At 34.3% G+C, this 57,671-nt stretch carries 44 protein-coding genes and 1 other RNA gene (1 of these 45 running past the window's edge); 17 read left to right on the top strand and 28 right to left on the bottom strand.

The genetic code is table 11. From position 1 onward, the window contains the following. Positions 1–1,820, top strand: partial view of an OmpA family protein gene (locus tag FLP_RS10005; protein ID WP_065449380.1) — the 3' portion only. 115 nt of this gene lie to the left of the window's left edge; the window shows 1,820 of its 1,935 coding nt (coding positions 116–1,935); the start codon falls outside the window, past its left edge; its stop codon occupies positions 1,818–1,820. A 163-nt stretch (positions 1,821–1,983) separates the two neighbouring features. Here the strand turns inward: FLP_RS10005 and FLP_RS10000 are convergent, their stop codons facing one another. The 7 genes from FLP_RS10000 to pyrR all read right to left on the bottom strand — a co-directional run bounded on the left by FLP_RS10000 (position 1,984) and on the right by pyrR (position 7,257). Further along, a complete protein-coding gene (locus FLP_RS10000; RefSeq protein WP_065449379.1) occupies positions 1,984–2,487 on the bottom strand; it encodes a CAP domain-containing protein in 504 nt (167 codons plus the stop codon). Positions 2,488–2,659: 172 nt separating this feature from the next. Further along, positions 2,660–3,304: a pyridoxamine 5'-phosphate oxidase gene (gene pdxH / locus FLP_RS09995; protein ID WP_065449378.1), complete on the bottom strand. Its 645-nt coding sequence runs from the start codon at positions 3,302–3,304 to the stop codon at positions 2,660–2,662. 89 nt (positions 3,305–3,393) lie between these two features. Continuing rightward, entirely contained in the window at positions 3,394–4,299 is a 906-nt protein-coding gene (locus FLP_RS09990) for a ribonuclease Z (RefSeq protein WP_065449377.1), read from the bottom strand. 96 nt (positions 4,300–4,395) lie between these two features. Beyond that, a complete protein-coding gene (locus FLP_RS09985; protein ID WP_065449376.1) occupies positions 4,396–4,728 on the bottom strand; it encodes a ribonuclease Z in 333 nt (110 codons plus the stop codon). A gap of 230 nt (positions 4,729–4,958) precedes the next feature. Continuing rightward, complete coding sequence (locus FLP_RS09980; protein ID WP_065449375.1) at positions 4,959–5,885, bottom strand: aspartate carbamoyltransferase catalytic subunit; 927 nt, start codon at positions 5,883–5,885, stop codon at positions 4,959–4,961. Between the two features lie 82 nt (positions 5,886–5,967). After that, complete coding sequence (locus FLP_RS09975) at positions 5,968–6,609, bottom strand: DUF6891 domain-containing protein (protein ID WP_065449374.1); 642 nt, start codon at positions 6,607–6,609, stop codon at positions 5,968–5,970. A gap of 108 nt (positions 6,610–6,717) precedes the next feature. After that, complete coding sequence (pyrR, locus tag FLP_RS09970; protein WP_065449373.1) at positions 6,718–7,257, bottom strand: bifunctional pyr operon transcriptional regulator/uracil phosphoribosyltransferase PyrR; 540 nt, start codon at positions 7,255–7,257, stop codon at positions 6,718–6,720. Between the two features lie 462 nt (positions 7,258–7,719). On the opposite strand from pyrR, the gene FLP_RS09965 reads away from it, so the two are divergent. The 6 genes from FLP_RS09965 to FLP_RS25460 all read left to right on the top strand — a co-directional run bounded on the left by FLP_RS09965 (position 7,720) and on the right by FLP_RS25460 (position 10,894). Next, positions 7,720–8,190, top strand: coding sequence for an RNA polymerase sigma factor (locus tag FLP_RS09965; RefSeq protein WP_065449372.1), 471 nt, complete (start codon positions 7,720–7,722; stop codon positions 8,188–8,190). 5 nt (positions 8,191–8,195) lie between these two features. Next, positions 8,196–8,753, top strand: a complete 558-nt coding sequence (locus FLP_RS09960; protein WP_065449371.1) for a hypothetical protein — start codon at positions 8,196–8,198, stop codon at positions 8,751–8,753. Positions 8,754–9,030: 277 nt separating this feature from the next. Beyond that, positions 9,031–9,624 (top strand): dihydrofolate reductase family protein, encoded by a 594-nt coding sequence (locus tag FLP_RS09955; RefSeq protein ID WP_065449370.1) that lies wholly within the window; start codon positions 9,031–9,033, stop codon positions 9,622–9,624. Between the two features lie 16 nt (positions 9,625–9,640). Next, on the top strand, positions 9,641–9,901 hold the full coding sequence (locus tag FLP_RS09950; protein WP_065449369.1) for a hypothetical protein: 261 nt from the start codon (positions 9,641–9,643) through the stop codon (positions 9,899–9,901). A gap of 214 nt (positions 9,902–10,115) precedes the next feature. Continuing rightward, positions 10,116–10,511, top strand: a complete 396-nt coding sequence (locus FLP_RS09940) for a VOC family protein (RefSeq protein ID WP_065449367.1) — start codon at positions 10,116–10,118, stop codon at positions 10,509–10,511. Positions 10,512–10,720: 209 nt separating this feature from the next. Next, complete coding sequence (locus FLP_RS25460; protein WP_165606662.1) at positions 10,721–10,894, top strand: hypothetical protein; 174 nt, start codon at positions 10,721–10,723, stop codon at positions 10,892–10,894. Positions 10,895–10,952: 58 nt separating this feature from the next. Here the strand turns inward: FLP_RS25460 and FLP_RS09935 are convergent, their stop codons facing one another. From FLP_RS09935 to FLP_RS09885, 10 genes are all read right to left on the bottom strand, one after another. Then, positions 10,953–12,572 (bottom strand): ABC-F family ATP-binding cassette domain-containing protein, encoded by a 1,620-nt coding sequence (locus tag FLP_RS09935; protein WP_065449366.1) that lies wholly within the window; start codon positions 12,570–12,572, stop codon positions 10,953–10,955. Positions 12,573–12,898: 326 nt separating this feature from the next. Then, the gene (locus tag FLP_RS09925) at positions 12,899–13,672 is read right to left on the bottom strand and encodes a TlpA family protein disulfide reductase (RefSeq protein ID WP_065449364.1); all 774 of its coding nucleotides are present in this window, start codon (positions 13,670–13,672) and stop codon (positions 12,899–12,901) included. Between the two features lie 597 nt (positions 13,673–14,269). Continuing rightward, complete coding sequence (chiA, locus tag FLP_RS09920; RefSeq protein WP_065449363.1) at positions 14,270–19,006, bottom strand: T9SS-translocated chitinase ChiA; 4,737 nt, start codon at positions 19,004–19,006, stop codon at positions 14,270–14,272. A gap of 486 nt (positions 19,007–19,492) precedes the next feature. After that, positions 19,493–21,559, bottom strand: a complete 2,067-nt coding sequence (locus tag FLP_RS09915) for a beta-N-acetylhexosaminidase (protein WP_065449362.1) — start codon at positions 21,557–21,559, stop codon at positions 19,493–19,495. Positions 21,560–21,717: 158 nt separating this feature from the next. Beyond that, complete coding sequence (nagB, locus tag FLP_RS09910) at positions 21,718–23,655, bottom strand: glucosamine-6-phosphate deaminase (protein WP_065449384.1); 1,938 nt, start codon at positions 23,653–23,655, stop codon at positions 21,718–21,720. A gap of 119 nt (positions 23,656–23,774) precedes the next feature. Then, positions 23,775–25,352 carry a SusD/RagB family nutrient-binding outer membrane lipoprotein gene (locus FLP_RS09905; protein WP_065449361.1) on the bottom strand — a complete coding sequence of 526 codons (1,578 nt, stop codon included), beginning with the start codon at positions 25,350–25,352 and terminating at the stop codon, positions 23,775–23,777. Between the two features lie 11 nt (positions 25,353–25,363). Continuing rightward, positions 25,364–28,429, bottom strand: a complete 3,066-nt coding sequence (locus FLP_RS09900) for a SusC/RagA family TonB-linked outer membrane protein (protein WP_065449360.1) — start codon at positions 28,427–28,429, stop codon at positions 25,364–25,366. Between the two features lie 351 nt (positions 28,430–28,780). After that, a complete protein-coding gene (locus tag FLP_RS09895; RefSeq protein WP_065449359.1) occupies positions 28,781–29,806 on the bottom strand; it encodes a glycosyl hydrolase family 18 protein in 1,026 nt (341 codons plus the stop codon). Positions 29,807–29,896: 90 nt separating this feature from the next. Beyond that, complete coding sequence (locus tag FLP_RS09890) at positions 29,897–31,417, bottom strand: SusD/RagB family nutrient-binding outer membrane lipoprotein (RefSeq protein WP_065449358.1); 1,521 nt, start codon at positions 31,415–31,417, stop codon at positions 29,897–29,899. A gap of 11 nt (positions 31,418–31,428) precedes the next feature. After that, positions 31,429–34,617 (bottom strand): SusC/RagA family TonB-linked outer membrane protein, encoded by a 3,189-nt coding sequence (locus FLP_RS09885; protein WP_065449383.1) that lies wholly within the window; start codon positions 34,615–34,617, stop codon positions 31,429–31,431. 270 nt (positions 34,618–34,887) lie between these two features. On the opposite strand from FLP_RS09885, the gene FLP_RS09880 reads away from it, so the two are divergent. The 3 genes from FLP_RS09880 (at position 34,888) to FLP_RS09870 (ending at position 38,278) form a co-directional block, all read left to right on the top strand. Continuing rightward, on the top strand, positions 34,888–35,940 hold the full coding sequence (locus FLP_RS09880) for a sensor histidine kinase (RefSeq protein WP_065449357.1): 1,053 nt from the start codon (positions 34,888–34,890) through the stop codon (positions 35,938–35,940). Beyond that, positions 35,930–36,631: a LytR/AlgR family response regulator transcription factor gene (locus FLP_RS09875; RefSeq protein WP_056249762.1), complete on the top strand. Its 702-nt coding sequence runs from the start codon at positions 35,930–35,932 to the stop codon at positions 36,629–36,631. The genes FLP_RS09880 and FLP_RS09875 overlap by 11 nt, the downstream gene beginning before the upstream one ends. A 177-nt stretch (positions 36,632–36,808) precedes the next feature. Further along, entirely contained in the window at positions 36,809–38,278 is a 1,470-nt protein-coding gene (locus FLP_RS09870) for an MFS transporter (protein ID WP_065449356.1), read from the top strand. Between the two features lie 120 nt (positions 38,279–38,398). On the opposite strand, the gene FLP_RS09865 is transcribed toward FLP_RS09870, so the two are convergent. Both FLP_RS09865 and fsa read right to left on the bottom strand, forming a co-directional pair. Further along, positions 38,399–38,896 carry a hypothetical protein gene (locus tag FLP_RS09865; RefSeq protein WP_065449382.1) on the bottom strand — a complete coding sequence of 166 codons (498 nt, stop codon included), beginning with the start codon at positions 38,894–38,896 and terminating at the stop codon, positions 38,399–38,401. A gap of 91 nt (positions 38,897–38,987) precedes the next feature. Continuing rightward, on the bottom strand, positions 38,988–39,644 hold the full coding sequence (gene fsa / locus FLP_RS09860; RefSeq protein WP_065449355.1) for a fructose-6-phosphate aldolase: 657 nt from the start codon (positions 39,642–39,644) through the stop codon (positions 38,988–38,990). A gap of 264 nt (positions 39,645–39,908) precedes the next feature. Between fsa and FLP_RS09855 the strand changes: the two genes are divergently transcribed. Continuing rightward, a complete protein-coding gene (locus tag FLP_RS09855; RefSeq protein WP_123921662.1) occupies positions 39,909–41,216 on the top strand; it encodes a GAF domain-containing sensor histidine kinase in 1,308 nt (435 codons plus the stop codon). Positions 41,217–41,247: 31 nt separating this feature from the next. On the opposite strand, the gene FLP_RS09850 is transcribed toward FLP_RS09855, so the two are convergent. The 3 genes from FLP_RS09850 to ffs all read right to left on the bottom strand — a co-directional run bounded on the left by FLP_RS09850 (position 41,248) and on the right by ffs (position 42,829). Then, positions 41,248–41,448, bottom strand: coding sequence for a hypothetical protein (locus FLP_RS09850; RefSeq protein ID WP_065449353.1), 201 nt, complete (start codon positions 41,446–41,448; stop codon positions 41,248–41,250). 4 nt (positions 41,449–41,452) lie between these two features. Next, positions 41,453–42,256, bottom strand: a complete 804-nt coding sequence (locus tag FLP_RS09845; RefSeq protein WP_065449352.1) for an SDR family oxidoreductase — start codon at positions 42,254–42,256, stop codon at positions 41,453–41,455. Positions 42,257–42,731: 475 nt separating this feature from the next. Next, positions 42,732–42,829: signal recognition particle sRNA small type (gene ffs / locus FLP_RS09840), an RNA gene on the bottom strand. 88 nt (positions 42,830–42,917) lie between these two features. Here ffs and FLP_RS09835 point away from each other — a divergent pair. Beyond that, entirely contained in the window at positions 42,918–43,973 is a 1,056-nt protein-coding gene (locus FLP_RS09835) for a glutaminyl-peptide cyclotransferase (protein ID WP_065449351.1), read from the top strand. Between the two features lie 96 nt (positions 43,974–44,069). Continuing rightward, complete coding sequence (gene hutI, locus FLP_RS09830) at positions 44,070–45,308, top strand: imidazolonepropionase (protein WP_065449350.1); 1,239 nt, start codon at positions 44,070–44,072, stop codon at positions 45,306–45,308. Positions 45,309–45,556: 248 nt separating this feature from the next. On the opposite strand, the gene FLP_RS09825 is transcribed toward hutI, so the two are convergent. After that, a complete protein-coding gene (locus FLP_RS09825; protein WP_065449349.1) occupies positions 45,557–46,435 on the bottom strand; it encodes a hypothetical protein in 879 nt (292 codons plus the stop codon). 97 nt (positions 46,436–46,532) lie between these two features. On the opposite strand from FLP_RS09825, the gene FLP_RS09820 reads away from it, so the two are divergent. Together FLP_RS09820 and FLP_RS09815 are read left to right on the top strand one after the other, a co-directional pair. After that, complete coding sequence (locus FLP_RS09820) at positions 46,533–47,579, top strand: formimidoylglutamase (protein ID WP_065449348.1); 1,047 nt, start codon at positions 46,533–46,535, stop codon at positions 47,577–47,579. Positions 47,580–47,702: 123 nt separating this feature from the next. Next, a complete protein-coding gene (locus tag FLP_RS09815; RefSeq protein WP_065449347.1) occupies positions 47,703–48,953 on the top strand; it encodes a DEAD/DEAH box helicase in 1,251 nt (416 codons plus the stop codon). Between the two features lie 29 nt (positions 48,954–48,982). On the opposite strand, the gene FLP_RS09810 is transcribed toward FLP_RS09815, so the two are convergent. From FLP_RS09810 to aroC, 3 genes are all read right to left on the bottom strand, one after another. After that, positions 48,983–51,172 carry a response regulator gene (locus FLP_RS09810; protein WP_243397537.1) on the bottom strand — a complete coding sequence of 730 codons (2,190 nt, stop codon included), beginning with the start codon at positions 51,170–51,172 and terminating at the stop codon, positions 48,983–48,985. Positions 51,173–51,414: 242 nt separating this feature from the next. After that, positions 51,415–52,701 (bottom strand): dicarboxylate/amino acid:cation symporter, encoded by a 1,287-nt coding sequence (locus tag FLP_RS09805; protein WP_065449345.1) that lies wholly within the window; start codon positions 52,699–52,701, stop codon positions 51,415–51,417. 54 nt (positions 52,702–52,755) lie between these two features. Continuing rightward, positions 52,756–53,814 carry a chorismate synthase gene (gene aroC / locus FLP_RS09800; RefSeq protein WP_065449344.1) on the bottom strand — a complete coding sequence of 353 codons (1,059 nt, stop codon included), beginning with the start codon at positions 53,812–53,814 and terminating at the stop codon, positions 52,756–52,758. Positions 53,815–54,002: 188 nt separating this feature from the next. Here aroC and FLP_RS09795 point away from each other — a divergent pair, with 188 nt between their 5' ends. After that, on the top strand, positions 54,003–54,827 hold the full coding sequence (locus FLP_RS09795; protein WP_065449343.1) for a UDP-2,3-diacylglucosamine diphosphatase: 825 nt from the start codon (positions 54,003–54,005) through the stop codon (positions 54,825–54,827). Between the two features lie 174 nt (positions 54,828–55,001). Next, positions 55,002–55,499: a hypothetical protein gene (locus tag FLP_RS09790; protein WP_065449342.1), complete on the top strand. Its 498-nt coding sequence runs from the start codon at positions 55,002–55,004 to the stop codon at positions 55,497–55,499. A gap of 252 nt (positions 55,500–55,751) precedes the next feature. Here the strand turns inward: FLP_RS09790 and FLP_RS09785 are convergent, their stop codons facing one another. Together FLP_RS09785 and bshA are read right to left on the bottom strand one after the other, a co-directional pair. Beyond that, on the bottom strand, positions 55,752–56,180 hold the full coding sequence (locus FLP_RS09785) for a protease complex subunit PrcB family protein (protein WP_065449341.1): 429 nt from the start codon (positions 56,178–56,180) through the stop codon (positions 55,752–55,754). A gap of 27 nt (positions 56,181–56,207) precedes the next feature. Then, positions 56,208–57,344 (bottom strand): N-acetyl-alpha-D-glucosaminyl L-malate synthase BshA, encoded by a 1,137-nt coding sequence (gene bshA / locus FLP_RS09780; protein ID WP_065449340.1) that lies wholly within the window; start codon positions 57,342–57,344, stop codon positions 56,208–56,210. Positions 57,345–57,671 lie beyond the last annotated feature (327 nt).

Below are 57,671 nucleotides of genomic sequence, written 5' to 3'. Positions count from 1 at the left end.
ATGCTATTAAAACCTATGAACGCGTAGCCGAAAAAGGATACAAATCTGAGGATATGTTCAAAAAACTGGGTAATTCCTATTATTTCAATTCTGATTTTGATGGTGCTGCCAAATGGTACGGTGAACTTTTTGCGATGAATACCGCTGTAGAACCAGAATTTTATTACCGGTATGCTCAATCCTTAAAATCAACAGGACAAATAGATAAGGCCAATAAAATCCTTTCTGAATTTAATGCTAAATTCAAAAACGACAACAGGGGAAAATTGTACAAAGAAGATGTCAATTATCTGGATCAGATAAAAGCCAATTCAGGTCGTTACACTATTGAAGATGCCGGAATCAATTCTAAATATTCCGATTACGGATCTTTCGTTTATGACAACAAAATCTATTTTGCTTCGGCCAGGGATACCGGAAACTTCTCGCAGCGCAAACACAAATGGACAAATGAATATTTTACCAATCTGTATTTTGCAGATGTGGATGCCACAACAGGTAAAAGCGTCAAAGTCAATACATTCAAAACATCCATTAATACCAAATTCCATGAATCTTCTCCGGCTTTTACCAAAGATGGCAAAACAGTTTATTTTACCCGAAACAATTATGTAAACGGTAAAAAAGGAAAAGATGAAAATAAAATTACTTTAATAAAAATATACAAAGCCACACTGGATAATAACGGCAAATGGGGAAATAGTATCGAACTTCCTTTTAACAGTGATAATTATAGTGTTGGGCATCCTGCGTTGAGTGCTGATGAGAAAACCTTGTACTTTGCCTCTGATATGCCCGGAACATTCGGACAGTCTGATATTTACAAAGTAAGTATTAATGGAGAAAGTTATAGTGCGCCACAAAACCTGGGCACTTCTATCAATACCGAAGGCAAGGAAACCTTCCCTTACGTGACGAGCGAAAACGAAATTTATTTTGCTTCAGACGGTCATCCCGGACTTGGCGGACTCGATGTATTTGTAGGGAAAATTGAAGATAACGGTACCATTAGCAATATTCAGAATGTGGGAAGCGATATCAACTCTCTAAAAGATGATTTTGCCTACAACATAGATCCGGTTTCCCGACGAGGCTATTTCAGTTCTAACAAAGATGGCGGTCAGGGATCAGATGATATTTATAAATTTTTGGAAACCCGAAAACTACAATGCGTTCAGACACTCGAAGGTATCATTACCGATCTGAATACAAATGCCGTTTTACCGGGAACAAAAGTCACTTTGTATGAAGGAACCACAATAAAAAACAGCACGGTTTCAGATAAAGACGGCTATTACACTTTTACGGTGGAATGCGGAAAAACGTATAATGTAAGAGCGGAAAAAGAGGAATACACCACAAGGGAAGTTACAGTTACCATCGGAAAGCTAACCGGCAAAACAAGTCTTCCAATTGCTTTAGAAAAATCAACTTGTAAGGTCACCATTGGCGATGACCTTGGTAAATGTTTTGGTATTAAAATGATTTATTTTGATCTGGATAAATCCAATATCAGAACCGAAGCAGCTTTGGATCTCGAGAAAATCCTCGATGTGCTAAACAACAATCCAACGATGAAACTTGATATTCGCTCGCACACCGATAGCAGAGCTACACATCAATACAATGCAGCTTTATCCAACCGAAGAGCCAAATCAACCATTGACTGGCTGGTTAAAAACGGTGTTGCCAAAAACAGGCTAACCGGAAAAGGATATGGTGAAACACAATTGGTAAATGGATGTTCTGATGGTGTACAATGCAGCGAAGAAGAACATCAAATGAACAGACGAAGTGAGTTTATTATTATGGGATTATAAAAAATAAATTCCAATATTTTAAAAAATCCAAATTCCAATACGTCTATTTGTATTGGAATTTGGATTTTTTTATTTGGGATCTTTCCAGTGTTTGTCTTTAAAAAAAGTCGTCGCAAATCAAAGATTCGCAACGACTACTAAAAACCAACCAGTCCAATAATATTTAAATTTTAGCGAATATATTCGTATAGTATTTTTTTCCGGTTTTAGCATCAGTGGTTACTGCTAAGCCAAAATGAGTAAAATCTCCTACGATATTTTCTTTATGTCCGGGGCTGTCAAGCCACGCTCTTACAGCTGCTTCAGAAGTTTTGTAATTGTAGGCGACATTTTCACCTACTTTTTTAGCTCCTAAAACGCTAATAATATTGTTCGAACGCGAAGTAAAATCATTGTGATCGACAACATTCTTGGCAATCATATAATTATTATGCTCTTCACATTTAAACGAAATATGATTTATTTTTTCTAATGCATTCAAACCAATACTTACCCTGTAATCGTTGATAAGTTTCATGGTTTCAATCTCTGAATCGTTGTACGTGTAGTTCGTAATCAGAGTTTCGGTTGTAGTACTATTATCTGCTCCCTCCGCACTATCTGCAGAGCATGAGTTCATTGTAATAAAAATTACAACGAACATCATGGCACACATCATCTTTTTCATAATCAATAGCAGTTAAAATTAAAGTAAATGTTGGGGCAAATTCCTTAAAATATATTGTAAAAATAAATTGTCTCGTTTTTCTTATTCAAACGTATTCAATTTATCGGTAAACTGCAAAAATAATCGATGAACTACACTATTATTATTATATTAAATATAATTTTCTTACAAACTAAGAAGATAATCTTTCAATCTTCCAGGAATAATCAGATTGACTTTGGTAACGTATTCTGTCATGCAGTCTGTTAGGTCTTCCCTGCCAAAATTCAACCTCTAAAGGAGTGACCAAATATCCTCCCCAATTTTCGGGTCTTGGAATTGACTTTCCTTCAAATTCTGTTTCCAGTTTTTTTAGATTTTCTTCTAAAAAAGTTCTCGACGGAATCACTTCACTTTGATGAGAAACAATCGCCCCCAGCTTACTTCCGTCAGGACGGGAATCAAAATAACCATCAGATATATTCTCAGACGTTTTTTGGGCAATTCCTTTTATAATGACCTGACGCTCCATATCCTGCCAAAAGAAAGACAAACAAACATGAGGGTTTGCCTCAATTGCTTTTCCTTTTTCAGATTTATAATTGGTGTAAAAAATAAATCCCTCTTCGTAGAATTTCTTCAATAAAACCACTCTTGATTTCGGAAAACCATCTAATCCAATGGTAGAAAGTGTCATGGCATTCACCTCTCCGCTTCCGCCGAAATCTTCCACTTCATGAAACCATCTGTTAAAAAGATTAATGGGATCTTCAGGAATATTGGTTTCTAATAATTCGCTCTTTTCGTAAGATTTTCTATAATTGCTTAAATCATTCATTTTTTTAGATCTTTAGATTGTTAGACTGCTTAGATTGTTAGATTTTCTTTTTAAACTAATAATTCATAACTCTAAACTCATAACTTTTTTTACCACTCAAAAGAAACTCCGTCATCGCCTAAAAGTACGTTCGGGAAAATTGCTGCTGCTTCTTCTTTAAAACGTTCAATACCATCGTATCGTGTAGAATAATGACCTAAAACCAAGTTTTTTGCATTGGCTTTAAGAGCAATCATTGCGGCTTCTTTGGCTGTTGAATGTAATGTTTTTAAGGCCAAAGGGGCTTCTGATTCTAAAAAAGTAGATTCATGATACAACACATCAACATCTTTTATAATCGGAATTATCGCTTCATGATAAACCGTATCTGAGCAAAAAGCATAACTCATCGCGGGAATAGGATCAAAAGATAATTTTTCGTTTTCGATTACAGTTCCGTCATCAAGTGTCACATCTCCTCCACCCTTTATTTTTTGATAATAGGCTGTATGAATGTCGTATTGCTGAACAGCCTCAACATTTAGTTTTCTGTCTCCGGGTTTTTCCTGAAATAAAAATCCGTTCGTGTAAACACGATGTTTTAGCGGAATGGTTTTTACGATGACTTTTGTATCTTCAAAAATAACTTCGCTTTCTTTTGACTCTAATTCATGAAAAAACAAATTATAAGTTGTCCAGGATTCCGTCAGTTTCAATTGAAGAAGAATCAATTCTTTAATTCCTTTCGGACCATAAATGTGCAGATCTGTTGTTCTGCCCAAAAGTGAAAAAGTCGAAATAGTACCAATTAATCCGTAAAGGTGATCTCCGTGCAAATGCGAAATAAAAATGTGATTAATCTTCGAGAATTTAATCTTGTTTTTTCGCAATTGTACCTGAGTTCCTTCGCCACAATCAATTAAAAACAATCTGTTCTTAATTTCTAAAACCTGCGAAGTTGGGTTGGTAAGTGTTCTGGGAGTTGCGGCATAACAGCCAAGTATGGTTAATTTCATTTTAGATTGTTGATTGTAGATTTTAGATTGAGTAAGTATATTTTAAGATTGATTTAGTTATTCAAAAATCTAAAATCTGAACTCTAAAATCTAAAATTAAAACCCGAGGTCTCTTTCTATTTCGTCCATTTCGATAATATCATGTGCTTCTAAAAGAGAAGGCACTACGATTAATTTATCCGAAATAGCATTAAAGTCAAGATCAGCGACTACAATTACAAATGACTTTTTAGCTTTTTTTTGCTGTTTTGCAAGTGGTAAAAAAAGCTTAACGTCTTTTTCAGACAAACCTGAATCTGCTGATAAATCGATTATAATATTTTGTTTTTCAAAGGTTTTAAATTGCTGCGTTACTTTTTCAAGGAAAGCATTAAAATCTCCTTGTGTGTTTTTGATTGTAACGGTATGTCCTTTTTGATCTACTTTCATCTTCTTATTTATAGGCGCTATTATGAGAGCTAAGGTACAATTTTTTTAGTTTTCAGTCGCAGTCGCAGTAAACAGTTTTAAACTTGTGTGATTCTAAGTTTTCAGTCGCAGTTTTCCGTAAACATTCGCAGCATACAGTTTTGAGCTTTTAGTACAGTAACAGAAAAAACATTTTCAAATCCGGACAATCCCTGTAAACTGAGACTGAGACTGAGACTGTAAACTAAACCTTATTGAATCTTAGATGCTAATAAATAAATCACCGCCATTCTAATCGCTACACCGTTTTCTACCTGATTTAAAATTACAGAATGATCAGAATCTGCTACTTCAGAAGTAATCTCTACTCCTCTGTTGATTGGTCCCGGGTGCATGATTACGATTTCTTTGTTTAGAGAATCTAATAAGGGTTTATCAACTCCGTATTGTTGTGCGTATTCACGTGTTGACGGGAAGAAATTCACATCCATACGTTCGTTTTGTACACGAAGCATATTGGCAACATCACACCATTCTAAGGCTTTTCTTAAATTGGGTTCAACTGTAACTCCCAGTGATTCAATATATCTTGGGATCAACGTTTTTGGTCCGCAAACTTTTACTTCGGCACCTTGCATTTGCAAAGCGTATATGTTGGATAAAGCTACTCTTGAATGCAGAATATCACCTACAATAACAACTTTTTTTCCGGCTACATCTCCTAATTTTTCTCTGATCGAATAACTGTCTAATAAAGCCTGAGTAGGATGTTCGTGTGCTCCGTCGCCGGCGTTTACAATACTGGCTTTGACATTTTTGGATAAAAAATAAGCCGCTCCGGGATTGGAGTGGCGCATTACAACCATGTCTACTTTCATGGAAAGGATATTATTTACAGTATCAATCAGGGTTTCTCCTTTTTTAACCGAAGACTGAGCTGCCGAAAAACTGATAACATCAGCAGATAATCGTTTTTGAGCCAACTCAAACGAGAGTTTTGTTCGGGTACTATTTTCGAAGAAAATATTGGCAATGGTAATATCTCGTAATGAAGGAACTTTTTTAATAGGCCTGTTAATGACTTCTTTAAAATGATCTGCCGTTTCAAAAATTAGGTTAATATCATTCTCGTTGATGTATTTTATTCCTAATAAATGATTTACGCTTAATTCTTTCATTTTTATTTCTTTAATTTTTATTTGTCAAATTCCTGAAGTTCTAAAAATATTCAGTTCTTCAATGTTTTAAAGAGAAGCTTCTCTATTGAACCATTCTGTCTACAACTTCACTGTAATCCTGGAGATCTCTTGCATCTTCATCAAAAATCTTTTGCCATCTGAAACCCGGAATTTCAATTTTAGTTCTTGCAGAGCCGTCCCATTTTATTTTAAAATCGTTATTTATTAAAACTTCGGCAACTCGCTTTCCTACTTCTATTGTAATTGTATCATCAGAATTATCTACTTTTTGAAAAGCGATATACAAGCCTGGATTTTCAATAGCGATTGCTCTGGCCAAATCCTGTTCATGATAAAAACAATATCCATCAGACTCTATTTCGTTTTCCTGCAATTCTCTTTCAACCTCAACCACTTCATATTCCCCATCTGTTGTCGTATAACCTGCATTATGAAGTGCCAATATATTTTCGTCACACAAGTCATCAAACGCTTTTATAAGCTTTTCAGTATCTGTTGGACTTTCCCATTGTTTACTTTCTGCAAGTAACTTTTGGTATTCTTCTCTTATTTTATCAAAAGCCCACTCTTCTGAAATTTCGTCTGCAAATTCGTTGTCTTCAATTTCTTCTATAATGTTCTCCTGAATCTCATCAAGAGAAAGAAATCCCATTCTGACCTGATTAAAAATTGATTCATAAATAAACGCTTCATTCTCTGTCATATTTTTTTTATTTAATCGTTTATTTGTTGATTTGTTTAAGCGTTTATTTGCTATACCGGTAATCGTTTCTTTCCGATTAAACGATTAAACAAATCACCGATTAAACTTTTAATTCGTTATCAGATAAACGGCGTCCTCGCCTTCATTTTCTTTCCAGCTTACTTTTACTTTTTCGTCGTTTATAGCATCAACCTGACGACCGCGATAATCGGGCTGAATAGGCAAATTACGGCTAAAACGTCTGTCGATTAAAACTAACAATTCGATTTCTGATGGTCGCCCAAAAGACTGAATTGCGGTCAAAGCAGAACGTATGCTTCGTCCGGTAAACAATACGTCATCAATAAAAATGACTTTCTTGTTTTCGACTATAAAATTTATTTGTGTTTTATTGGCTTCCAGCGGTTTATCAGTACGACGAAAATCATCTCTAAAAAAAGTGATGTCCAGATATCCCAAAGAAATCTCCGGTACCTGATATTCGTTTTCCAATATTTGTTTTAAACGTTCAGCTAAAAAAATGCCTCTTGGCTGAATCCCCACTAAAATAGTATCCGAGAAATCAAGGTGTTTTTCGATTAACTGACAAGCCAAACGATGGAGTATGATAGTAACTTCTTTTGAATTAAGTAATACTTTTTGGCTCATAATTAAGTGTGATGTTTGGTTGGGCAAATATACGAAATCAGAATTTATTTGTTGGGGTGTTGGGTGGGGAAATATTTTTTTTTGGAATTAGCACGAAATTGAGACAAATACTTTCTTTTTGACAATGAAAACTTTTCTATTTTAGCTGAAGTGAAATATGTCATTCAAATCTATTTTAAAAAAATTGAACATATATCTGACTTTATCATTCATGTATATTAGTTGCACACTATATTAACTCTCACCCTACACCTCAATAAAGTCTTCGAGACGGCCCCATTAATTAAATTATTGATTAACATAGTTTTGAATGCGAGTTAAATTGCCCAATATCATTTTTAGATATTAAAATTAATTTATAATCCTTGTAATATTTTCTGCTAATTAAGCAACTAATGCATTATATAAATTAATTTCAAAACGATATGAAGAAATGCTTAATGAATAAAAAAAAACGATAGTATGGAAAAGGAATTTTTAGGGCTAATCCATGAAAATCAAAAAATAATATATAAGATTTGTAAATTATATCGGGATAGTAGAGAAGACGAGGAAGACTTATTCCAGGAAATCGTTTACCAACTTTGGAAATCCTATCCAGGCTTTATAAGAGAATCTAAAGTAAGTTCGTGGATATACAGGATTGCTTTATATACTGCTATTGCTACTTATCGAAAATCAAAAATATCTATTGATTATTATGAAGAGTTTCCTGAACATATCCATCCTTCTTATGAAAAGACAATTTCAGAAAATGAGGAACGTTTGTTTTGGGCTTTACGAAAATTAAATGATTCAGAAAAAGCGGTCATATCTCTTTATCTGGAAGACTTCAACTATAAGGAAATTGCAGAAATAACAGGACTAAGTGATAGTAATGTAGGTGTACGATTAAACAGAATCAAAAATAAATTAAAAGAAATATTAAACTAAAAATTATGGAACTAAATGATTTAAAATCAGACTGGAAAAATGCAGGTAAAAATTTCAAAAGCGAAGCAGACTTGCGATTAATGACTAAGATTGTCAATCACCCATCAATAAAAAAAATAAGAACGAAACTGATTATTGAAGCAATTGTCCTATCATTCTTTTTATTTATTTATTATGACTGGTTCGATGGAGACAAAAAACCATTTTATGCGAATGTGTCCTTAGTAGTTGGCTTATTATTATACATTTTTAATGATGTTATTGGTTATATTTCTATAACAAGACCTATTAAAGACACTAATTTGAAACTATCCCTTCAAAACTATTTGCTGAGAATAGAGCGACTATCAATTTCTTCAGTAATTATAACATTTCTATATAGCATCTCAATAATTATTTTTTTTACATCAGTAATAACTTTTACAAAAGAAAAAGGATTAATATTGATATTTAGTGTAGTTCTTGTGGTTCAATTTATTCTATTATCTTTAAGAATGTGGACTAAATGGATTAAAAATTTGAAGATTCAAGTAAGGGAATTTAATATTGATGAAGAATCTTAGTTTGTATTTGTTCAAGAAAACACAAGCTGCAACAGAAAGTTTGACAAAATGCAGGGTTTGCTTCTATGAAACATTTGTATGAAATCGATATGTGCAATGATAGCGCGGAAATTCTTTCCGTGCCCGCAAGGTATATTAGCTTTACTAATTTATCATATATATATTAAGTAATATTTTCAATCCTTCTTTCGCACACAACAAACACATTACCAATAAATTGAATAAAAAAAATATTTCTTTTTTTATATATTTGATAAAACAAAAAACACCAAACATCATGAGAAAAATAATCGTCATAACTATGATTACAATCGATGGCGTAATGCAGGCACCTGGCGGGCCTGAAGAAGATACTTCTGGTAGTTTTGAATATGGAGGCTGGGTCGCGCCTTTTGGAGATGAAGAATATGGCAATGTCATGCAGGAACAAATGAAACCTGCCGATATTCTTTTGGGCAGAAAAACATTTGATATTTTTGAAGACTATTGGCCCAAACATGCAGAAGGATGGCCGGGAATTAATGACGTTACCAAATACGTTTTGTCTTCCACCAGAAATAACTCTGATTGGGAAAATACCAAATTTCTTTCGACTATAGAAGACATCCAAAAGCTCAAAAATTCAGAAGGCGGAGACATTAAAGTTTGGGGAAGCGCAACACTTGTTCAACACTTGCTTCAACATGATTTAGTTGATGAACTTGTACTCTTAATTTATCCTATAATTTTGGGCAAAGGGAAGAAATTGTTTGATGATAGTTCAACTCCTGCAGGATTTACTTTAATAGAAAGTACAGTTACACCAAGCGGCGTTATTGCTGTAAGTTATAAACGAGCGGGAGAAGTAAAAACAGGAACTATTGGGGAATAAAAAGTCTTCCATTTTAATGATAAACAGAACTAAACAACTCAAAATCACCGGAGGAATTATTTGGCTTTTAGAACTTATTCACGGAAAAGATTATTTAGCACCTAAATTAAGTCATTTAAGAACCTTACAAGAAGGAACCGTTGGACGTGAAGTTGCAGAAATGCTAGACAATAAAAACTATCGATTAATTCCGAAATTTGAAAATCACGATCTAAAGCACATTGTTTTAGAATATGAAATGACAATAAGGATGAAATCAGAATGCAGGCCTATTTAATTGGAAATGGTAATTTTACTTTTCCTTGTTTAATATTCTTTTCTTTAAGCCTATTTTATCCCACAATATGGAAAGATTTGGGAAACGAATATCAAACGGGAAAAGTTTCAAAATCAATTCATTTTTTAACTTTAGATCATTGTATGACATTGCAATTAGCAGACATCAAAAATGAATATGGCAGAAAAAATAGTCAATTTAAAAATATAAAAAAATGAAAGTAAAAGTCATAGGAATCCCAGTTCAAGATCAGGAAAAGGCATTACAATTTTATACTACAAAATTGGGTTTCATAAAAAAAAATGATGTGCCTTTAGGCGAAGGCAACAGATGGTTAACGGTAGTTTCTAAAGATGAACCAGATGGTGTTGAAGTTTTATTAGAACCATCACCTAATCATTTTGAACCAGCAAAAACATATCAAAAAGCGTTGTTTGATGCCGGAATTCCGTACACGCAATTTAATGTGGATGATCTTCAGGAAGAATATGATCGTCTTGTAGATCTTGGCGTAGAATTTAGCATGAAACCAACTGAAATGGGAAATGTGAAAATTGCCATTTTGGATGATACTTGTGGAAATAAAATTCAGCTTATTAAAATATTGTAACGATTCAACCTTCTATAAACTGGATTAAAATCCAGCCCTACAATATGGGTCGAGCCTATGGCTCTTTTTTGAATATCTATTAGGGTTAATCAAAATCATAGAACTTTTGAATTAAATTATGTAATACATTTTTTTGTTGTTTGAAGTAATTTTAATCTAACGATAATTAGAATACTAAATTCTTTTTAAAACACTAAAACAGCAAAATCATGCAAAAGAACATTACACGTTTGTTAATGGTATTCGTAATACTATTTTCATTTACAAGTTGCGAAGTTATTGGAGACATTTTTAAAGCCGGAATGGGATTCGGGATTTTTATCGTCATCTTTATTGTTGCGATCATCATCTTTATATTCGCTAAGCTTTTTGGCAAGAAATAAACATAAAAAAATCCCGATCGGTCACGATCGGGATTTCTTTTTTATTTAAAGCTATATTTTATTTAGCGTACATTTTTGTTCTTAATTCCTGAACTTTTTCGTCGTCAAGATATTCATCAAATGTCATATAACGATCGATTGCTCCGTTTGGCGTAAGCTCTACTACTCTATTACCAACAGTTTGTGCAAACTCGTGGTCATGTGTGGTAAAAATTACAGATCCTTTGAAGTTTTTTAGCGAGTTATTGAAAGCTGTAATAGACTCCAAATCTAAGTGATTCGTTGGTTCGTCCAGCATTAGGATATTCGCTCTTTCCATCATCATTCTAGAAAGCATACAACGTACTTTTTCTCCTCCTGATAATACGCGGCTTGTTTTTAAAGCTTCTTCTCCAGAGAAAATCATTTTCCCTAAGAATCCTCTAATAAATACCTCATCGCGCTCTTCTTCTGTTTTTGCGTATTGTCGTAACCAGTCTACCAATGTCAAATCGTTCTCAAAAAACGAATGGTTTTCTGCCGGCAAATACGCTTGATTGGTTGTAATTCCCCAATCGAAAGTTCCTGAATCTGCTTTTTGCTGGCCGTTTAAAATTTCGTAAAATGCTGTTGTAGCACGTGAATCTTTAGAGAAAAGAACAATTTTATCGCCTTTTGCCATATTCAAATTTACTCCTTTAAACAAAAGATCACCTTCTACAGAAGCTTCCAAATTTTCAACATTCAAAATCTGATCTCCTGCTTCACGATCCTGATCAAAAATAATCGCTGGATAACGACGGCTAGAAGGTTTGATATCTGAAATATTCAATTTAGAAATCATTTTTTTACGAGAAGTTGCTTGTTTAGACTTGGCAACGTTCGCACTAAAACGACGAATAAATTCTTCTAATTCCTGTTTCTTTTCTTCGGCTTTTTTGTTTTGCTGAGCACGTTGTTTTGCCGCTAACTGGCTAGACTCGTACCAGAACGTATAGTTTCCTGAGTAGTGATTAATTTTTCCAAAATCGATATCAGAAATATGTGTACACACTGAGTCTAAAAAGTGACGGTCGTGAGATACTACGATTACTGTATTTTCATAATTGGCTAAGAAATTTTCTAACCAGGCGATTGTCTCGAAATCCAGATCGTTGGTAGGCTCATCCATAATAAGCAAATCCGGGTTTCCAAAAAGTGCCTGCGCCAAAAGCACACGAACTTTAATTTTTCCCTCAAGATCACCCATTAATGTATAATGATGCTCTTCGTTGATGCCTAAGTTAGACAACATCGATGCAGCGTCAGAATCTGCGTTCCAACCGTTCATTTCTTCGAACTGAACCTGAAGCTCTCCAATTCTGTCTGCGTTTTTATCGTTGTAGTCTAGATAAAGTTCATCCATTTCTTTTTTAACAGCATACAAAACTTTATTTCCCATCAGAACAGTTTCCAAAACCGTATGCTCGTCGAACATATTGTGATTTTGGTTTAAAACCGACATACGTTTTCCCGGTTCTAAATGAATGTGGCCAGAAGTTGGATCGATATCGCCCGAAATGATTTTTAGAAAAGTAGATTTTCCAGCACCATTGGCTCCAATAACTCCATAAATATTTCCGTGTGTGAATGTGGTATTTACTTCGTCAAACAAAATTCGTTTGCCAAATTGAACTGATAAATTATTGACTGTTAACATGAATGTCTTTTTAATTAATTTGGTGCAAAAGTACGGAAAAAGGTTCAAAGATGCAAAGGGGCTAAGGTTCTAAGTTTGTACCATGCAAAGAAAATTTCTCGCAAAGACGGAAAGGTGCAAAGAAAACATACTTTGCGTTGAAAATCTTTACCATATAAGTAATATAAGTTCTTTTAAAGCTAAACCTAATAACTTAAAAAAGCCAATAAAAAACTTTGCTACTTTGCTCCCGATAGTTATCGGGATTGCGAGATTAATTCAACAGCTACATACGTTCATATAAGCAAACTTATAATTTCTTATATCACTTATATGGTTTAAAAAAATTACAATTTACTTTCTTTCTCTAAAGCGACTTCAAGACTTTCGAAATTAGGCAACACTTTTGCAATAATTCCTTCTTTGTTTAAAATGAAATGGGTTGGGAATGAATTGAGTTGTAATGCTTCATTCATATACACTTTCATGTTTGGAATTACTGAATATGCTAAAGGCCTTTTGGCTAAAAATGCTTTTAATTTTTCCGGAGCATCTTCGGCGAGGCTTATAAAAAGAATGTCTTTTCGGTCTTTGTATTCTTGTACCAGTTTGTTTACCTGTGGAAATTCTTTGATGCATGGCGTGCAGTGAATGTACCAGCATTTGATAACGATGATTTTTCCTTTCATGGATTCGTTTGAAACCAGATTTCCGTTTAAATCTCTGAAAGAGAATTTAGGAAATTGAGTTCCTTCCATTTCAAAATTCTTGTGTGCATCGAAACCAATTTGATTGATGGTGGCTTTTATGCTGGTATCTGAATTGGGCTGAATTTCGAATAATTTATAATAGTATTTTGAATCATCTGATTTTAATCGGATTGGGATGAAGTTTTCGTTTGCCAATTGATTTAGGAAGGATTCTTTTGAAATTTCTTTTGAATTTGAATCGAATGCTATAAAATCTCTCGAAAGCATGATGTTTTTGCTTTGATACGCAGACCAATCTGTATATATTTTTTGAATTTGAATTGGGTCTACTTCAGGTGTTTCGTGGTTTGATTGAGCGAAACTTGTGCTGAAGATTAGAAATGCTATGATGAAGCTGATTGATTTTTGCATGAAGTTTTTAATGGAATTACAGGGATTCAAAAGTACTTAAAATTGTTTGTATTTTGAGTGTAATAGCTAAGAAATGGCACACGGATGACACGGATTCGCTCTGCGAAAACGCGGATTTATGTCATTGCGAGGAACGAAGCAATCTCACTTGCTAAATCAATTGATAGTGTGGTTGCTTCGTTCCTCGCAATGACGCAGATTGAGGTTACTTTGCTTCTTTAATGGCTCGCAGATTTTGCAGATTAAGCGGATTTACACTAATTTATTCTCCTTTTATCTTATGAAAAACGAGTGCCATAGCCCTGATAGAAGCGGTATCCTTTTATTTTTTTCCTTTAAAAAAATAAAAGATACAAGTGGATAGCAGGAAATAGCTCCTAAAAAAAATGATTATTAATTTTACTTCACTTTAAAACATAAAAAAAACCTGACAATATAATTGCCAGGTTCATAATGCTCGCCTCCGGGTGAAAACCAAATAACAAATCACCCAAATTTGATGCATTTATTCGAAATAAAAACTAGATTAAAAAATAAATAACCAAACTCAATTTTAACCGTCCTAATTTTTTTATTTCTAAATTTTCATTCCTTTAATTAATTTAAAAAGTTCATTACTTTCAGTGATTTTTTGTTTCCTGCTCTATCTGTTACGATCACTACAAATATTTGTTTTGTTGAGAAACTGTAATTTTGAAGCAGTACTTCTTTATTATTCTGAATGTTTTTATGACTCACCAATAATTGCCCGATGGTATTGAATACCTCTACCTGAGCGATATCCTGGGTGTCATTTGTAACTGATAATGCATCGTTTTTGAAATAGGCCACGGTTGTATTATTTGCTTCAATTTTATCTACTGACAGTTTTTTTGCTGTTGACTGCGAAGCAAAATAAGCGGCATAGGCTTTCGATAATTCAGATGAATTACCACAAGAAGATGCATCCCAATTTACAGACCAGGTCATTAAACCTCTTAAAGAAGGATATGGTCCGCCTGGCTGCATGGTGTAGGTTCTTCCTGAAAACGTGGTTCCGTTTCTTAAATAATCCATAGCACTAATTCCTTCTGCCGGCGTTAAATAACCGCTGCCTGCTGCACTTGGACAAGCTGGTAATGCAATAAGAACTTTTGAGGCCGGTAAACCGTCAAAACGCATTCCTGTTGTACCTATGTTATATCCTTTTATCACCATATCGGTTAGGGCTGTTACCATGTTTGCTTTTTTAGCTGAACCATAATATTGACCATCTAATCCGTTTTCTCCTCCTGTATTATACAATTGTACCGCTAACAAATCTAATTCATTACGCAAGTTTTGAATGATTGGCAGGAAGGAACCAAAAGTATCCGTGTAGGTAGAATATCCTCCTTGTACGTATTGTGTTTCCGGAGCTGCTGTTAATAAAAATCCAGGGCCGTAGTACGCTTTTAATTCTTTGAAAGCATCTACTACGTTTTTTAATCTTGGATAAGCAGAAATACCCGCATACGAAATATCTCTTAAACCTCCTGCATTAAAATTCATCGATCCGCCTTCAAAATCAATATCAACTCCATCAAATTGATACTCATCGATAATGGCTTTTAGACCATTAACAAAAATATTTTTTTGCGTTACATTGTCTAAAACAACATGACCATTTTGACCTCCAATAGAAACAATAACAGGAACGCCGCTATCTCTTAGGGATTTTATATCGTTTTTCAACAATTGCTTATTGAAAACACCATTGGTCAGATATCTAGTGTCATTTGTAGTTAATACTGGTGTATAACCATCACGATTAACGGTTTCTACGAAAGAATAATCGACTACGTTAAACTTACTTCCCACCATTTGAGAGAAGTATAAAAACGGAGCTCCTGCATTTTCCCAGGAATGTGCATATCCTAAAATAATTTTGGATGGAAGCGGGATAAATCTATTCGTGCTCACCGGAGCAATTTTAATGGTATTGTTTAATGTAGTTACAGCAGCTTTATTATCTGTTGCTTTGATTACAACCGGATAATCCTGATAAGCAGATGGAGTAAAATTATACGTGTAAGTATTATTTGTACCTGCTGTCATGTTGAATGTACCTCCATTTATTGTAATAGTAACACCTGAAACTGATCCGTCACTATCTACAGCTGTAACTGAAATTGGCACAACCTGGAAAGAACTCTGGTTTACAGTACTCGATGGTGAATTCCAAGTAATTACAGGCAATGAATTAGGACAAGTTGTTCCTGAACATTGTAAAGAGAATGCTTTAGTGTTTTCGGCTGTTGTACCACTTGATGAAGTTACTGTTGCTTTCAACGTATAATTTTTGTTGAAATCTGCTGCAACCGGTGTCCAGTTTGCTACATATTCTGTTCCTGAAAGTGCTGCTGTAATATTTTGTCCGTTGATATTGAATACTACTGACGAAATAGTTAAGGTTGCATCTACACTTGCAGTTGCTTTCAACTGAATTGCAGTTCCCGGAGCTATAGCAACCGTTGCCAATGATGGACTTGTAATAGTTACCTGAGGTGGCGTAATTGTAACTGTATTGGTGTTGAAGTTGTAAACCGTTGGAGCTGTTGGCATTGCAAAATTTACCAGATTATTGGGGAAATATGCGGTATTATTGTTCTCCCAACCATTTAGTTTTAAACTTAAAACCTGTGTATAACCTGCTGTAACTGTATTATCAAAAGTATAATTTCCTGACGCATCTGTTGTTGCAAGGACACTTTTCCAGTTATGCGTATTATCTGTCCAGGGCACTACTAATTCTACTTTAGCTCCTGCAACCGGAGTTGTACCATTTTTGACAGTTCCGCTAATTAAGTTAGTACTTGCCAGTGCTGCTCTTGCACTAGAACCTGTACTGAAGTTGTAAACTGTTGGGTTTGCAGGAACGGCAAAATTGGCCAGATTATTAGGTAGGTAAACTACTTCTCCGTTTTCCCAAGTGTTTAATTTTAAACTTGTAATTGTGGTATATCCTGCTACAACTGCGTTGTCAAAACTGTATTTTCCCTGAGCATCTGTGATGGCAATAACGCTTTTCCAAGGATGTGTATTATCTGTCCATGGTAAAACTATTTCTACTTTGGCACCAGAAACAAAATTTGCTCCATTTTTAACCGTTCCGCTAATTTTACCTGAAGGAGTTACAATAACATCCTGAGCAAAGTTTAGTGTTTTGTTGGCCACTAAATTGGTATAAACTGTTGAAGCCGGTGTAAACGTTTGTCCTGTTAAAGTTGCTGTTACGGTATAATTTCCTCCAGAAGGCAAACTAAGCGAATAAACACCGCTTGCGTTTGTAACTGCTGTGAAATTTCCGGTTGTAGAAGTGGCTGTAACTGTTACGCCCGAAACCGGAGTCGTATTGTTTACAACAGTTCCGCTTACTGTGTAATTAACAATTGGTGCGCCTTGAATAAAATTCAACGTTTTATTCGCATCAATTGCATTATAAACTGTAGAAGCAGGCGTGTATGAGAATCCTGATTTTGCAGCTGTAACGGTAAAATTAAGTCCAGCGGTTAAACCTGCAACACTGTAAACTCCGCTTGCATTCGAAACTGCAGTTAAAACTGTTGTTCCAGATGTAGCCGAAACTGTTACACCAGAAACCGGAGTTGTTCCGTTAAGAACTGTTCCGCCAACTGTATAAACGGGTTGTGTTCCGTTGATCACTACAGCGGTTTGATTGACTGTTACATTGTTTAAAGTAACCGGAACAAATGTATACGAAGCTTTTAAAGCTGTTAATGTATAATTTTGTCCTGAAGTTAAGTTATTGAATGTGAAATTTCCGCCAGTAGAAACTACAGTTTGCAATACGACATTGCTTGCATTACGTAATTCTACGGTAACATCCGGAACTAAAGCCGATCCGTTTTTTACAGAACCTGCAATACTTACAGTTCCCGGAACTACGCTTCCAAATGATGTATCAACCTGAGTTAATAATGAGTTTGGAATTGAACCTCTGGTATCCTGAGACAATTCCCAAACCATACCTCCGGCAAGATTTTTCGTTTTAATATACTGCACTTTTAAATCCATTGATTGCTTATCTTCATACGAGATAAACTGTTTTAAAGTCGCATTGTATAAATAAGGAACTTTTGTAGTATTATCGAAATAGCGTACCCATCCTGCCGAAGCTGCACTTGGAGTAACCAACATGGTATTTGGATCTAAATAAGGATGTGAATTGGTAACCGGATTCCCGACTAAATCACAAATTTCTATGCTTCCTGATTTTTCGCAGGCTGCCGGACCATCCCACGTTCCTGTTGGATTTTGTGGATTTGTACATCCTGAAACAATATATCTCGGTGCAGAAACGAATAATCCAGGTAAATTAGGATTGGTTCCGTTATTGGCAACATTGTCGAATTTTTTCCCGTAGAAAGGCAATCCCATGATTAATTTATTGGCAGGAAAACCAACTACAGTCAAATATTGATTGGTTAATTCATCCAGAGATTCTGATTGTGCTGCACCATATAGCGGATCGTTTGCGTTTCCACTTCCGTATAAAGGAGCATTGTAGCAGGTTTTATCGAACCAGTTTCCTCCAAAATCATATCCAAAATAAGTGATATAATCGCAATAAGTCGAAATGTCTTCTGTCATTCCGTATTGTGACCTATTGTTTGGCCCTAAGTATTGTTTGGATACGTTTCGAACGTTGTTTCCAGCCGCAATTGTAACTAATTTATTCGGCATTGCCTGACGCATTGCTTTCAATAAATATACTAAGTTTTTGTTGTCGTCCGGGCTGTACTTTTGCGGAGGAATTGGTGCTCCGTTAATTACCTCGGTACCATCTGTTCCTCCGGAAAGAGGATATTCCCAGTCGATGTCGAAGCCATCAATAAAAGGATACGTGGTAATGAAGTTTGCCATGTCTGCAGCCAAAGCGGCTCTTGCAACAGGACTTGCTGCAATTGGAGAAAGATCCTGACCTTTAGTCCATCCTCCTACAGAGATTAAAACTTTTAAATGAGGATACTTTTCTTTCAACTTTTTCAAGTCATAAAAGTTACCTTTTACCGGAGCATCCCAGGGGATTCCGCCTTCCATATGCTCAAAATCGGCATAGCTGTCCAAACATAATAATTTGGTGTTCTCAGGATGGGCCGGATCATAAGTTGTCCCATAAAAAGAATAATTCAAATGCGTCAATTTACTTCCGTCTATTTTGGGGATATTAAAATCCCGGGCATAGATAGACCATTGCGCATAATACCCCACTACCTTTTTGCCGTGAGCTGGTTGGGCTAACGCGAGTAAGGGAAACAGTAACAAAAAAAGCAATCTGTAATAATGTTTCATAGTTAAATTAATATTGGTTAATAGAAAAAAAATAAATATTCCAATTGCAATAAATGGTGCGCCAAAACACGGTACAAAAAAACAACAATTGGGTTTCAATAAATTGCAAATAGAAAACATTGCAACTCACAGGAAATTAATTCATATTACTTCTAAAAATAAATACTACTATTACTGATTTTCCATAATCATTAGTGAATAGCACTGATTGATATTTATTTAAATTCAAAAAAATTAGGTTAGTCATGATAAATTTGGGGTTTATCAATTTCAATACTTGTTTGTCATGTTTATGCTTTATGCTGTTTTATTTGGTTTTAAATGTTAATACTTCTTTATTTGGTTACTATTTTTTATTTGGTTTAATGAGTTTTTAATGTGGCTTTTTACCATATTCACCTCTACCAGAGGTTTCTGGCAGAGATAAATAAATTACTAATAATCAGGGTAACAAAACTTACTAAGTACTAACTCAAACCAAACTCTTTAAATTAATTTTTTAAGACTTGCGTATACTGATAGCTCAACATCTGCATGATCTTTTGTATTACATTGCTCAATTAAGCTTTTTAGATCATCTGTTTTTAATGTTGATTTGTTCTCTAAAACAAGTAACAATTCCTGCGATGCATCTGTCAGCTTTTTAGACAAAGGCAAAATTGGCTGTACTAATGGCGCATTGGCACTCAGGGCAACTAATTCTTTATTTAAGGCAATCCATCTATTTAAATAAGCGGCTACTTTTGCTTTATTTTCCGATGTTTTATTGGCCAGATATTGCGTTACTGCATCATCAAAAGCTAAAGAATCTTTGGCATCCGGCCCGCAGGCATCAGCAAAAAGTGTGAATGGAGAATACATTTGATACTCCGTTCCGCCTTTATTACGTGTATATGCTTTTAATGGCTCACAAACATTCGAGAACTCGCTTAATGAGTTGATATTTTGATTGTTTGAAATATTTCTTAAAATCACATCTTTGTTGCGAATGTGTGTTAATCCTATTTCTTCTAATCTAAAAGAAACTACTTCAAGACGTTTGCGCATATTGGCTACATCTGTAATATCTTCTGCTGACCAAAGTCTTTCTGCAATTGCAGCTGTTCTTGGCCAAAGTCTTGAATCTATAGTTGTTGGCGTTACCAATTCTGTCCACATTGTAGCTTCTCCACCCAATATTCTTGCTTTTTCTTCGGCAGTTAAATTGGCTCCTTTTGGCATCGGATCATTCAAATAATGACTTGCAATTGGGTACATCAAATCGATATAATATCCGTTTGATAAAACTGTTTTATATCCTTTTTTTACTGCATCAACCAATGACTGACCTGCAATCACGCCTTCATTAGGACCTCTCCAGGAATGAATAATGGCATCTTTTGACATGTTTTTTGTCAAAATTTCTTCCCATCCCATTAATTGTTTACCATGTTTTTTAAGCATTGGTACCAATTGCATGGTAAAATAAGTTTGTAATTCATGATTGTTTGTCAACTTGTTTTTCTTCATGAATTCCTGAATTTTTGGGTTTGCATCCCAGTCTTTACCTTCGTTTTCATCTCCCCCGATATGAAAATAAGCGCCTGGGAATAATGGACAAACCTCATCAAAAATCTCACTTAATAATTGATATGTTTTAGGATTTGAAGGATCTAATGTTGGCGAAAAAATACCTGCATTTCTTTCAACTCCATAAGTCGTAATTGCTGTACCCTGAATATTTTTTTCAGAAGTTCCTCCTGTCAATGTAATCACTTTGCTTCCTATTTCCGGGTAAGCGGTAAGTATTGCAGATCCATGACCGGGAACATCTATTTCCGGAACTACCAAAATACCACGCTCATCAGCATATTTTACGATATTTTTGATTTCTTCCTGTGTGTAATACATTCCATCTGAAGCTAAATCAATCAGTTTTCGATGTTTTTTCATTTCGATTCTCCAACCCTGATCGTCTACCAAATGCCAGTGAAAAACATTCATTTTCATAGCGGCCAATCCATCGATATTTCTTTTGATGACATCAATTGGCTGAAAATGTCTTGAAACATCAATCATTAAACCTCTCCAGGTAAACCTTGGGAAATCTGAAACTTTTGAGCTTGGAAAATAAAATGAGTTATTGTTATTCTGTAACATTTGTAATAACGTTTCAAGGCCATGAAGTGCTCCTAAATCGCTTGTTGCATTTATTATAATCTGATTTTGTTTAATATCTAAATGATAACTTTCATCTTCATACAAACCAATTTTTCCCGCTTTGGTACAATTGATCTGGAGTGAAGCTGTTGGCACTTCATTTAATTTAGTAATAAAACCTTGTTCGAAAAAAATACCGGTTCTACCATCTAAGCGACGTAAAAAACGAGTTACTCCACCAAAAATTCGAGGATTAGGATTTCCGGTAATGTTTACTTTAAAGTTTTTGTTTAAAGCAAAATTTCCGTCGTTTACAACAACACTCTGAGGCCAGGGCATAAGATTTAGCTGCTCTTTTTGAATTTGAGCACTAGAAGTTACACCTGCTAATAGTAGGACTAATAAATATTTCATTTTTTACTGTTTTTGAAAAAGACGTTATCCGGAGATAACCGTATTAAATAAATGAGAAACAAAACTCAGAATGACCCTGTTGAATCCTCACTTTCCTTATGAAATCAATCTGAATTTTGTAATGTGATTCGCTCTCACCCGAATCTTATATTTTAATTTTAGTAATCAAAGCGTTTGAATGCTTCGATTGCTTCGTATTCTGCCAATCCTAAATCATCGTATAAAATTGCTGTGTTTTTGTTACGGTCTTCGGCTCTCACCCAGAATTCTCTAGAGTCATTTCCTTGAAACATTACCCTGTCTTTTTGGGATTGGTGGTATAAAATCGCATGACGTTTTAATAATACTTCTGATGGAGAAAGCGGAACGGCCATGTCAATTTCGTGAATGTCCCATTCGTGCCAGGCTCCTCTATAAAGCCATAACCAGCAATCATCCATGTATTTCTCTGGTTTTAATTGTTTCATGGCGGCAAAAATCGCGTTCAGACACACTTCGTGCGTTCCGTGTGGATCTGCCAAATCTCCTGCTGCAAATACCTGATGTGGTTTTATTTTGGCAATAATATCTTTTACAATGGCAATGTCTTCTGCTCCTAACGGATTCTTTTTTACCTGTCCTGTTTCGTAAAACGGAAGATCTAAAAAGTGTGTATTTTCATCTTTTAAACCAATGTATCTTGTGGCTGCATAAGATTCTCTTCTTCTAATCAATCCTTTTAATTTTCGAACTTCAAGAGAATCGATCTCGTTTTCTGATTTACTGTTTAAGAATTCAATTATAGATTTGAAGTTGATTCCGCTGCCGGCGTCGCCAACAAAATCTTTGGCAACCTCGGCAAATTTCAATGCTTCGTCGTCTGTAACGGCTATATTTCCGGAGGTTTGATATACTACGTGTACATCGTGACCTTGTTTTATCAATTTTGAAAAAGTTCCTCCCATAGAAATCACATCATCATCAGGATGTGGACTAAAAAGAATCACTCGTTTTTTTGCCGGATTGGCTCTCTCCGGACGATGCGAATCATCGGTATTGGGTTTTCCACCCGGCCATCCTGTGATGGTATGCTGCAATACGTTGAACATATTGATGTTCAAATCATAAGCAGAACCTTCCTGTGCCAATAGATCAGACATTCCGTTGTTGTTGTAATCACGGTCTGTTAATTTTAATATCGATTGTTTTGTTTTTTGGCACAACCAAACAATCGCTTTACTTTTTAATTCTTGTGTCCAAATGCATTCTCCAACTAACCATGGCGTTTTGAAACGCGTTAATTCTGAAGCTGCAGACTGGTCTAATACGAAAGTGGCATTAGCATGATTTTGTAAAAATGTAGCCGGAACTTCTGAGCTGATATCTCCTTGAATGGTTCTCTTGATGATATCGGCTTTGTTTTGTCCCCAGGCCATTAAAACGATTCTTTTTGATCTCATGATCGTAGAAACTCCCATTGTAATAGCACGTTTTGGAACGTTGTCTATACCATTAAAATCTGATGAAGCGTCTACTCTGGTAATATGATCCAGTGTAATAATTCTGGTTCCTGAATTGATGTGCGATCCCGGTTCGTTGAAACCTACGTGACCTGTACGCCCAATTCCTAATAATTGAAAATCAAGACCTCCGGCGTTTTTAATATTCATTTCATAATCAATACAATATTGGTTTAATTCATCAATATGTACCGTTCCGTCAGGAATATTAACATTCTCTGGTTTGATGTCAATATGATTAAAAAGATGCTGATGCATGAAATAATGATAGCTCTGATTGTTCTCTTTGGTCATTGGATAATATTCATCCAGATTAAAAGTGATCACGTTGCTAAAGCTCAGGCCTTCCTCTTTGTGCATTCTCACTAACTCTTCGTAAACTTTTATAGGAGAAGAACCTGTTGCTAAACCTAATACACAAGATTTTCCTTTTTCTTGTTTAGATCTAATTAATTGCGCAATTTCCTGCGCTACAATTATAGAAGCTTCTGCTGAATTTTTGAAGATTTCATTGTGGATTTTCTCAAATCTGGTTTCTTCAAATTTTCCCGCACTTTTATAGCTGATATCAGGTTTTATTTCTAAAGCACTTTTCATTTCTTTTTCTTTTTTTTTGCTATTTACAATTTTGGTTTTTGAAATGGTATAAGCAACTCGCATTGCTTATACCATTTACTAACCAAACTTAAATTCTTATAGTTCTTTGATATTTTATTCTAGAAATTTGGAGCATTCACATCCCACCAGGTTCTTGTTCCTCCATTATCAGGACCTCCAAGTTTTGCAACACCTGTTGCCACACCACCAGGATTTCCATCTTTTTCAGTCGAAACAAAAGGTATTCTTCTTACACCCAATTCAGTAGAAATTAAACCACCACTTTGATTGTTAAGAATTGGCAATAATTTAGGGTAACCTGTTCTACGGTGATCTGTCCAGGCTTCGTAACCATCAGGAAAATTAGCAATCCATTTTTGAGTAATGATTTTTTGCAATTTTACTTCGTTACTTGCTGTTTCATCCCAGGCAACAGTAACTTTATTTACAGCTGGACCACTATTGAATGGAGCTGCCGGATCTACATAATCTTTAGCCATTTTCACATTATCAGCCATATAATCAGCAGCACCTCCAGCAGAAAGCTGTTCAAAAGATGCAGTAATACCAGCTTTATATAATGTTGCTGCGTCACCGCCCATATTCCAGCCTCTTAAAGCACCTTCTGCTCTTAAGAAATAAATTTCAGCAGTATTTAACCAAACTACCTGCTTGTCTTTTTCTATGATCTTACCAAAGGTTGAAAAGTCCTGATGTACCGTTTTATCTCCCATAATTCCACCAGTACGAATTCCTTTATATTCACCAGGGTATTTAACAGATGTTTTAAAGTAAGAGCTCATTCTAGGATCGTTGTAACCTCCCATGATAGACTCCATATCTGCAGACATACGGCTGTCATTATAGTCATAAGAAGAAACTCTAAGAGGGTGTTGTGATACTTTTTTAATTAAAATAAAAGCATCATCAGCTTTTGTCATTACACCAAATTTCTGGCTCATCGCTTTTTCAGCCTCTGCTTTAGCTAATGCTGGTTTAACTTTTACAATGTGCATTGCCAATCTTAAACGTAATGAGTTCGCATATATCACCCATTTTTTATAATCACCTTCATATGTTGAACGGTCTATGTTGGTAAAAGAACTTTTCTCTCCGGCATCGATTCTTTTTGTTAGTTCTGTTACAGCATAGTCTAAGTCTTCAAACATAAATCCGTAAGCTTCTTCTTGAGAATCATATGCAATTGTTGCATCGGTAGTACCAAATTTTGAGTACACTATTGGTCCCCACGCATCTGCCATTTTATGTAAAGTTTGCACTTTAATAATCTTAGCAAGAGCATAAAACTCATCGTATTTACCTTTAGATTCTCTTTCAACTTTATAGAAATTTGCCATCACTTGTGCATAAGCAGCTTCCCAACACCAAATATTCCAGTTATCAGAAAGTGCATATGAAAGGTTATTAGCACCATCAAAACCGGGAGCGGCAGTGTATCCTCCCCAGTTATTTGCAGATAAATCATTTGCTACCTGGTATTTCCAACCCGGAACATTGACCATGACATTATCAAACATCGTTTTAAAAGGACCATTAATATGATTAAAGTCCTGCGTTGTTTCCTCATAGGTAAAACCATCGGGATTACTATTAACCTCATCGAAATTATCTGTACAACCAACTAAGGCTAAAAGACCGAAACAGATTAATGATTTTTTTATATTATTTGTTTTCATGAGATTTTAAATTAGAAAGTTACATTTAAATTAAGTCCAATACTTCTTGTTGATGGCAAGCCATAAATATCAACTCCTTGTAAACCTTGACCTGTACTTAAAGCAATGTTTGGATCAAAAGGTGCATCTTTATAAAAGAAGAATAAGTTTCTTGCGATTACTGATAAAGTTGCTGTATTAACAAAAGGAAGTACTTTTTTATTGAAAGTATAACCAAGTGAAACCTCTCTTAAACTTACGTTTGTAGCATCGTATACATATTGTGAAGTAGCTCCGTTAACTCCTCCAACTGCGCTGTAATATTTTTCAGCATCCATAGAAGTTACTTTTGTACCATCAGGTTTTACTCCATTTATTGGCACACCACCTGCATTTCTGGCATCTCCGGTTCTTTTTGATACTCCATAAAAATCATTCATAGATTCTGTAATACTCATTACATCTCCTCCAAAACGTCCATCGATCAAGAAATTAGCTGTAAAAGCACCAAACTTAAATGTGTTTGACCAGCCTAACATAAAATCAGGATTTGCATTACCAACTTCTTTAAATTCACTGTCGATAGATAGATTACCATCTTTATCTAAAATAATTTCTCCATTTTCATTTTTAAGAATATCTCTTCCCTGAATTACTCCAAAAGGTCTTCCCTCAGTTAAAGAATATCTGTAATTAACATTATTTACCGGAGTTAAAGGAATTGTTCCTCCTAACTCTTCAGGAATTTCTTTTACTTTATTTCTGTTTTGAGAATAGTTGATTGTCGTATCCCATGAAAATTTATCTCCGGCAATGATTTTTCCGGTAAGAACAACTTCAAAACCTTTATTTTCTATACTACCGGCATTAATTCCGTAATTGGTATAACCGTAAGGATTTGTTGCAGGTGCAGGAACCTGAATGTATTGATTTTTAGTTTCTGAGCTATAATAAGAAACCTCAAAACCTAATCTGTTATTAAACATTCTCCATTCTGTACCAAACTCATATTCTGATTTTAACTCTGGCTTTAATCCTTCACCTGGTCTTGGCCCTACCGTAGGAGGAATAAGATTACCACCCTGAACAGTTGATTTTGGAGAAGTTACAAAAGCCGAAACGTCATTACCAACTTCTGCATAAGTTGCTCTTACTTTACCAAAGTTAATCCAGTCTGGCATAGTAGTCATTTCGCTTAAAAGAGCTGTAACCCCTACTGATGGATAAAAATAGGAAGCTGTATCTGTATTTACTAAAGTAGAAGACCAGTCATTACGACCTGTAACGTCTAAATATAACATGTTTTTATAACCAAAAGTTGCAGAACCAAAGATCGACTGAACTTCTCGTGAAGAACCTGTAGCCTGAAGACTTAAATTATCTAGTCCTGATGCTTCTCCAAAATTCCCTAATGTAAACAAGTTAGCATTAACAAGACCTCCAACAATACCAGAATCTAAAGTAGTAGAGTGATTTGACAAAGTATTATTGATACTTGCTCCAACTATAGCATTAAAACTAAAGTTTTCGTTGAAGTTAGTATTGATTTTAGCAATTAAATCTCCGTAACGCTGTGTGCTTAATGTAGCAACGTTTATATATCTACCGTTTATATGAGATAAAGAAGTATTGGTTGTAGCATAAATCTTTTTATCATAATCGTTTTCAACTCTATTGTAGCTATATCTTGCTCCAATACTCAACCAATTGTTTGCCTTATAATCTAAAGCAATGTTTCCGTTAAAGAAATTGTCTTTGTCAATAGATTTATTTCTATTGATTAACCAATATGGGTTTTGAACATAAATATCAGATAGTGTATAGAAATTTTGACCATTAAGATTTCTGGAAGGAATAAATGATTCGTAATTATCTTTATAGTAATTAAAGTCATTTGCTCTTTGAAACAAATACACTCCTGTTAGCGGATTTGAATAAAGTCCGTTTACAGGTCTGTTATCAATAGTTTGGCTGGTGTATTTTGCATCAGCAGAAACCGTTAATTTATTATCAAAAAATTTCCCTGTCTGACGAATTCCAAAGTTATTTTTCTTTAAACCATTTCCTTCGATAATTCCGGAAGCAGAAGTATTAGCATAAGATATACTTGTTGAATTTACATCTGTTCCTGTTGTAAACGCTAATGAAGTAATTTGTGTAACACCAGTGTTGAAAAAATCTTCAACAAAATCTGGTGAAGATACTTTTGCTCCCCAAGATTTATTTGCAGCAGAAGTAGTTGCACCATATTCATTCTGGAATTTTGGTAATGAATGTACAGACTCAAAAGTTGTAACCGAAGAAACTGCTAAATTTGATGCGTTCTCTTTATTCTTTTTAGAAGAAAGCAAGATAACACCATTTGCTCCCTGAGATCCGTATAATACAGATGCTGCTGCACCTTTAAGCACTGTCATTCCCTCATAATCATCAGGATTAATCAAAGAAACAACATCTCCTCCATCACGGTTACCTCCGGCAGTACTACCAAATGAGTCGTTTGACGCATTATAACTACCCTGCTGATTTGAAGAACCATTATATAAAGGAATACCATCAATAACATAAAGTGGCTGGCTGTTCATGATAGATGAGTTACCACGGATCAAAACTTTAGTAGATCCTCCGGTACCACCAGAACTTTTTGTTACGGCAACACCGGCAATTTTACCGGCAATTGTATTAATAACGTTGGCATCTTTTACACGAGTTAACTCTTCTCCTTTAAGTTCCTGAGCTGAATAAGTTAATGATTTTCTAGTTTTCTTAAGACCTAATGAAGTTACAACAACCTCTGTAAGAGCATTTGATGCTGCAACAGCCATTTTAACATTAATTGTAGCGGCATCACCTACAACTATTTTTTGTGTTTCAAGACCTACATAAGTAAAAACTAAAGTCTGTCCTTTTTGCACTTCAACTGTGTACAAACCATCAAAATCGGTAGTAGCACCTTTTTGACCTCCTTGTACTGCAACGGACGCCCCTGGCAACGGCAACCCATCAGAATCTGTAATCACACCTTTGACACTCTTTACTTGTGCAAGCGAAACCTGCGCCGTAAAAACAATCATAAAGATTAAGAAAATTTTTTTCATGTTTATTTATTTTGTTAGTTATGGTGTAAATTTATTCTTAAGGTATTGTTAAAAAAAATAATTTATACAAACAGCTTTAAATTTTAAACCAACGACATAAATCAATCAATAATCCGTTTCACGAAAACGTTTTCAAGTTGACATATTTACTGTATTCGATCTATTTATTGATCTTTTACGCAAGTAATTTACATAATTACTAAAAAATCGTCATTTACTATAAAAACCTAATTACCTGAGTTTTATGTCGAAAAACTTCTAAAAAAGGTTATTTTATTAGATAAAAAACAACTTTTTAGGATAGTAAAATCTTACTAATTTAAAGAGCACATATAGTATTCTTTTTTTGATTTAATTGCCACAAAATCCTGTTGTCTTAACTTTTAAACTTGTATATTTTTTATGAATGACATCCAATAAAGAATATTCGCCAAAAGAGTCCTGAGCTATTTCCCAAATCATTATTCCTCCAGTGTTTTGAGAAGCAAATTCAACCTTTTTAGTAATCGTCGATTTTCCGTTGTAATATATTTTACCCAATTCGTCCTGATCTGCAAATTGAGTTCCTGCTAGTATAATGTCATTATAAGTTGAACTTGTAACATCTGGATAAGTAAAATTGTAACCGTAAAAAGGTACACCAAGCGTTAATTTATCACTAGGCACATTTTGAAGTTTATGCCAAAAGTCAATTCCTTCTTTAGCAAACTCAAACGAACTGTGCTGACCTGGCTTATCGGCAGACCATGGGCCTGTACTATCGTAAGCCATTACATTAATAAAATCGAATGCGTTTAATGCTTCCTGAGTTATATTTTCGAAACGGGAATTATTAGGCAAAGCAGCCGTTAATATTTTTTTATGCTCTGTAAGGCTCTTTTTTAATTCAATTACAAAACCACTATATCCTGAGGTGACAGCATTCCATTCGAGATCGACATCTACTCCATCCAATTGATGCAATTCTACAAAGCTGACAATGTTCTGAATTAAAGCTGGCCTGTTTTCTGGTTTATCGATTAAAAAAGACCAATTTAAAGCCTGTTCTTCTGATATGACTCCACCGGCGAGTGAGATACTAATTATAATTTTAGGATTAACGGATTTTGCATATTTAACAAGTCCCTCAAGATCTCCGTTAAATACTATATTTCCGCTTTTATCCGGATTTGCAAATGCCACATTGAGATGTGTTAATTGACAAAACTGAATAGAAGTCATTTTACTGAAATTATCCGAAGATAAATAGCCTACAACTCTGGCTGTTTTAGTTTTTGCATTTTCAGAATCAGATTGCTTATCATTAGAACAGCTATAGGCTGAAAAAAGGGAACTTATAAAAAAAAGGATGCCTAATAAGGCTTTATTTTTTATCATAATTTTTAATTTAAACTTGTTGTTTTTAATTTTTAATTAGAATGAAAATAACACCTTATTAGGCATAACTTTATATTTTGAGATTTTTTTTTAGTTTACATCCCACCAAACTTTCCCTAACCAATCATTCTTTCCTCCTAATCTGGATACTGCATCTAAATAGTTTTTTTCATTTTTCTGCATTTCATCATTTGGATAATACAAACGTGTGGGCACAACACCGCCAGTTCCGGAATCTGAATTTGTTATTGGTATTAAATGAGGATATCCGGTTCTTCTCCAGTTTGAATATCCTTCGATACTATTAAACAAGTAGGTAATCCAAATTTGTGTGGCTATTTGTTCTTTTTCTGTTCCTGCCAATAAAGGTTTAGCATTTACATAAGCATCGATACTTGCCTGACTTGCTGGAGCTGCGCCATAAATCTCTAATTGCTTAATTCCTGCTTCAACACCTTTTTTGTAATAATCTGCGGCAGAGCCTGAAACCCATCCTCTAAAAGCAGCTTCTGCTAATAACAATTGACTTTCTGAATAACTTACGTGCAAAAACGGAGTTGTTCTTAATTTTAAATAAGACTGTATACCAGAGGCTGAATTTGATCCTCCAGGAAGCTCCCATCTAAACACTCCCGGTTTAACCCCTTCATATAATGTTTCGCCCGGCTGTAATGCTGCTCCGGGAACTACACTACTGCTTGTTTTAGGAGTAGCGATCATAGTCAGCCTTGGATCTCCGTTATTTTTTAGATAATCTATTAGTAACGAACTAAAGTGATCTCCCTGCTCATTTCCTATAAAACCATAAGACAATCCGTTTCCTCTGTAATCCAGTCTGGCAGGATCATCACTAAAAGGAAAATCTAAATGCTGCATAATACAGTTATCAGCATTACTTTCAAAAACTCCATTTTGAAACGCTGCTTTTGCTTGTTTTTCTGCTTCGGCGGGATTTACTTCAGAAATTCTCATTGCCGCACGCAAACGCATGGTGTTGGCTAATTTTTTCCATTTTGAAACATCCCCTTTATAAAACAAATCTCCTTTTATAAGATCTTTTCCAACATTTAATTGATTATAAGCTTCATCTAATTCTTTAAAAAAAGAAGCATAAATATCTTGTTGTTTATCATATTTAGGCGTTACAATTCCTTTAGAAAAAGCTAAACCGGCTTCTGAATAAGGTACATCTCCATAAATATCAGTCAATCGCTGTGCGATCATCACTCTCATAACTTTAGCGACAGCATTCATGTTTACAGCCGAAGCATCTTTACCGGTTACATCGAGAATATCTACAACACTTTTCATTTCGTGAGCATACACGTTTCTCCATAAAGCAACGGCATATTCCTCTGAATTATTAAACTTGCCACCGTAGTTTGTTACTGCCCACGAACCTGAATAATGCTGTACAAAACCTCCGGCATATATTAAATTGGTTCTGTGCTGATAGTATCCGTCTCCGGACATACACAATTGGGTAAATGTAAGCTGACCCGCCGGATTTGCGGATAACGCCACGGGATCTTTTTCCAGTTCGTCAAAATTTTCTGTACAGCCAACTACCGTAAACACTGCAAGCATGGCTATTATATATTTGATTTTCATAATTTACTTTTTTAGAATGTAATTTTAATATTAAAACCATACGATTGTCTTGATGGTAATGATCCATACTCAAAACCTTGTCCGTTTCCTGAAGTATACATGGACTCCGGATCAACGTTTGGCAAATCTTTATTGAATGTCAATAGATTTCTTCCAAATACAGAAACATAGATTGAATTTATTTTTGCTCCGCCAAAAACACTTTTAGGAATAGTATATCCTAAGCTTACTTCTCTTAATTTCACATACGAAGCATCATAAATAAACGGCGCCGGAGTAGCATCTGTAACTTGTCTCCAATATTCCTGAGGATCTACAGGTTTGGTGTTTTTTACATAAACAGGATTCTCAGCTGTTCCAGTATTTACCACTGCATTTGCTACATAACCACCTGTAGGAACCCAACTGTTTATATCAAAATTAGGATCAGCTGCTGCAGCTTGTGTTCTTGCAGCAATATAAGCATCCCTTCCTTCTGTGGTAATATCTAACAATCCTCTTGTTGCAGCAACTGAGTTTGTCATAGAATACACATCCATACCAAATTTCATGTCTAATAAAAACTGAAGAGTAATTCCTTTATACGAAAATCTATTGGTTAAACCCGCTGACCAATCCGGAACTCCTTTTCCTAAAGCTACTTTAGTATCTGTGTATAGAGGCATACCATTTGCACCTACAATCATTTCGCCTGAAGGCGTTCTTTGAAAATCTTTTCCAATGATAGTACCGTATTTGCCTCCAACCTGAGCTACAATTGCAGCATTAGCCCAACGAGCCTCAGAAATAGTATAGGTATTAATTTCAGGATGCAAAGAAAGGATTGAGTTTTTATTCTTAGAAAAATTCAAATCAATTCCCCACTCGAAATCCTTAGTTTTTATTGGTGAACCGGATAAAAAGATCTCAATACCTTCGTTACGTAATTCTCCTGCATTTACCGAAAGAAATTCATATCCTGATGTTGATGAAGAAGCTAAATCAAGTGTCTGATCAGCTGTATCTTCACGATATACAGTGATATCTGCTTTTAATCTGTTTTTGAAGAAAGCCGTTTCTAAACCAAATTCGATTCCTGTTTTTGACTGAAAAGTCAGGTTTGCATTTGGTGCCGATGTATTCTTAACATTTACTACACTTTGTCCGTCGTAAGAAGAATACGTCGTATAGTTTAATGCATTTTTATAAGCACCCGGAGCATTCGAAACTTTTGCCCACGAAGCTCTTAATTTTCCATAAGAAAAAACATCACTCTGAATCTTAAATGCATCCGAGAATACAAAACCTAATGAAGCTCCCGGATAAAAAGCGTCTTTATTAATAACACTAAACCAGTCATTTCTTCCTGTAAACTCAGCATATAAATAACCTTTATAATCAAACTTTGCAGAACCGTAAACAGAATTTGTTCTTGTTCTGGTTTCTATAGGTGCATTTATTGTCTGAGTTGAAAAATTACTGATAAATTCTGTTCCCGGCTGAATAATATTGGTTCCTTCACTAGAATTTTCTGATCTTCTAAAATCTCTTCTGTTTGCTCCTAAAATTCCTGAAAATGTCAAATCTGTAGCTAATTTTATTTCGCTAAAGGTGGCAATAACATCCGTATTCATTTCAGAAACACTAATATCACCCACTCTAAGATAGCCGGTATCTCTTCCTGGCCATGTACTTCCCGGCACCATGAAATCTTTAGAACCAAAAACATAAGTATCTAAACCGGTTCTAAAAGTCAATCCAACCCATTTTTCAAGCTGATAGGTTCCCGCAACATTCCCTGTAAAACGATTTTTCGTAGTAGAGTTGTGATTTGCATTTACAGTTAAATAAGGGTTCAATTGATAAATATTGTTATTCCATTTATAAACTTCTCCTGTCTCCGGATTACCATAATTTTGCAACCACGCCTGATCGATATTAGGAGCCAGACCGCTTAAGGAATAACCAACATTGTTTGGCGAATCCCCCAATCCCGGTCGGTTGTTGGTAGTTTCGACCATATAATTCACATTAGCATCCAAAGTAAATTTATCTGATTTTAAAGTACCATTTAAAGTCGCATTGTTTCTTTCTAATCCGGAATTAGGAACAACATCATCATTTTTCATATTATTAAATCCAAAACGAAGGAATGCATTTTCACTTCCGCCAGAAAGAGCAATTCCGTTTGTAGTTGTAACTCCGGTCTTAAAAAAATCCTGAATATTGTTATCCACTTTAGCATAAGGTCGCATAGAGCCATCAAATATTTTTACCTGAGTTCCTACATTATTAGAAAATTTAGGTCCCCACGCACTGGTTGTATATCCGTAAATTTCAGTAGGTGCTTTTGTAGGATCCGGCAAAATCCCTCGATTTCCTGTACCATACTCATCCTGAAAATCGTCATATTTCGCATTAACGCGATCAAAACTAACACCGCTTGTTAGCTCTACTTGCAATTTTCCTTTACTTCCTTTTTTAGTTGTAATTAAAATTACTCCGTTTAACGCTCTTGAACCATATAAAGCTGATGCTGCTGCACCTTTTAATACAGTAAGACTCTCAATATCATTTGGATTAATACTTGAAATTCCATCTCCGTTATCTCTTCCGTCAAACCATTTACTGGCTGCAGCACTGTCATTATTCAATCCTGAGTTATCAATAGGAATTCCGTCTACAATATAAAGTGGCTGGTTACTCTCACCTATACTCGAAATTCCTCTAATAATTACTCTGGCACTTCCTCCTGCTCCTGTGGCTGGCATAGAAATATCAACACCGGCAATCTTACCTGAAAGTCCCGACGCTACATTTGTTGTAATCACTTTATTAAGCTGATCACCTTTAATGTCCTGAACTGCATATCCTAATTCTTTTTTCTGCCTCTTGATACCCAAAGCGGTAACGACAACTTCATTTAGGTTTTGTGCATCTTCTGTCAGAACCACATTTACTGTAGATGATTCTGCTACAGTGGCAGTCTTCGTTTTAATTCCGATATACGAAAAAACAAGTATATCACCTGCCGATGCTTGTATCGCATATTTTCCGTCATAATCAGATTGGGTTGCAGTTTTCGTACCCTGAATAATAATACTTACTCCCGGCAGCGGCAATCCGTTTTGATCGCTTACTAAACCTTTGATTGTTTTTACCTGAGCAAGCGATACCTGCGCCGTAAACACAAACATAAAGATTAACATAATTTGTTTCATTTTATCATGGTTTTGTTGGTTAAGCGATAAATTTATTGTTAAAATTAACATAAATAAAACATTTTAAACATACAGCACAAAACCTTAAACGAACGACACAAAACAATCAACAATATGTTTTACGAAAACGATATCCCACAGAGATAATATAAAATATATCTTTTTTTATAAAATTTTATTCAAAAGAATTGTGTTTTACCCAGTAATTGTTTAAAGTTGCACAATATTTCCAGAGAAGAAATTTTACAATACTAAATCACCAAACTAAAGTTGACAGAAATCCAAAAATTAAAATTTGATATTAAGCTTAAAAATCATGTTTGGTTTTGGGGAAGTTACTTTACCCTTAACTTTTTAAGATGGGGAGCTTACTTTAATGATTATCCTTATTCGTTTAAATCAAATTTAATTGAGTTCTCTTTGCATATACCTTTAGTATATTTTAATCTTTTTGTTTTGGTGCCAAAATATGTATTGAAACAAAAGTATATTCCATATACCCTCGCATTAATAGCAAGCCTTTTTGGCATCTATCTGCTCAAAACAGTTTTGACCTATTATATTATATCCGAAAATATTTGGCCGGAAGCCAATAGAGAATATCATCCTTTTGATATTAATCATATTCTGGCCGTTTGTATAGGAGAGTTATATGTGCTGGCTATGGCTTCATCAGTTTATCTCACTTTAACATGGCTTCGGGAAAGAGAACGAAACCGGTCTTTAAGAGAAAATCAGTTCAAAATCAAATTGAAATACCTTGAAAATCAAATTCAGCCGCATTTCTTTTTCAATACATTAAATAATTTATATGCCTTGTCATTAGAATCTTCTGATAAGGTTCCGGATGTTATTATAAAACTATCAAATTTGATGGAATATGTTTTATATGATGTAAAAGGCACCAAATTTGTTCCATTAATTAAAGAGATTGATTACATTCAGAATTATATCGAAATCGAAAAGTTACGCTTTGATAATGTAGAAGTTACAGTCAATCTCGAATCGAATATAGAAGATGTTGTTGTACCTCCTTTAATATTCATCTCATTGGTCGAAAACGCCTTTAAACACGGAGGAATTAACAACAATAACTTAAAAATTAAGATAAATTGTAAGGTTATCGACAATAAAATGTTAGATTTTGAAATCCTAAATAATTTTGTAAATTCACAAAATCTTAATGCCAAAGGCGGAATTGGTTTAGTAAATACCAAGAAAAGATTAAAATTAATTTACAAAAACGATTTCAGTTTAAAACACACAACAAAACTAAACTACTATATAATCCGTTTGCAAATACCTATTGATAATGAAAATTAAATGCGTGTTGATTGACGATGAGCCATTAGCTATCAAAGTCCTGCAAAATTATTTTACCAATTTTACAGATTTTGAAGTCATCGGTACATTCAATAATTCTCTGGAAGCGCTTGATTTTATAAACAGTACTGCTGTTGATGCCGTATTTCTGGACATCAACATGCCTATGATGACAGGTTTTGAACTCATTAGCCTGATCGAAAATAAAACCAAAGTTATTATAACAACTGCTTTTAGGGAATTTGCTGCAGAAAGTTACGATCTTGATGTTCTGGATTATTTAGTAAAGCCTATCCCACTGCCCAGATTTATAAAATGCATTAATAAAATCACTACCGAATACAATTTAAAAAACAATATTAAAGTCGAAACTACAAAAGGCGATTCTCATATTTTTATCAAAGTCGATAAAAAAATGATGAAAATTAATATTGAAGAAATTCTATTTGTCGAAGGAATGAAGGAATACATCAAAGTAGTGACTCCTGATAAAACCTATATTACCCATAAATCACTCACCTCTTTGTCAGAAGAATTACCTGCAGATCGCTTTTTGCGCATCCATAAATCTTACGTAATTGCATTAAATAAAGTAAAATCTATCGAAGGAAACCGCATTCAGATCCAATCTTACACCATTCCGATAGGGAGAAATTACAGCAAAGAGGTCAAAAACAAAATTTTAGAATAAACTTTAACTATTAAATTCATTTTCTAAGTCGGTATAAATTAACACATTGTTGAAAAAATGATGCCGTTGGTTTAAATTTAACATTATTTGTGCCTTTTTATTTTTTTTTGATATACTTAACAAATATATTTACGGTCTTCAAAAAACAATAAAATAAAAAAATTAACCTCTTAAATTATGAGTTCAGAAAATGTTCAAACCAAATGGGGACAGTTTATCTCGTTGATAATTGTTTTCTTCTTTTGGGGTTTTGTTGGTTCTGCCAATGATATCCTGATTCCCGTATTCAAAAAAGTCTTTACTTTATCTCAGGTTCAATCACAATTAGTGGCCTGGGCATTTTATGCAGCGTATTTCGTAGGATCTATGATCTTCTTTTTAGTATCATTAAAATTAGATGTTTTACAAAAATTCGGATATAAAAAAACCCTTTCTGCCGGTTTACTTCTTTCAGCAGTTGGATCATTTTTATTCATTCCTGCTGCAACAATGGAAAGTTTTCCATTTTTTCTAACTGCCTTATTTACCGTAGGTTTAGGATTTTCAATCCAGCAAATTGTAGCCAATCCGTTGGCTATTAAAATGGGAAGTCCCGCAACAGGAGCGCACCGTTTGACTTTAGCCGGAGGTATCAACTCTTTTGGAACAACAATTGGAGCAATTTTACTAGGAATCGCTTTATTTGGAATGGGCGATAACAAAAATACATCACTTTCATTAGAAGATATTAAACTGCCTTTTATCATCTTAGGACTTGCTTTTATTGCAGTTGCTATTTTCATGAACTTCTCGAAAATCGAAGATCCTGCAAAAGAAGAGGAAGTAGTAGTTAAAGTAGCGCACGAAAAATTCAACATCTCAGATTATCCACAATTATATTTGGGAATGTTAGGTATTTTTATTTACGTTGGTACCGAGGTAACGATCATTAGTAACCTGCCTGCCTTATTACATACTGCTGAATTTGGTAATGTTCTTGAAGATGCCATCGCACCTTTTATTGCCCTTTACTGGGGAAGTTTAATGATTGGACGCTGGAATGGTGGTGTTAACGTTTTCAACACTTCAAACTTAGTAAATACAGCATTAAAATTCATTGTTCCTGCAATAGCTTTTGGAGTTATTATTGGAGCTAACATTTTTGCTGCACACGATGTTTCTGCATTTTACATCTATCCAATCTGGATCTTATTATTTATTGGTGTAAGTTTTGTAGGAGGTAAAAATGCCGGAAAAACGTTAATGCTTTTCGGAATATCAGGATTATTAATGATGCTTGCCGGTTTAGTATGGCCAGATCCATCAATTGCTAAATTCTTCTTTATCTCCGGAGGTTTATTCTTATCGATCATGTGGCCATCGATCTTCGATTTAGCTATCGCAGGATTAGGTAAAAACACAGGAAAAGCATCGTCATTCCTAATTATGATGATTTTAGGAGGAGGAGTTATTCCTTTGGTTCAGGGCGCAATCTGTGATATCGATCATACAAGTCCTGGCGGAATACTAGGTATTACCTGGACACACTTCTCTTACATCGTTCCGTTACTTGGTTTTGCTTATTTAGCATTTTATGGTTTCTATTGCCCTAAAATATTAAAAAGACAAGGAATTAACCATATTGAAGGCGGTGGCGGAGGTCACTAGAACAAGTTAAAAAAACAATAAAAAAATCCCAAATTCCAATCCACAAAGTTGAAATTTGGGATTTTTTTAATTCGAAAAAGAAAAAACTTAGTCCCTCAAAACCTTAGTATCTTAGAACCTCTACTTAGCATTAATAACATTACTAAGATTCTTTTTAAAAACACTCTTGTTTTGCTCTGATAATACATAGATGACATCTTTATCCGCATGAACAATAACTTTGTCAATATCCGCCTCTAAAAGGGCTTTTGGATCTTTAATTTTCAATGTACAGGCACCATCAAAAAAGCCATCATCCTCAATTATCTTTTTTGCTTCCAAAATTGTTCCATCACTTAAAACTGCCGAAATAGTCATCGTTTTATTGAGTGTTTTCGAATAAAACCCATCCATTACCAGCAATAACCTATAATTGTTTTTCAATTCCGGTCCCTTAAACTCATGGCGTGTAATATTATATCGCAGACCTTTTGCCAAAGTTTGAAACTGAACCGAACAATCCAGCTCAAAAGTAGCGACATCACCGTCATCATTGACCGATTTCAATATTTTGGCAGCTTGTGCATTTACAATAAAATTCAGGAAAAAAAACACCATAATTAAGATTAGTTTTTTCATATATACTTCAATTTGAGATATATAAAAGTAAAAAAAAATCGCCATCTTATTTTAAAAGATGACGATTTTTTAAATCTTAAGTACCTGTGTATTACTTATTTCCTTTTTCGAAATCAGCTACAAACTGAGCCAATCCAATATCAGTCAAAGGGTGTTTCAATAATCCGTAAATTGCAGAAAGAGGTCCTGTCATAACATCTGCACCAATTTTAGCACAGTTTACAATATGCATTGTATGACGTACCGAAGCGGCCAAAATTTGAGTTTCATAACCGTAGTTATCATAGATTTCTCTAATTTCCTGAATTAAATTCAAACCATCAGTAGAAACGTCATCCAAACGACCAATAAAAGGAGAAACATAAGTTGCCCCTGCTTTTGCAGCCAATAAAGCCTGACCTGCAGAAAACACAAGTGTTACGTTGGTTTTAATTCCTTTATCAGAAAAATATTTTGCAGCCATTACACCTTCTTTAGTCATAGGTAATTTAACTACGATTTGATCATGTAATTCAGCCAATTCTTCACCTTCTTTGATCATTCCATCATAATCCAGCGCATTAACTTCAGCACTTACATCACCTTCAACAAGATTACAAATGTCAACATAATGCTTCAAAATGTTGTTTTTTCCAGTGATTCCTTCTTTTGCCATCAACGATGGATTAGTTGTTACACCATCCAAAACACCTAAAGCTTGTGCTTCTTTAATCTGAGCTAAATTAGCCGTGTCAATAAAAAATTTCATAATTATATCTATTTAATTGTGTTCAGTTTTTGGGCGTTCCCTAACGGTCGGGCTCTCGGCTATATCTTTTGTTCCGTTTCACTTCACAAAAGGATGCCGCCTCCATCCCTAACGCAAATTCGGTGCAAAATTACAATTTATAATTTCCATAAAATAAAAAAGTCAAAAATAATTCTAAACACCTAAAATGATAAGAAAAATACCTTTAGTATTAAACTAGTTTTATTTTCGTACTTTTAAAAAATAAAAAATCACCCCTTAAAAGTGCTAGAAGACAATTTCAAACAAGATATAATCAACATCGGGAACATCTCAATTATTCCAAACCTACTGAATGTTATTTGCCAGACTACCGGAATGGGATTTGCAGCAGTAGCAAGAGTTACCGACGAAAGATGGATTACATGCAGCGTTCAGGACAATGTCCTTTTTGGCTTAAAACCCGGAGACGAATTACAAATAAAAACAACAATTTGCGACGAAATAAGACAAAATCCCAAACCCGTAATTATTGATAATGTAAGCGAAGACAAGGAGTATCATGACCACCATACTCCGGCGATGTACAAACTACAAAGCTATATTTCAGTACCAATCATGCGCCAGGACGGAAGTTTCTTTGGGACTTTATGCGCCATAGACCCTAAACCTAACAGCTTAAAAGAGTTTAAAGTACGCGAAATGTTCAACTTATTTGCTGAACTTATTTCGTTTCACCTTGCAGGAATTGAACAAGCAGTAGAAAACAAAAAAGCGCTGGAAGAAAAAACTAACCTACTTGAAAAAACTCAGGTTAAAAAAGATGAAGCAGAAAGATTAAACTCAGATTTCAAGAAAAAACTTATTGAAAAAAATCTTTCACTTGAAAAAATGAATAGCGAACTCGAAGCTTTCAATTACATTTCAAGTCACGATCTTCAGGAACCATTACGAAAAATACAACTTTTTACAGATACCATTGAGCGCGAAGAAGCCGGCAATTTATCAGAAAAAAGCAAAACAGCATTTCATAAAATCAAGACTTCAGCTTTTCGAATGCAAAACCTGATTAATGATCTCTTGATTTATTCTAAAACAAAATTTGACGATAGAAAGTTCGAAGTAAAAGACTTAAACACCATCGCAAAGGATGTTATTGAAGATCTCACCAACGAGTTTGAAAATAAAAATGTACTTTTTGACATCAAAGAATTAGGCAAACTCTCCGTGATAGAATTTCAATTCAGGCAGCTACTATACAATCTGATCAACAATTCATTAAAATTCGCAAGTCCTGACAGGGATTTAATCATAACCCTATCGGCAGAAATCACCAACGGAGAATTAAACAAGCTTGCTCCGCTTACTAAATATTATAAAATAACAATCTCAGACAACGGCATTGGATTTGACCCCTTATATAGCGATAAAATATTTGGCTTATTTCAGGCACTACATACCAAACCGCTAAAAAGCACCGGAATTGGACTTACAATAGTAAAACGAATTATAGAAAATCATCATGGTTTTATAAAAGCCAAGGGAGTTCTAAATCAAGGAGCAAAATTTGAAATTTTTATTCCAATAGAATAGCACAAAAATTTGCTCCTATTTTTTGTATAGTTTATTGAACAGAATTTTTTCTATTCAATTGTTTCAATTCATCTCTGATTTCTTCGAGAACTTTTAGAGTATCTTCTTTATGAATTTCAGCGTTATTGATTTTATCACTCAATGAACCCATTAATTTTCGAATAAGCGACCATACGACAACCAATATTAAAACACCAAATAGAGCTGGCAAATATTCTGCTATTTTTTCCATCTTTTTATAGTTTATAATGATTCATTAACATTTTTTCATACACTTTATCCGGAAGTGCTCGTTTTAAAACAATCGAAAACTTCTGCATAAAAGCGCCTACTTTATAATGTACGTTTGGCTTTTTTTGCTGCATAATTTTATAAACCGCTTCAGCCATTTCATTAGGATTGCTACCTGCATCAACATGTTCGTTCATTGTCGCAAGCGTTTCTCCATATACTTTTTCGTAAGCAGAACCCATTATAACGGGCGCATGATAACGTCCGGATGCAATATTAGTTGCAAAATCTCCGGGTGCAACATTTGTAATCTCAATACCAAATGACTTTACTTCCATTCGCAAAGCTTCAGTAATCAATTCCAAAGCTCCTTTTGATGCGGAATAAACACTGCGGTAAGGCAGTCCCATATAACCGGCAATAGAAGTAATATTAATAATTAAACCAGATTTTTGTTCACGCATTTGCGGCAAAACAGCTTTCATTACTTCAATAGGACCAAAAAAATTGGTTTCAAAATTATTCTTGATTTCCTCGGTAGGAATTTCTTCCAGAGGCCCCGTAATTCCAACACCGGCATTATTAATCACCACATCTAAACGACCTGAATTGGCAATAATTTTATTTACTGCTGATTTTATAGATTCAGCATTGCGAACATCCAATGCAACCAGTGGAAAAACTGAATTCAGTACTTTTTCAGGATTTCTGCTCGTTCCGTAGACCACAAAACCTTTTTTTTGCAAAAATTCTCCAATAGATTTTCCAATCCCTGAGGATCCTCCGGTAATTAAAACGACTTTATTCATTTTGAAAAGTTATGAGTTTTGAATTATAAGTTATGCGAGATCATTATTTTTTTTAAAAAACACAGAGAACACGAAGGTTATTCGCAGAGTTCACTAAGATTTAAGTTGTGTTTACACAATCTAAACACACAAAGCTTTGCGCTCTTTGCGGTTAAATATTTTTTAATCTCGCAAAGCCGCGAAGTCGCAAAGTTATTCACAAAGCTTTGCGAACTTTTCCTTTTCATAAAACTTAGCATAACAAAAAACAAAAAAAAACTTTGCGCTCTTTGCGGTTAAATCTTCGTACTCCTTGCGGTTAAATTCGACAGCTTTTCCATTTGATCCCTTATTAAGTTCAGGTAAATCTGTTAAAATTGTAACATTCAACAAATAACTTTTAACTTACGAAGTACCAAAAATAAAAAAATCCTCCATAAGGAAGACTAAATTTGATTTAATTATAAAAAAAAATCCCGAAACATCGGGAATAAAAAAATGGCAAGCGACCTACATCGCACCGCTCAACCACGTACCCTTGCTATGTTCCCATCCTGGGGGAGTCTGCAGGAGCTGGTCGTGTAGGACTTGCCGGTGCAAATATACAATCTTTTTATATTTTTGCAAGACCTTTGTTGCTATAAAAATATCATCGTATATTGGCTTATTCAAATTTTAAACTATGAAAAATTATAACTTCCTAGCTGTCATTTTATTAGGAATCACATTAATTGGATGTGGAGATAAAAATAAAGGTGAAAATTCTTTATTTAATATTGATGATTCTGCTTTTCCGGCACATTTTACACAAGATAATGCCATTTCTATTGGAATTTTAAACCCAAAATCGAAAGAAATCGATAGCATTGTTTACTTTGTTAGTGATAAAAAAGTGGGAAGTACAAAAGGAGCTTCAAAATTTAATTTCCCCTTAAAAGATCAAAAATTAGGATATCAATACCTAAAAGCAACGGTTTATTTTGGATCTGATTCTTCTGATGCTACCAAAAGAATCGAATTAGTTTCTAACGTTGAACCTAAACCATTAAAATATAAAGTCGTAAATACTTACGCTCATGACACACTTTCTTTCACAGAAGGTTTAGAGTTTTACAAAGATACTTTATACGAAAGTACCGGTCAGGAGGGCGCATCATATTTAAGAAAGTACGATTACAAAACAGGAAAAATTTACAAACAAATTGATCTTGATAAAAAATATTTTGGTGAAGGCATTACTTTTATCAATGGAAAATTATTTCAGTTAACATGGCAAAACAAAACTGGTTTTATCTATGATGCTAATACTTTAAAACTGGAAAAAACCTTTGCTTACGAAAAAGATATTGAAGGATGGGGAATGACCAATGACGGAAAATACATTTACCAAACCGATAAAACAGAGAAAATCTGGAAAATGGATCCTGCAACTCAAAAAATGGTAGATTACATAAATGTGTACTCAGGAACTTCAAAAATTAAAGCGATCAATGAGCTGGAATGGATTAACGGAAAAATCTATACCAATGTATGGTTTAAAGACGCTATTGCTGTCGTAAACCCAACATCTGGAGCCGTTGAGGGAATTCTAGACATGTCTGGTTTGAGAAAATTTATGGATGACAAAATTACCAAAGATGATGTTTTAAACGGAATTGCTTACAATCCTAAAACTAAAACTATTTTCGTAACAGGGAAAAACTGGAGCAAAATGTTCGAAATAACGGTTTCCGAATAAACTAAAAATAAATTCAATATTAAACACGAATTTCACAGATTTCACGGATTAGTTCGTGATAATTTGTGAAATTTGTGTTTTAAAACAATATCAATAATGACGACATTAATTACCAACATACAAGAACTGCTTCAGGTTCGTGAAACTTCAATTTCTAAAGTTTCGGGTGCAGAAATGGCTATTCTTCCTACCATAAAAAATGCTTTTTTACTTATAAAAGATAATGTAATTGAGGATTTTGGTGCAATGGATAATGTTCCTGAAATCAAAGCAGATAAGGTAATTGATGCTAAAGGCCGGGTTGTACTTCCAACATGGTGCGACAGCCACACTCATATTGTATATGCAGGAAATCGCGAACAGGAATTCGTAGACCGCATTAACGGATTTACGTATGAAGAAATCGCGAATCGTGGAGGCGGGATTCTAAATTCGGCCAAGAAACTCAACGAAACTACAGAAGAAGAAATTTACGAGCAGTCAAGAATTCGATTAGAAGAAGTCATGCATTTAGGAACAGGAGCTGTAGAAATAAAATCCGGATATGGCTTAACTATTGAAGGAGAACTCAAAATGCTTCGCGTTATTAAAAAACTGGCAGAGAATTATCCCATCGAAATAAAAGCCACTTTTCTTGGCGCACATGCTTTTCCTTTACACTATAAAGACAATAAAGCGGGTTATATAGATGAAATCATCACCAAAATGCTGCCCGAAATTGCCCAAAATAAATTAGCGGATTATGTTGATGTCTTCTGCGAAACAGGTTACTTTTCTGTAGAAGAAACAGAGAAAATTATGCAGGCGGGAATTCAATTTGGCTTAAAGCCAAAAATTCACGTCAATCAATTCAATTCTATTGGCGGAATACAAGCCGGAATTAAATTTAAAGCCGTTTCTGTAGATCATCTTGAAATTATGAACCCCGAAGATATCGAAGCTTTAAAAAACACGGAAACGATGCCTGTCGCATTACCATCATGTTCGTATTTTTTAAGTATTCCTTACACACCAGCAAGAGAAATGATTAAAGCCGGGCTTCCATTAGCCTTAGCAACCGATTTCAATCCAGGTTCTACTCCGTCCGGAAATATGAATTTTGTGGTGGCAACAGCCTGTATCAAAATGAAAATGACCCCTGAAGAAGCCATAAATGCAGCAACTATAAACGGCGCGTATGCAATGGGAATTTCAGAAACTCACGGAAGTATTACCAAAGGCAAAAAAGCCAATTTGATCCTCACAAAACCTATTTCATCATACTACCAGATTCCATACGCTTTTGGCAGCAATCTAATAGAAAGTGTTTTTATCGAAGGTGAAATTTTAGGATAAAATAAAAACTGAAGAAAAAGAAGCCAGAAATCAAGCTTTTATTTTTGAACCATTAAGAGATTAAGTTTCATTAAGCTGTAAAAACTTTATTTTTCTTAATCTCTTAATGGTAAAAAAAAATAATAGTTCCGTTAGAATCTATTCTTCTTTTTATCAAAAACAACCAACTTTATCCCATAAAAAAAGGTCTGTGAAACTTCACAGACCTTTAATATTTTAGTGGTATTATTACCTAAGCGATAATTGTATTATCTTAAGTTAAAACTAGTTTTAGAAACTAATTCATCATTATCAAAAACATTGATAAAATAAGCTCCCTTAGCAAAATCTTTACCTGGTAAATCTTCACTTACGTTAACTGTTTTGTTTTCGTACTTAACAGTAGTTTTAAAACTATAAGTTAAAGTATTATCACCAAAACTTTCTGTTTTCTTATCTCCTAAAACATTGTTTTTAGAATCGATAACTTGTACATAATACGTTTTATCACCAGATTTAGCGATTTGGTTTTCAGCTACAGTAAAACTAATTTTTAAAACATCAGCACGGCTTGCTTTATCAGTTTCAATTTGTTTTCCAGAACTTCTTAATTTATAAGCAGAAGTTTTAGTATTCAAGATTGATAATTTAGCCCCTTTTTCAACAGTCTTAGCCAATTCTTCGTTTTGACCTACAAGTACTTCATTATATTTTTTAGATTCACCTAAAACTACAATTGTACTGTCTCTTTGAGTTGTTAAAACACCATTTTGCTTTTTTAGCTCATCGTTTTCAGCAACTAAAGTTTTCATTTTACCTTGCATTGCCTGAACCTGAGATCTAAATTTAGATACATCACCTTTTGATTTATTTAAATCATCCATCAAGGCTACTACTTTATCTCTTTCCTGAATTAATTCATCAGACATAGAAGTGTTTTCAGCGATTGCAGCATCATAAGTTGTTTTTAACTCCTGCAGATCTTTCATTACAGATTCTTTCTCTGTTAATGTTGTTGTAAGTTCAGTTTTTGTTACATCTGAATCTGACGACAATTTAAAAATATACACTAAGCTACCAATTAGTAGGACTGCTAAAACTGCGATTACCGCTTTTAGACTTGAGTTGTTTTTCTTTGGGTTTTCCATATTTAAATAATTTTCTTTAAAACAAATTTAAGAATTAATATAAGGTTATAACGTAAGTTACTACAATTATATTATTTTTGGAAAATAAATTTTTTTCATGGAGAAATTAGTCCCGTTTACTATCAATGATTTAGCAAAAGTCACAAATCATCGAAGTGGTGAAATAAAGTTTGGAGAAAAGATGATTATCATTCCAAAAGGAGTTGATAAAATCAATTTTCTAAAAGAAAGCGAAGCTAAATATGTACTGTTGGGAATTCCTGAAGATATTGGCGTGCGTGCCAATTACGGCAGGCCTGGCGCAGCATCGGCCTGGGAAAGTGCTATAAAAAGTATTGCCAATATACAGCACAATCGTTTTTCTAAAGGCAGCCAGATTATTATTTTAGGACATATTAATGTCGCGGAAGAAATGCGCGATGTTGAAAATTTGGATTTTAACGATATTGACGATCGCTCAAAATTAAGTCAGCTGGTTGAAAAAGTAGACAAAGAAGTTTCGCACATTATTTTTACAATTATCAAAGCAGGGAAAACTCCAATTATCATTGGCGGAGGTCATAATAATGCTTACGGAAATATAAAAGGTTCGGCTTTAGCCAAAGGAAAACCTATAAATGCTATTAATTTTGATGCCCATTCTGATTTTAGGATCCTGGAAGGCCGCCATAGCGGAAATGGATTTTCTTATGCTTACGAAGAAGGCTTCTTAAAAAAATATTTCATTTTTGGTTTACACGAAAACTATACTTCAAAAAGTGTTTTAGACATTATTAAAAAATTAGAAGACCGCGTTCGTTATAATACTTACGACAGTGTAAATATTCGTAAAGAAAAAGATTTTGACAGAGAGATGGCGTTGGCATTAGAATTTATCAAAACAGATGCTTTTGGTATCGAAATCGATTTGGACGCGATTCCTAACATTGCCAGCAGCGCGATGACAATTAGCGGATTTTCGGTCGAAGAATTACGTCAGTTCATTTCCTTTTTCGGACAGCACAGAAATGCTGCTTACTTGCATATTTGCGAAGGAGCGCCCGATCTTGCCGATTCTCCCAACAATAATTTAATTGGAAAATTAATTGGTTATTTAGTTACGGATTTCATCAAAGCCAACAACGAAAAGCATACTTTATTATAAGATGACTTACTGAAAATGAGTTCATTTGCCAAATAAAACAAGAATCAAATAAACGATTGGTCGAATAAACCTATCTTTGCACAGAATTTTAGTACTTAAAACTAAATTCTTAACACCTAAGATATGTTATTCGAAGATTTATCACTTTCAAAAAGTATACAAAAAGCCGTATTTGAAGAAGGCTACCTAAACCCTACTCCTATCCAGGAACAATCTATTCCGATTGTTTTGGCAGGAAGGGATTTAATTGGTTGTGCCCAAACCGGTACAGGAAAAACCGCTGCATTTGCAATCCCAATCATACATCAATTACACCGAATTGTAGGTTCATCAAAAAAAGCCAAAGTAATTCGTGCCTTAATAGTTACCCCAACACGTGAATTAGCAGTTCAGATTGGACAAAGTTTTGATACTTATGCCAAATATACCAACCTGACGCAATTGACAATTTTTGGCGGAGTTTCGCAAAATCCTCAGGTTGACACACTAAAAAACGGAGTTGACATTTTGGTGGCAACACCGGGAAGATTGCTGGATTTACAAAAACAAGGTTTTCTTGACCTGGATCATTTACACACTTTAGTTCTTGACGAAGCAGATCAGATGCTGGACATGGGCTTTATAAATGATGTAAAGAAAATTGTAAAACTAACTCCAAAAAACCGTCAGACTTTATTATTTTCTGCAACAATGCCTATTGCTATTCGTGAATTGGCCGAGATGTTTTTGCAAGATCCTGCAAAAGTAGAAGTTTCTCCGGTTTCATCTACAGCAGAAAATGTAGAACAGCGTGTTTATTTTGTGGAGAAAACAGAAAAAAGAAATCTACTATATCATCTTATAAAAAACGAAGATTTATCAAACGTATTGGTTTTTTCAAGAACCAAACACGGAGCTGATAATGTGGTAAAAGCATTGCGCAAAAAAGATATCCCTGCCGAAGCCATTCACGGTGATAAATCGCAAAATGCAAGACAACGTGTTTTAGATGCTTTTAAAAACAAAGAAGTAGGTGTTCTTGTTGCGACAGATATTGCCGCAAGAGGAATTGATATTGACCAATTGCCTTTTGTAATTAACTTTGATTTACCTAATATTCCTGAAACCTACGTACATAGAATTGGACGTACTGGACGTGCCGGAAACGGAGGAGTTGCAATTTCGTTTTGCAGTAAAGACGAACATGGTTACTGGAAAGACATTCAGAAATTGATAAAAGTAGACGTAAAAACGATTACGGATCATCCTTATCAATGGCACGCGGGAAGTCCTGAAGCAACAGAAGAAAAACCCAAAAATTCTAACCGAAGCGGTGGCGCCCATAAATCAAGAAAATCAAACGCTTCTAAGCAAAATAAAAAGCGCTGGTATTAATTTACCGCTAACAAGTAAAAACACTAATTTCACAAATCGACATTTGTGAAATTAGTGTTTACTTTTTTTGTGCTTGTCTCGTTTTTTGATTCATATATTAAGTAGCTTATAATCTTAAACAGCTTAACAGGCTCAAAAGGTTTAATGATAATATCATTCATACCGGATGAAATTGCTTCATCGGTTATTTCCCCTTTATCAAAAGCAGTCAATGCTACGATAGGTGTTTTTATATCTTTTAAACGAATTCTTTTAGTCGTTTCAAATCCATTCATTAACGGCATATTAATATCCATTAAAATAAGATCAAAATCTTCTTTATTTAGGATTTCCAAAGCTCCAAAACCGTCGTCTACTACTTTACAGATATAATTATTCTTTTCTATAATTTTCTTTGTCACCAGTTGATTGATGAGATTATCTTCGACTATCAAAATTTTATAAACTTCACTTGAAGTCAAATCTACTTCGATTTCATCTATAATGTTTTTTGTTTTTTGCGGATCATATTCAAAAGGAATTACAAAAGAAAATGAAGTTCCCTCGCCTATATTACTTTTTAAATTAATTGTGCTTCCAAAAAGCGCCAACAATCGTGTTACAATGCTAAGCCCTAATCCTGTTCCCTGATAATCTTCGTCTTTCCTGCCTACCTGAACAAACTTTTCAAAGATTTTACCCTGATCTACAATTGCAATTCCTACCCCATTATCTTTAATTAAAAAATCAAGAAAGTACATTTTTGACTCTATATTAATGAGTTTTACAATAATTTCGACTTCACCATTTTTAGTAAATTTTAATGCATTACTTACTAAATTCATCAAAATCTGGGCAAGTCGTAATTTATCTCCAATTAAATATTCCGGAATTTTAGGATCTATAGATACAGAAATTTTATTATTGTTTTTTTGAGACAAAAAAGACAGAGAATTTTTGATCATGGTAATTTCATCTGAAATGTTAAATGTCAGATTTTCTAATACCACTTTATTTTCTTCGATTTTATTAATTTGAAGAATGTCGTTTACCAAGGACAATAAATATCGCGCTGAAAATTTCAAAGAACTTAAATGTTGGCTCTTTGATAATTCCTTATGCTCTTCCAGCAGCATATTAGTAATCCCTACTACACCATACAGTGGAGTACGCAATTCATGGCTTATGGTCGAAATAAATTGAGTTTTGAGCAAAGAGGCTTCTTCTGCGATTTCTTTTGCTTTTAAAAGCTCCAAATTATGTTTTTTCTTAAACCTGATATTTTTGATCAGGGTAATAATCAGAAAAAGAAGTATGAGCGAAATCACTATAAACAAAATGACAATGATCCTCGATTTTTTCAGGCTTTGATATTGTGAATCTTTTTCATTCTCTATTTTATCAATTTGTCTTTTGTACTCATTTAACTCGAGATTAAAACCTGCAATAGAAGCTCGCTTGAGTTTTTCCTTATTAGTCATTTCATCTCTGATCGTACTATAAGCAAGCATATTTTTATAAGCGCCCTCAAATTTACCAATCTTATTTAAAAACTTCGAATATTCTAAATAAGCATATAACAAATCTGTTTTTTCATGAATAGATTCCCCGTAAGAAATAGCTTTTAAAAAATATTTATTGGCCTTAGCATTTTGATTTTTATTTGACCAATACATTCCATTCAAAAAATTCAAGGCCACATCGTTTGATTTTCCTTTTAAAGCATTCTGATTTTTATTGATATAGTTCAGGTAAGGTAATCCGTCAGCATAGTTTCCAATCTTAAAATAGGACCAAACAATATTAAGGTTTGTGATAGCAACTTCTCCAGAATACTTTGCATGTTCGCCATATTTTAGTGATTCTTTATAATAAGCAATTCCGTCAGTATATCTTTTTTTTTCAAAAAAACATAAATTACCTAAATTACTGGTAATCATCATTTTTAAATTAACAATATTAGATCTTTTAGCATAAGATAAAGCTTTATGGTAAAAAAAATCTGCTTTATCGACTTCACCCAGCTCATGAAAGTTAATCGCTATTATATTATAATTCCTCGAAATTAACGTATCATTTTTTATATTGAAAGCATGTTGTAAAGCTATACCGGATTTCTCTAAAGACTTTTCATAATTGGTATCATCTAAATAATCACAGGCCTCCTGGGTTAAATTTTTAATTTTTTCATTTGATGCAATATTAGTCTGAGCAAATAGCTTAGGACAAAATAAATGCATACAAACAAAAACTAAAAAATAAAACCTGTAATAAGACATAAATTTGGGGGAAATGTTTATTCAAATATACATTATTATAACTTTAAAATAACAGTATGTTTTTCATAATGAAAGTAATACTAATCAATATTTTTATCTCTATTATTTTGATTCTTACCAATTACAAATAGCACCAAATAAAAAACCGTAATGAAAGTTATCATTACGGTTTTTTTATTTTAAAGTATCAACTAATTTATGAACTAAACTTCTTCAAGTCCTTCTATGCTGTCTTCTTTATCATCTTCCCATTGTCCTACAACCGAAGTCGCCAAAGCATTTCCTAAAACATTGGTAGCGCTTCTGAACATATCACAGAAATGATCAATTGGCAGGATTAAAGCAATTCCTTCTACAGGAATTTTAAACATACCACAAGTAGCTGCAACAATAACCAAACTCGCCCTTGGTACACCGGCAATACCTTTACTGGTCAACATTAAAACCAAAAGCATAGCCATTTGTGTTCCCAGATCTAAATGAACCCCATAAAACTGAGCAATAAAGATACTGGCAAAAGTCATGTACATCATACTTCCGTCAAGATTAAACGAATATCCTAGCGGTAACATAAAGGCAACAATTTTATCCTTTACACCAAACTCTTCCAGTTCTTCCGTTAATTTAGGAAAAACAGCCTCGCTACTAGTTGTTCCAAAAGCAATTGCCAATGGTCCTATAATACGTCTTAGCAATTCCGTCATTCTTCCCTTCAGGAAAATATAACCTACAGCAATCAGGACTACCCACAATGTACTGATTCCGACTAAAAATGATCCGAAAAATTTAAAGTACGTAATAATTAATTCTTCTGCATCCCTAATAGCAAATACACCTGCAATGGCTCCAAATACTCCAATTGGAGCAAAGTTCATTACATAATTTACCATTTTCAGAACAATATGCGATGCTTTATCAAAAGCATTTATAATTGGTTTTACCGTACTTCCCAATGAAGCCGCAGCTAATCCAAAAAAGATAGAAAAAATTACAATTTGTAAAATCTCATTGGTTGCCAATGCTTCAAAAAGACTTTTAGGAACAATGTGTTCTACAAAATTTTCAACAGATAATATTTTTGTTTTAGCTGTAACCTCAGATGCTGCAGCCATATCTACGTGATCTAATTTTAAACCTACTCCGGGCTCTAAAAGATTTACATAAAACAATCCAATCAATAAGGATATAAAAGAGGCTGTAAAAAACCATCCAAGAGCTTTTCCTCCAACTCTTCCCACTGTTTTTATATCTCCCAATTTAGCAATTCCTACTACTAAGGTGGTAAAAACCAAAGGAGCGATAATCATTTGCACTAATCTGATAAAGATTGTGGCAAGCATTTTTATTTTATTACTAAAAGACAGTGCAGCTTCCTGCGAAATTGAATTGTGAATCACAATTCCTAAAGCTGCTCCAAGCACCATTGCAATTACGATTTGTCCAGTTAATCCTTTAAGAAATGATTTTTTTTTAGTTTCTGTTACTTGCATTAATTTGTTTTATTTAGAATTAAAATATTAAGACCCTCACTGCCTTAATTTTTATTAATATGTTTTGTTGATTAAATAAAAATCAGCCAAAACAATTGCCGCCATTGCCTCAACAATAGGCACGGCACGAGGCACAACACAAGGATCATGACGACCTTTACCCGTCATGGGTGTTATGTTTCCTTTATTATCTAATGAATCCTGGGTTTGCATAATTGTTGCAACAGGTTTAAAAGCTACTCTAAAATAAATATCCATTCCGTTGCTGATTCCTCCCTGAATTCCTCCTGAAAGATTCGTTTTTGTAGTTCCGTCAGGATTGTATAAATCATTGTGTTCACTGCCTTTCATTTCAGAACCAGAGAAACCGCTTCCGTATTCAAAACCTTTTACTGCATTTATAGAAAGCATTGCTTTTCCTAATTCAGCGTGTAATTTATCAAAAACAGGTTCGCCTAACCCAACCGGAACGTTTTGAATGACACAAGATACAACACCGCCAACAGTATCACCTTGTTTACGAATATCACGAATATATTCTTCCATAATCGCCGCCGACTTTTCGTCAGGGCAACGAACAGGATTACTTTCTATCTTAGAAAAATCTAAATCCTGGTAAGGTGTGTCTAAATGAATTGGACCAACAGAAGAAACATAAGCATTAATTTTAATTTGCGGTAACATTTGCTTTGCAATTGCTCCTGCTACTACTCTGCTTGCCGTTTCACGCGCAGAACTTCTTCCGCCGCCGCGATAATCACGAAAACCATATTTTTGGTCGTATACATAATCAGCGTGACTTGGTCTGTAATTGTCTTTTATATGAGAGTAATCATCAGATTTTTGATTGGTATTCGGGATGATAAAACCTATTGGTGTTCCGGTAGTTTTACCTTCAAAAATACCAGATAAAAACTGCACTGCATCCGGTTCTTTACGTTGTGTTACAATTGCTGATTGTCCCGGTTTTCTTCTGGACATTTCAAGTTCAATTGCTTCTAAATCAAGTTCAATTCCTGATGGACAACCATCAATAATTCCGCCTAAAGCTTCACCATGAGATTCTCCAAATGTTGTAACTTTATAAAGGGTGCCGTAGCTATTTCCTGCCATTGTAATTTGTTTTGAGCAAATGTAAGTTTTATGAATTAAATTAAAAAATTTAAAATTAGTATTATTAACTAAAGGTTAAGGAGTTTAAAAATCACAATTTATTAAAATTGTAGCCAAATTGGTAACCTTTTGATAAAATATCTCTGACGAAAGTTTCTTTTATTTGCTAAACTTCAAAAAAAGAAAAATTGAAAAAACGAAATGTTGAATTGGTCGTTCTCTCAGATGTTCATTTGGGAACTTACGGAAGTCACGCTAAAGAACTAAACAACTACTTATCAAGCATTAAACCCAAAACATTAGTCTTAAACGGCGATATAATTGATGCCTGGCAGTTTCGAAAATCATACTTTCCAAAAGCACATTTAAGAGTCATTCAGCGCATCATCGGGATGGCATCTAAAGGAACAAAAGTGTATTATATCACTGGAAATCACGACGAAATTCTTCGAAAATTCAGCGATATGAATATGGGAAATTTTTCTCTGGTCGATAAATTAGTTTTAGAATTAGACGATAAAAAAGCCTGGATTTTTCACGGAGATGTTTTCGATGCTTCGGTTCAGCATTCAAAATGGATTGCAAAACTAGGCGGATTAGGATACGATTATCTCATTTTAAGTAATCGATTTGCCAATTGGTGTTTAGCAAAACTAGGGCGTGAACCGTATTCTTTTTCTAAAAAAATAAAAGCAAGCGTTAAAAAAGCCGTCAAATTTATTTCGGATTTTGAAACTACGGCCACAGATTTGGCCATCGAAAAAAAATACGATTATGTAATTTGCGGACATATTCATGAACCAAAAATTATCACCAAGGAAAACAAACACGGATCTACCTTATATTTAAACTCCGGTGATTGGGTCGAAAATCTTACTGCATTAGAATATCATAAAAAGCGCTGGAAATTATACTCGTACATTGAAAGCAATTTTAGCGAAGAAGAAAATCTTTTTGAGATGGAAGATATTTTAAGCTCACAGTTAATTTCGTCAATCATCCTTAAAAAATAAGTCTTAAAAACTGCGCCAAAAAAAGCGAAATCCCGCACTACAACTGACACAGAAGTCTTTAACAAAATTTGATCAAAATGTAAAAATGTGAATTATATAACAATTTTTAAAAATAGTATACGTTTCTACATTACACGTAACTGTACATTTGAAAAAAATTTAATAACCATTTTTATGAAAAAAATCATTTTATCTGCCTTCATGCTATTAGGATTAGCATTTACAGCTCAATCACAAGAAATTTCAAAACATGCTTTAGGAGTACGTTTAGGAGATAACAACGGATTTGGTGGCGAGGTATCATATCAATTAGGCTTAAGCCAAAAAAACAGACTTGAATTTGATTTAGGTTTTAGAAATAGTAGTGATGTAGATGCCATTAAAGGAGTTGCTCTTTACCAATGGGTTTGGAACATTGATGGAGGTTTTAACTGGTACGCTGGTGTTGGTGGTGGTATTGCTGCCTGGGACCACGATTACTACAATAACAATTTTAAATATAACGACAGTGGAACATACGTATTTGCAGCTGGAGATATTGGTATAGAATACAGATTTAGCGAAGCACCTATTACACTTTCATTAGATGCAAGACCTGAAATTGGTTCAGGATATTATGACGATGACAATTTTGGATTTGATGTAGGTTTAGGAGTTAAATTTAGATTCTAAAATTAAAACCAAAAAATAATTGTAAAAAGAAATCCTGTCGCTGAAAAACGACAGGATTTTTTTGTTTTTATAGCACTTAATCATTTATCCGCAAAGTGCGCAAGGTTTTCTATATGGCGGGTTTTATAAAAAAGCAAAGTTCGCAAAGCTTTGTATTGAAACAGCTTTGCGAACTTTTTAATTTCCAATTATACTTTAAATAAATAACTTCGCGCACTTTGCGGTTAAATTCAATATCCAACCTAAACAATGCTATTTTATAATAATCTCTTTTTTCGAATGCACTTTTACCACCGTATAAGGATAAGTAATTACCTGCATTGTCATCGCATCTGCAGCAGGATTTACTTCTTTTACAGTAATAATAATATTCTTATCCGTTTCTTCCACTTTTTCAACCTTAATAGAGTATCCGCCAGTGTTTTTCTCCCCCATGTTTAAGATAACATAATTTGAATTGCTAATATCGTCATGTTTCATTTTATCTTTCAAAAGCGGATCACTTTCCAACATTTTGATTTCATTAGGTTCTGTCAAAATTTCAAAAAATTTAATATTTCCACCACCGTCAGATTGTTCTGTTAAAACTTCATACAAAACTTTCGAACCTGAATCTGCTGTTTTTTTTGCTCCACAGGAAATTAAAACAAAAACTATTAAAACCGAAATTACTTTTTTCATTTACGTATGCTTTTAAATTTAATGTTTTTACTCTTTATAATCGTCTATCGCTTTTTGATACAAAGCTTCATACTTAGGCAAAATATTTTTGATATCAAATTTCTTTGCGACCTCTAAGGCATTTGCTTTAAATTCACTCAATGTTTTATCGTCCTTTAGGATTTTAATTGCATTTGCAGCCATTTCTTCAACATTGCCCACATTGCTCAAATATCCCGAAATACCTTCAAAATTAACCTCAGGCAAACCTCCTGAATTACTAGAAATTACCGGAACCCCACAAGCCATTGCTTCTAAAGCTGCTAAACCAAAACTTTCAGTTTCTGACGGAAGCAGGAATAAATCAGTTAGACATAAAATTTTATCAATTTCATTACTGTTCCCAAAGAAAATTACCTTATCGTAAATTCCCAGCTCCATACATAAAATTTCTGCTTTTTCTTTTTCAGGACCGTCACCCACCATCATTAATTTAGCAGGCATTTCTTTCTGGATATTATAAAAAATCTTAATAATATCCGGAATACGTTTTACTTTTCTAAAGTTACTAATATGCGTTATGATTCGCTCATTCTCTTTCGCCATTACGGATCTGTGACAAGGCGCAAGCGGATCTTTTTTCATTTTATCCAACTCAATAAAATTAGGGATTACCTTAATTTTATTCTTGATTTTAAACAACTTCAAAGTATCATCTTTCAAACTCTGCGAAACAGAAGTCACGTAATCTGATTTATTGATACTAAATGTTACTGCTGGTTTATAAAACGGATGATTTCCAACCAGTGTAATATCCGTTCCATGAAGCGTTGTAATCATCGGAAGATTTATACCTTCATTCTTCAGCATTTGCTTCGCCATGTAGCCCGCATAAGCGTGCGGAATAGCATAATGCACGTGCAAAACTTCAATCTTATATAATTTCACCATATCAACCAATTTGCTTGACAAAGCCAATTCATAAGGCTGATAATGAAAAAGAGGATATTCAGGAACGTTTACTTCGTGATAATGAACATTAGGATTTAAAAGTGCCAACCTAACCGGCTGACTGTAAGTAATAAAATGGATTTCGTGTCCGCGTCTGGCTAATTCAAGACCCAATTCTGTAGCAACTACGCCACTACCGCCAAATGTCGGATAACAAACTATAGCTATTTTCATGTATTAAATTTAATACTACGAAAGTACTCAAAAATAGCATTTAATCGAAGATTTAGATTGTTAGATTTTTGTGAAGATTAGATCTCAGAATATGAGTTTATTAGATTAAAATCAATTTTAATACTAGCCTGGACAACAAGATTATTTCATTTTAATTTGTGGTAAATCAAGTAAGAACCTGCCAAGCAAATTCATAATTAATGATTAATAATGTTTTTCAGGAGCAAAAGTGATGTTTTCAAAAGAACCACTTGTCCCGCTGTCCGTTATATCTTTTCTGCCGAACCCCGGCAAAAAAGGATATCACTCCCATCGGGGCTCATATCT

Origin of the sequence: Flavobacterium piscis, assembly GCF_001686925.1 — a bacterium.
Lineage (GTDB): Bacteria > Bacteroidota > Bacteroidia > Flavobacteriales > Flavobacteriaceae > Flavobacterium > Flavobacterium piscis.
Note: the sequence above shows the minus strand (reverse complement) of the source record. Positions and strands in the feature narration are given on the sequence as shown.

Coding starts and splice junctions, on each gene's coding strand:
- FLP_RS09815 (WP_065449347.1), top strand. CDS start 47,703: ATGTTATTCGAAGATTTATCACTTTCAAAAAGTATACAAAAAGCCGTA.
- FLP_RS09985 (WP_065449376.1), bottom strand. CDS start 4,728: ATGAAAGTAGATCAAAAAGGACATACCGTTACAATCAAAAACACACAA.
- FLP_RS09870 (WP_065449356.1), top strand. CDS start 36,809: ATGAGTTCAGAAAATGTTCAAACCAAATGGGGACAGTTTATCTCGTTG.
- FLP_RS09810 (WP_243397537.1), bottom strand. CDS start 51,172: ATGCATTTATTTTGTCCTAAGCTATTTGCTCAGACTAATATTGCATCA.
- pyrR (WP_065449373.1), bottom strand. CDS start 7,257: ATGAGCCAAAAAGTATTACTTAATTCAAAAGAAGTTACTATCATACTC.
- FLP_RS09785 (WP_065449341.1), bottom strand. CDS start 56,180: ATGAAAAAAGTAATTTCGGTTTTAATAGTTTTTGTTTTAATTTCCTGT.
- FLP_RS09940 (WP_065449367.1), top strand. CDS start 10,116: ATGAAAGTAAAAGTCATAGGAATCCCAGTTCAAGATCAGGAAAAGGCA.
- FLP_RS09790 (WP_065449342.1), top strand. CDS start 55,002: ATGAAAAAAATCATTTTATCTGCCTTCATGCTATTAGGATTAGCATTT.
- FLP_RS09885 (WP_065449383.1), bottom strand. CDS start 34,617: ATGAAACAAATTATGTTAATCTTTATGTTTGTGTTTACGGCGCAGGTA.
- FLP_RS25460 (WP_165606662.1), top strand. CDS start 10,721: ATGCAAAAGAACATTACACGTTTGTTAATGGTATTCGTAATACTATTT.
- FLP_RS09895 (WP_065449359.1), bottom strand. CDS start 29,806: ATGATAAAAAATAAAGCCTTATTAGGCATCCTTTTTTTTATAAGTTCC.
- FLP_RS09960 (WP_065449371.1), top strand. CDS start 8,196: ATGGAACTAAATGATTTAAAATCAGACTGGAAAAATGCAGGTAAAAAT.
- FLP_RS09935 (WP_065449366.1), bottom strand. CDS start 12,572: ATGTTAACAGTCAATAATTTATCAGTTCAATTTGGCAAACGAATTTTG.
- FLP_RS09950 (WP_065449369.1), top strand. CDS start 9,641: ATGATAAACAGAACTAAACAACTCAAAATCACCGGAGGAATTATTTGG.
- nagB (WP_065449384.1), bottom strand. CDS start 23,655: ATGAAAAGTGCTTTAGAAATAAAACCTGATATCAGCTATAAAAGTGCG.
- FLP_RS09990 (WP_065449377.1), bottom strand. CDS start 4,299: ATGAAATTAACCATACTTGGCTGTTATGCCGCAACTCCCAGAACACTT.
- aroC (WP_065449344.1), bottom strand. CDS start 53,814: ATGGCAGGAAATAGCTACGGCACCCTTTATAAAGTTACAACATTTGGA.
- bshA (WP_065449340.1), bottom strand. CDS start 57,344: ATGAAAATAGCTATAGTTTGTTATCCGACATTTGGCGGTAGTGGCGTA.
- chiA (WP_065449363.1), bottom strand. CDS start 19,006: ATGAAACATTATTACAGATTGCTTTTTTTGTTACTGTTTCCCTTACTC.
- FLP_RS09955 (WP_065449370.1), top strand. CDS start 9,031: ATGAGAAAAATAATCGTCATAACTATGATTACAATCGATGGCGTAATG.
- FLP_RS09850 (WP_065449353.1), bottom strand. CDS start 41,448: ATGGAAAAAATAGCAGAATATTTGCCAGCTCTATTTGGTGTTTTAATA.
- FLP_RS09980 (WP_065449375.1), bottom strand. CDS start 5,885: ATGAAAGAATTAAGCGTAAATCATTTATTAGGAATAAAATACATCAAC.
- FLP_RS09905 (WP_065449361.1), bottom strand. CDS start 25,352: ATGAAAACAAATAATATAAAAAAATCATTAATCTGTTTCGGTCTTTTA.
- FLP_RS09820 (WP_065449348.1), top strand. CDS start 46,533: ATGGAGAAATTAGTCCCGTTTACTATCAATGATTTAGCAAAAGTCACA.
- FLP_RS09825 (WP_065449349.1), bottom strand. CDS start 46,435: ATGGAAAACCCAAAGAAAAACAACTCAAGTCTAAAAGCGGTAATCGCA.
- FLP_RS09890 (WP_065449358.1), bottom strand. CDS start 31,417: ATGAAAATCAAATATATAATAGCCATGCTTGCAGTGTTTACGGTAGTT.
- FLP_RS09805 (WP_065449345.1), bottom strand. CDS start 52,701: ATGCAAGTAACAGAAACTAAAAAAAAATCATTTCTTAAAGGATTAACT.
- hutI (WP_065449350.1), top strand. CDS start 44,070: ATGACGACATTAATTACCAACATACAAGAACTGCTTCAGGTTCGTGAA.
- fsa (WP_065449355.1), bottom strand. CDS start 39,644: ATGAAATTTTTTATTGACACGGCTAATTTAGCTCAGATTAAAGAAGCA.
- FLP_RS09925 (WP_065449364.1), bottom strand. CDS start 13,672: ATGCAAAAATCAATCAGCTTCATCATAGCATTTCTAATCTTCAGCACA.
- FLP_RS09875 (WP_056249762.1), top strand. CDS start 35,930: ATGAAAATTAAATGCGTGTTGATTGACGATGAGCCATTAGCTATCAAA.
- FLP_RS09975 (WP_065449374.1), bottom strand. CDS start 6,609: ATGACAGAGAATGAAGCGTTTATTTATGAATCAATTTTTAATCAGGTC.
- FLP_RS09915 (WP_065449362.1), bottom strand. CDS start 21,559: ATGAAATATTTATTAGTCCTACTATTAGCAGGTGTAACTTCTAGTGCT.
- FLP_RS09965 (WP_065449372.1), top strand. CDS start 7,720: ATGGAAAAGGAATTTTTAGGGCTAATCCATGAAAATCAAAAAATAATA.
- FLP_RS10000 (WP_065449379.1), bottom strand. CDS start 2,487: ATGAAAAAGATGATGTGTGCCATGATGTTCGTTGTAATTTTTATTACA.
- FLP_RS09900 (WP_065449360.1), bottom strand. CDS start 28,429: ATGAAAAAAATTTTCTTAATCTTTATGATTGTTTTTACGGCGCAGGTT.
- FLP_RS09835 (WP_065449351.1), top strand. CDS start 42,918: ATGAAAAATTATAACTTCCTAGCTGTCATTTTATTAGGAATCACATTA.
- FLP_RS09865 (WP_065449382.1), bottom strand. CDS start 38,896: ATGAAAAAACTAATCTTAATTATGGTGTTTTTTTTCCTGAATTTTATT.
- pdxH (WP_065449378.1), bottom strand. CDS start 3,304: ATGAATGATTTAAGCAATTATAGAAAATCTTACGAAAAGAGCGAATTA.
- FLP_RS09845 (WP_065449352.1), bottom strand. CDS start 42,256: ATGAATAAAGTCGTTTTAATTACCGGAGGATCCTCAGGGATTGGAAAA.